This window comes from Bacillus coahuilensis m4-4, from assembly GCF_000171615.1.
GTDB classification, from domain to species: domain Bacteria; phylum Bacillota; class Bacilli; order Bacillales; family Bacillaceae_K; genus Bacillus_T; species Bacillus_T coahuilensis.
This window is the reverse complement of sequence record NZ_ABFU01000060.3, coordinates 173,015-230,685: the sequence shown is the minus strand read 5'-3', so window position 1 is coordinate 230,685 and position 57,671 is coordinate 173,015. Positions and strand designations below refer to the sequence as shown.

Below are 57,671 nucleotides of genomic sequence, written 5' to 3'. Positions count from 1 at the left end.
ACCCTTCCATCTCGAACTTAATCAGACGGTTCATTTCAACGGCATATTCCATTGGAAGCTCTTTTGTAAATGGCTCGATGAAGCCCATTACGATCATTTCTGTTGCTTCTTCTTCAGAGATACCACGGCTCATGAGATAGAATAATTGTTCTTCAGATACTTTTGATACCTTCGCTTCGTGCTCAAGTGAGATGTTATCATTTAAGATCTCATTGTAAGGGATTGTATCTGACGTCGATTGGTTATCCATGATAAGCGTATCGCACTCGATGTTAGAACGTGCGCCATCTGCTTTACGTCCAAAGTGAACGATACCACGGTATGTTACTTTACCACCTTGTTTAGAGATGGATTTTGATACGATGGTAGAAGATGTGTTTGGAGCTAAGTGAATCATTTTCGCTCCTGCGTCTTGGTGTTGACCTTTTCCAGCAAGTGCAATGGAAAGTGTCATACCACGAGCGCCTTCACCTTTTAAAACAACCGCAGGGTATTTCATTGTCAGTTTAGAACCGATGTTCCCATCAATCCATTCCATTGTTGCGTTTTCTTCACACACAGCACGCTTCGTTACTAGGTTGTAAACATTATTCGCCCAGTTTTGAATCGTTGTGTAACGGCAGTATGCATCTTTTTTAATGATAATTTCAACAACCGCTGAGTGAAGGGAGTTGGTCGTATAGACAGGTGCTGTACATCCTTCTACATAGTGTACGTGCGCCCCTTCATCTACGATAATTAACGTACGTTCGAACTGACCCATATTCTCAGAGTTAATACGGAAATACGCTTGTAGAGGTGTTTCTACTTTTATACCCTTTGGTACGTAAATGAAAGACCCACCAGACCAAACTGCCGAGTTAAGAGCTGAGAATTTGTTATCCGTTGGAGGAATAACTTTTGCCCAGTGCTCACGGAATAACTCTTCATTTTCTTTAAGAGCAGAATCTGTGTCTTTAAAGACGATACCCATCTCTTCTAGGTCTTCTTGCATGTTGTGGTAGACTACTTCAGATTCGTACTGAGCAGATACCCCTGCAAGATATTTTTGCTCAGCTTCAGGGATACCAAGCTTATCAAATGTTTGCTTGATTTCTTCTGGAACTTCATCCCAAGAGCGCTCAGATTTTTCAGATGGTTTAACATAGTACGTAATCTCATCGAAATTAAGTGAGTTTAAATCCCCCCCCCACTGTGGCATTGGCATATTGTAAAAGTGCTCAAGAGATTTTAAACGGAAGTCTAACATCCACTGAGGCTCTTCTTTCATACGAGAGATTTCTTCAACAATTTCACGAGTTAGTCCACGTTCTGAACGGAAGATCGATACGTCGCGATCGCTAAAGCCATACTTATAATCTCCTATTTCAGGCATTTTCTTTTGCCATGTCATAACTCCTCCATTCCTAGGCTCATTCGCCAATATTTTCTTCGTTCACGCCTTTTTCCATGGCCTTCCAAGGAAGGGTTGCACATTTAATACGTGCAGGAAATTTGGCTACTCCTTGAAGTGCTTCAATATCTCCAAGATCAACTTCTTCGCTTAGTTCTTTTCCTTGCATCATATCAGAAAAAATGGAAGATAGTTTTAAAGCTGTATCTATATCTTTCCCTTTTACCACTTGTGTCATCATGGATGCAGAAGCCATGGAAATGGAACAACCTTCTCCGTCAAACTTTGCATCTTGCACTACGCCGTCCTCTACTTTTAACGTAAGATGAATACGGTCTCCACAAGTTGGATTATTCATATCAATAGTCAAGCTGCTATCATCCAACGATCCTTTGTTTCGAGGGTTCTTGTAGTGGTCCATAATGACTTGGCGATAAAGGGTATCTAAATTATTAAAAGACATCGCTAAAGTACTCCTTTGTTTTGACAAGTCCTTCTACCAGTTTATCAATATCTTCCTCCGTGTTATACAGGTAGAAGCTGGCACGAGCAGTTGCAGAAACCTTTAGCCACTTCATTAATGGTTGCGCACAGTGATGACCTGCACGAACCGCAATTCCATCTGCATCTAGTACCGTTGCCACATCGTGAGGATGCACATCATCGATATTAAAGGTAACTAGACCTGCACGTTCACTTGGATTTTTAGGTCCGTATATGGTCATGCCTTCAATTTGTGACATTCTATCTAGCGCATAAGCAGCTAATTTATGTTCATGCTTCTCTATATGTTCCAGTCCAATCTCTTCTAGGAAATCAATCGCAGCTCCGAGACCAATCGCTCCTGCAATTATAGGAGTTCCACCTTCAAACTTCCAAGGAAGCTCCTTCCAAGTCGACTCTTGTAATCCGACGAAATCAATCATTTCTCCACCGAATTCGATTGGTTCCATTCGATCTAAGAGTTCTTTCCTCCCATATAATGCGCCAATCCCTGTTGGTCCACACATTTTATGACCAGAAAGAGCAAAAAAATCACAGTCTAAATCTTGCACATCTACTTTCATATGAGGAGAAGATTGCGCACCATCTACGACCATGATCGCACCCTTTTCATGAGCGATTTGAGCGATTTCTTTAATAGGATTCATGGTACCAAGTACATTAGATACTTGCATAACCGAAACAATTTTTGTGTTCTGCGTAACGGTAGAACGTACATCCTCTAATGCAATCGTACCGTCTTCTTGCAGAGGAATATACTTTAAAGTGGCACGAGTTAATTTCGCTACTTGTTGCCAAGGTATGATATTACTATGATGCTCCATGTACGTAATAACAATTTCGTCACCTTCACGAACATTCGCCAGTCCATAGCTTTGTGCTACCAAATTAAGCGCAGTGGTCGTTCCGCGAGTAAAAATAATTTCTTCCGTACGTTTTGCATTAATGAACGTTCGTACCTTTTCGCGAGCGCCTTCGTACCCATCTGTTGCTCTTGTACCTAAAGTATGAACACCTCGGTGTACGTTCGAATTGTACTCTCGGTAGTAACGCTCTAAAGCCTCAATCACTTGGATAGGCTTTTGCGAAGTAGCTGCACTGTCCAAATACACAAGAGGTGAACCATTCACCTCTTGATTTAAGATCGGAAACATTTTGCGTACTTCTTGAACGTTCATTATCGTACTTTCCTTTCAATAACCTCGACTAATTGCTTTTTAACTCCCTCGATTGGAAGCTCTTTTACAACTGGTGCAAGGAAACCGTGAATGACTAGACGCTCTGCTTCAGTTTGTGAAATTCCTCGGCTCATTAAATAGTACAGCTGAAGTGGGTCTACACGACCAACAGATGCAGCGTGACCTGCTGTTACATCATCTTCATCAATTAGAAGAATAGGGTTCGCGTCTCCACGAGCTTTTTCACTAAGCATTAACACGCGAGATTCTTGCTCTGCATTCGATTTAGAAGCACCGTGCTCAATTTTTCCAATCCCGTTGAAAATCGAGCTTGCTTCATCTTTCATCACTCCGTGCTTTAAAATGTACCCTTCAGAATTTTTACCAAAGTGAACAACTTTTGTTGTGAAATTTTGTTTTTGATTTCCACGACCAACTACAACCGTTTTTGTATCTCCAAACGAACCGTCACCCATCAAGTTCGTCACGTTCTCAGAGACTGTGTTACCATCATTCATTAAACCTAGTGCCCACTCGATTTTTGCATCTCGTCCAGCAATTCCACGACGGTTCACATACGTAGTGTATCCCTTTGCTAACGTATCAACAGCACCGTAGGCAACCTTCGCATTGTTACCAGCAATAACTTCAGTAATGATGTTCGCTACACCATTTTCTACTTCTGTAGTAGATATATAGTTTTCTACATACGTGACAGAGCTGTTATCCTCTGCAACCACTAAAACGTGATTAAATAGTGTCGTTTTTTCATTATCTAGTAAATAAATCGCTTGGATTGGCTCTTCAATGATTACATTTTTAGGAACATATAAGAATGCCCCACCGTTCATCAAAGCCGCATGTAAAGCCGTTAGCTTATGCTCATCAACTTTTACACAGTCTTTCATGAAGTATTGAGCTACTAGTTCGCTGTGGTTTTTAGCTGCTGTTAAAATATCTGTGAAAATGACTCCTTTAGAAGCTAAATCTTCTGATAAAGAAACATAAGCTGGTGTGTTATTGCGTTGAATGTATACGTTTTTAGTATCTTCTGTATTAACAAGAGCTTTGACTTCTTCTGGAAGTTCATTTAGTGAAGAGAATACTGTACTTTCCACTGCATGTTGTTCAAAAGAAGTAAAATTCCAGTTATCAATTTTTGTTTTATCTGGTTTAGGCATAGGAAGGTCTAGTGCTTTCTCAAACGCTTCCTTACGTAGAGTAGTTAACCAAGCTGCTTCTCCAGAGTTAGTGGAGAATGTGTTTACGTACTCTACATCTACCGATAGTTTCGTTTCCACAGTCATATTCCTCCTCCTAACAATTACGCTTCTTGGCCAACAGTTTCGTCTTCAATACCTAATTCTTGTTTAATCCACTCGTATCCTTCTGCTTCTAAACGCTGTGCAAGCTCAGGTCCGCCTGTTTTCACAATACGACCTTGCATCATAACGTGAACAACATCAGGAGTGATATAGTTAAGTAGACGTTGGTAGTGAGTAATCATTAGGCAACCAAAATCAGATCCACGCATTTCGTTAATCCCTTTAGAAACAACTTTAAGTGCATCAATATCAAGACCAGAATCAATCTCATCTAAGATAGCAATTTTAGGTTGAATCATCATTAATTGAAGGATTTCATTACGCTTCTTTTCCCCACCGGAGAAACCTTCGTTTAAGTAACGCTGAGCCATGTCAGGGTCCATTTCTAATAGATCCATTTTGTTATCCATTTCACGGATAAATTTCATGAGAGAGATTTCTTCTCCTTCTTCGCGACGAGAATTAATTGCAGAACGCAAGAAGTCCGCATTTGTTACCCCTGAAATTTCACTTGGATATTGCATAGCTAAGAAAAGACCTGCACGAGCGCGCTCATCTACTTCCATTTCGAGTACATCATTACCGTCTAATTCAATTGAACCACTTGTTACTTCATATTTAGGATGACCCATGATAGCAGAAGATAAAGTAGATTTACCTGTACCGTTTGGACCCATGATTGCGTGAATTTCTCCACCTTTTACTTCAAGATTAACACCCTTTAGGATTTCTTTGCCTTCGATCTCTACATGAAGATCTTGAATCTTTAACGTTGAACCAGCCATTAATACTACCTCCAAAACATTATGTTATTTAGAATTATTCTAAAGTTATTCTTATTATAATCTATATAAGAATTATTCTCAATTTATTCTCATTACAATCTTATAACAAACAGATTCCTTTATCAACTTTTCTATCTTTATTTTCACTACCGTGATAGTAAAAACAAGGCTTAGTCCACTTCACTTACCTATTTTGGCTTTCTAGATATTTTTCATCCTTCTTTATTCAATATAAACTTAAATCCTCTTCACATTATTTACGACGATCTCTAATTAATCTAACGTATGTGATGGCCCTTCTCTGTGACTCTCCTTGACTTTAAATAAAATAAAAAACCGACTCAAGCGTTTGAGCCGGTTTCTTCTATTATAATTCACTAAGCATTTCCATGTGCTATCCTGTCCATCGCCGCAACCATACGTCTGGATTTACGATACTCTTCTTCTCGCTTTTTTTCGATTCGCATCCTTACTTCATGTTTTCGGTTGTAAACTTCATACCCTACTCCATGTGCTCCGAACATCGCTTTTTCCATCTCACTCGTATAGTTTAGATCTAACTGGCTAATAATGAACCATTCCTTTCGGTTTTTGGATACTCATTTATTTTACTACCCCAATGTAAATAGAACAAAACGTTATAAACAGGATTATCCTCTATATTCCTTGTTACTCTCCTATTACATCGCACTATTAGCATTCGTTCGTAAAATACAATCAAAATCCAGCCGAATCCTTCAGTTCATTCATTCCTTTAAATCTTGATAAGCTTCTTGGACAAGGGTTACACTTTGACTCATCGCTGCTCCCCCACCGAAAGCAGCGGTCACCCCAACAGCTTCTAATACTTCATCTTCCGTACATCCTTGATCTACGCACCCTTTTGTGTGATAAATAATGCAGTATTCATCTTGAGAAAATATCGCAATCCCTAACGCAATAAGATGTTTTTCTTTCTTTGAAAGCTTACCCTCTTTAAAACATTCGCCTGTAAAGTCATTATATTTTTTTGCGAGCTCTGGCATTTTTTCAGAAAATACCCCTAACCCTGCCTTATAATCTTGAAGCGCTTCTTCTGTTAAGTTTCTAGGCTCTTGTGTCACACACACCCACTCCTTTTAGCATAAAATCTTTCAACGATAGTATGAGCAAAGTGAGGGAGAAGTATGTTAAAAAGAAGTCAGCTATTCAATTTTAACTCCTTAGTTCGTTGAATGAATTTAATATGTAGACATTCTTTAACATGAAGGGTATAAATTGTTTTCGAAAAAAAGACAATGGCCAAAATAGCCACTGCCTACTTATTCCATATTATTCTTTTACAGGGACTACAGACCCGCTCCACTCTGCAAGAATGAATTCTTGGATTTCTTCAGAGCGTAAAACTTCCACTAACGCTTTCACCGCTTCACTTTCTTCGTCACCATTGTTAACCGCGATAATGTTCACGTATGGAGACTCACTATCTTCAAGAGCAATAGAATCTTCCATAGGGTTTAAGCCTGCATCAATTGCGTAGTTAGAGTTAATCAGTACAGCGTCGCCTTCTTCATTTTCGTATAGCTGTGGAAGAAGTGCTGCTTCATATTCATAATCAAACACTAAATTTTTCGGATTTTCTGCGATATCTTCAATTGTAGCTGCTGTTTTCTCCACACCTTCATTAAGAGTAATCAGACCTTTTGCTTCTAGCATTGTTAAAATTCGTCCATGGTCTGCAACAGAGTTACTCATAAGGATAACCGCTCCGTCTGGAAGTTCTTCTAATGATGAAAACTTTTTAGAGTACACTCCAATTGGCTCTACGTGAATGCCACCAGCATTCACAAAGTCATAGCCATGATCAGCAATTTGACTTTCTAAATAAGGAACGTGTTGAAAATAGTTTGCGTCCAAATCACCATTTTCTAAATCTTGATTTGGTAAAACGTAGTCTTGATATGTTTCAATTTGTAGCTCGAAACCTTTTTCTTCAAATAACGGCTTTGCTTCTTCTAAGATTTCAGCGTGTGGTACATTAGATGCCCCTACAACTAATACATTATCTTCTGAATCTCCTCCATTACCACATGCTCCTAAAACGAATACACTTGATGCTAACGCTAAACCAGATACGAATTTTTTCATTCTTTTCCTCTCCTATCGTTTGTCTAATTTTCTAGTTATAAGATCTCCAATTGCTTGGAGGATAAAAACAATAATCAATATGACAATCGTCGCCATCAACGTTACATCATCACGACCACGTTGGAATCCATCTAAAAATGCAAGATTTCCTAGTCCTCCGGCACCGATAACCCCAGCCATTGCTGTATATCCAACTAAAGCAATCGCTGTTACAGTAATACCTGAAATGAGTGCAGGCATTGATTCTGGGATGAGAACCTTACGAATAATCGTCCAAGTTGTTGCTCCCATACTACGCGCTGCCTCAATAACCCCTTTATCAATTTCGCGTAGTGCGATTTCCACCATTCGAGCATAAAATGGTGCCGCTCCAATAATAAGAGCTGGTAATGCCGCATTCGCACCGCGAATGGTATCTAATAGAAATTTGGTAAAAGGTATTAATAAAACGATTAGAATAATAAATGGTATGGAACGAAATATGTTCACAACCGCACTCGTAATCGCATAAAACACTTTATTCTGCCAAAGGTTACCTGGAGCAGTTAAAAATAATAGGAGTCCCAGTAAAATACCGATAACAAAGGTGATACCAACAGACATCCCTGTCATGTAAAGAGTTTCTAAAGTGGCTTCCCACATCTTATCCCAATTAACATGAGGAAAAATCGCTTCAATCATGCTGAATCACCTCCACTCCAAGAGATTGCTCCTGTAAGTAAGCGATGCTTTTCGTTGTTTCTTCCTCTGAACCTTCTATATGAATGAGTAACGTTCCTATGGCACCTTTTTGAGTGTGGGTGATATTTCCTTGTAAAATATTCACATCAATCTCAAATTTTCGAATGAACCGTGAAATATAAGGTTGCTCCGTTGCATCTTCTAAGAAAGACACTCGAAGGATAGTACCATTCGGATAACTTTCAAGTACTTGATGAATAGAGGCCTCTGTTTCTTCTCCCTCTGTAAGCTGTTGAACGAATCGTTTTGTAATGGGTTCTTTCGGATTTCTGAAGACGTCTAACACTTCACCAAGTTCTACTACTTGACCACTTTCCATCACGGCTACACGGTGGCAAATCTTTTTAATCACATGCATTTCGTGTGTAATAAGTACAATCGTAAGACCAAATTTTTTGTTGATATCTACTAATAAGTCTAAAATACTGTCTGTTGTTTCTGGATCTAAAGCAGAAGTTGCCTCATCACATAGTAATACTTTTGGTTGGTTAGCTAACGCTCTTGCAATACCAACACGCTGTTTTTGACCACCACTTAATTGGGAAGGGTACGATTCTTCACGTCCCTCTAATCCGACAAGCTTAATTAATTCATCCACTCTCTTGTATCGTTCTTCCTTTTCAACACCTGCAATTTCTAATGGAAATGCAATGTTATCACGAACCGTTCTTGACCATAAAAGATTGAAATGTTGAAAGATCATCGAGATATCTTGTCTAGCCTGTCTTAACTGTTTTCCTTTAATCTTCGAAACGATTTGTCCATTGACATCGACCGTTCCATCGGATGGAACCTCTAATCCGTTAAGCATACGAATTAGTGTACTTTTACCTGCACCACTATATCCAATCACTCCAAAGATTTCACCTTCTGGAATGGAAAGATTCACATCATTAACGGCTGTAAGTGGCCCTGACTTGGATTGAAATATTTTTTTAACATGGGATAGGGTAATCACGTTACCACCTCTTTCAAAAATTCTATCTATTCACTACTGTTCCCAAAAATACAAAAATGCCTTTCTGCAGAAGAGCAGAAAGGCATAAAATAGTAATCTACCTTTCTCTCATCTTTCAAAGCATATAGCTTTGAGTGAATTGGCACCATTTCAATCTTAGATTGACGGTTGCCGGGCTTCGCAGGGCACTTCCCTCCACCTCTCGTAATAAGAGAACAATACTTTATTCAATTAAATCGATAACACGATTAAGCAGTAAATATCACTGAATTGGATTTTACATGGTCTAAATTAAGATGTCAACCTTTTTTCTGTTGTTATTTTTTTTATTTTTACATAGAACGAAAAGGGACTCTAGTAATAATAGATGACGAAAAGCCCCTTCGCATTTCACAGAAGAGTGTTTCATCCACTTGCGTAATGGCAATGTAGCATAAAAGATCTCTTCTAGATCCAGTGCTTCCCCCGTAATTTGAACATCTGCTTGATTTGCTTCAGCTATTAATTTTTGCTCATCTTTGCTAATGTATAACGTTACAACCTCTTTCCCTTCCATTCTCACAATTAAAGGCTGAATAGGTAGCAATTCAACAAGAAACTCTTTCTGTTTAACACTTTCGATAAAACTTTCTCCGAACGTTTTTAGCATACGCGTTCACCTCATCCTCTTTGTTACTAACGTATTAGAGATAAACGGTCTGATTCCTTTAGAAAGCGTTCGACGAAGTTCTCTTATACTTGTTTTAATTTGTCAAATAAAAACGGAACACTGTTAAATGCATAAACTTTATCTACAAGTTTCCCTTCTTGTTCAATGATAAGACAAGGGACACTTTGTACCTGAAAGTGTTCAGCTAAATCCTCCATATAATTAAGGTTACCCTTTTGAATTTGAAGATGAGGTAACGTTTTGGCGACCACTTCAAGCATTTTGGAAGCCATCTGACATGTGCCACACATCGTTGTATAAAAATAAATAATATTTAAATCATTCGATTGTATATTTTCCACTAATGTTTTTTTATCTACTTCAATTAATGCACTCAATTTGTTCACCTTCTAAATAAATTCTGCATGAACATCAATGTTGGCTCCTAATAAAATGGACGCTAAATGCTGTACGGGAGAAGATGCAACCTGTTTGTATGATTTATCTATATATAAGTGCTCTGCTTCTGGAAATTCTTGAATGAACAGCTTCCTTAATTTTTCTCCAGCAGGGTCAGCATCTACCATAATATAAACATCTTTTCCGTAAAGCTCCTCAATTAACTCATCAAGCTTAGACAGACTGATGGTCCCATTCGTACATAGTATTTGGATAGGTTCTTTTATAATTTGTTGCACTTTTCGTTTATCCGTTGTGCCTTCCACAATAATAACTTTCTCCATATATGCTTCCATCCATATCACCTTGTAACTTTTTTTTATTCAATCTATGCCAAGCATTCTTAAACATGCTAGTGTTGTTCATATTTTCTCGTTTTTCTAACCTTTTTTGCAAAGCATAAACCTTCGATCATGACAAGAAAAGCTGTTCCGATTTGGAACAGCTTTTCTTTAGCACCAACCGCCTTCGTCGCAATCTGTATACCTTGGCTCTGCATCATCAGGTGCCATAAAATGCTGGAAGACTCTTGTGGCTTCTTGCTCATAGTTTGGTTGCAGCTCAACCTGAAATCCATTGGGAAGCTCAACATGACCAATTAGCTGATTGTCTAGATAAAGGTCAACACCAGTATCTTTTAATCGTCCTACAATACGTTCAGTAATATCTAACTTTTGATGTTTTAACATAGTTACACCTCTTTTTATCGTCTCACTTACTTCTATTGTTCCCAAAAAGTCAGAGTCATGAAAAGGAATTATTGGAAACAAAAAAACACCTCCATCATGTGAGGTGTTTTATGTTCATTATGCTTCGTTAATCATTGTTTCATATTGCTCTGGAGTCATTAACTCGTCCAGATCACTTTCGTTCGTAGGTTCAACTACGACCATCCATGCTTTTTCATATGGAGACTCGTTAACAAATTCAGGATTATCATTAAGGTCTTCGTTTACTTCTACGACCTTACCAGAAATCGGTGCATATAATTCTGAAACGGTTTTAACCGATTCAACGCTTCCAAACGGCTCGTCCGCTTTTAATTCATCTCCAACCTCAGGTAGCTCTACGAAAACAATATCTCCAAGCTCAGATTGTGCAAAATGTGTAATTCCTACACGAAATTTGCCATCTTCTGTTTTTACCCATTCATGTTCTTTAGAATAACGTAAGTCTTTCGGTGTACTCATCATAATCCCTCCATAGCAATATTCATAGATATCATCCCATAATAATTCAACGAAAATCAAGAAAACCCTTCTAGTTTTTCCAACTATTTTCGAATAGTTCCTCTTTAAATCCGATTGTCACTTTTTGTCCGTCTGTGACAATCGGTCGCTTAATAAGCATACCATCTGATGATAATAAGGATAATTGTTCGTCTTCAGACATTTCTGACAGTCGATCCTTTAATCCTAATTCTCTGTATTTTTGACCAGATGTATTAAAAAACTTTTTCAATTCCATTCCACTATTTTGATAAATTTTTGTTTAGTTCAGCTTTAGATGGTGGATTTTCTACGATATGTATGGAGTTGACTTCTACCCCTCTCTCATCTAACCATTTGGAAGCCTTTCGGCATGTGCCGCATTTTGGGTATTGATACATTGTCACTGGCATTTTACATACACTCCTAACAAGTTTCTTCAACAGTTTTAACGAGATCTTTAATTAAGTCTAACGCATCCTCAAGCTGAAGTGAATAGTACCGTTGAGTTCCTTTTTGATCTATACTAACTAATTGTTGATCTCTCAAGATTTTTAAATGATGAGAGATTGCTGGCCTAGATAAGGTAAGGTTTTCGGTAATTTCATTAACGGAAAGTGGCTGCTTTTCTGCTAATAGTAATATAATATCTTGCCTATACGGATCGCTCAAGGCTTGAAAAAGCGGTATACATGAACGAAACGTCTCAATTGCTTGTTGCCCCATCGTATACCTTCCTTTCTATTTACGATAAGAAAAACCCTAAGAACTTTCATCCTATTTAAAAAAGATGAGAGGACCACTAAATTTATCATCAGTATATATTTGTTAAACTACTCTCATTATACTCAAATTTGTGAACAACAGACAATTTTAATTGGTTGTAAAACATAGATAGCCACCCACAAAAGTGGATGGCTAAGGAATAGACGTGCGTTATTTAAAGTACATACTTTTCAGCTTCTACGATTTTTTCAGAAGCCTCACGTTTTAATGCAATAACATTTACTGGGTTGAAGCGAGTGAGTTTACGCAGTGCGGATAGCATTAGACGTAAAGTGTCTCCATCTTCAGCAGCGATTAACGTTTCCTTCGCATCGCTTTCAATTTCACCAAATGCTTCTTGACAGAAAATTTGCGTGTATAGAACCTTTTGACGAGCTTTATCCATCCCATCTTTCGCGATGGCTTTTTCAGTACGAAGAACGGCTGATTCCATAGCATATGCATTGGATACGATATCAGCAATATTCACAAGAATTTCTTGCTCTTGCTCTAGCTTTTTACCGAACTTCTGAGCGGCTAATCCAGCTGCTAGAAGGCCAATCTTCTTCGCATTACGTACTAATACTTTCTCTTGCGCTAGTGGCTCATCACCAATTTCCTCAGGCATCATCATCATAAGCTCTTCCTGTAACGTTTGAGCTTTTTGAAGAAGTGGTAGTTCACCTTTCATCGCTTTACGTAAGAAAGTACCAGGAACCAGTAATCGGTTAATTTCATTTGTCCCCTCAAAGATACGGTTAATTCTAGAATCACGGTACATTCGTTCAATTTCGTATTCCTGCATGAATCCATAACCACCGTGTAATTGAACACCTTCATCCACAACATAGTCTAAAACTTCAGTGGCAAAGAATTTATTTAACGAGCACTCAATGGCATATTCTGCGATTGATTTTGCTACTTCTTTTCCATCTCGAACTTCTTCATCAGTTAAGCGACTCATTCTTTCTTCAAATAAGCCTACTGTACGGTAAACAGAGCTCTCTGAAGCATATAGCTTAGCAGCCATTGTGGAAAGCTTCTCTTTTGTTAAGTTAAAGCTTGAGATTGGAGTTTTGAATTGCTGACGTTGATTCGTGTATTCAGCCGTAACTTCTAGTGCACGTTTTGTCGCTCCAACCGCACCTACTCCTAATTTGTAACGACCGATATTTAGAATGTTAAAGGCAATAACGTGACCTTTTCCTGCATCACCTAAAAGGTTTTCTACTGGGACTTCAGCATCTTCTAAAATTAATGTACGAGTTGAAGAGCTTTTGATCCCCATTTTCTTTTCTTCTGGTCCAACTGATACGCCAGGGAATTCACGTTCTACGATAAATGCAGAGAATTGCTCTCCATCAATTTTAGCGTATACAACGAATACGTCTGCAAAGCCAGCATTTGTAATCCATTGCTTTTCACCATTTAATACATAGTGAGTGCCCTCAGCATTTAATTTAGCCGTTGTTTTGGCACCTAACGCATCAGAACCGGATCCTGGCTCAGTTAAGGCATAAGCAGCTAATTTTTCACCTGTAGCAAGCGCAGGTAAATAGTTATTTTTTTGATTGTCATTTCCAAATAATACTATAGGTAAAGAACCAATTCCTACGTGGGCACCATGCGTGATAGAGAATCCACCAGCACGTGACATTTTTTCTGCAATAAGAGCAGAGCTTACTTTATCAAGACCAATTCCTCCGAATTCTTCCGGTACGTCAGCCCCTAAAAGACCAAGCTCTCCAGCCTCTTTTAACAGCCTTACAGAATGCTCAAATTCATGGTTTTCTAAGTTTTCTACTACAGGTAGTACTTCTTTCACAACATAATCTTCTGTTGTTTTGGCAATCATTTTATGTTCATCAGTGTAATCTTCAGGTGTAAATACTTGATCATACGTTACATCTTCAATAAGGAAGCTTCCGCCTTTAACTAACTTTTGTGTTTCGTTTGACATGATTCATTTCCCCCTAATTCGATTTAGTAAATGGCGAGGGCAAAGCCCCCAAACCGATTATGAAATTAATTCAAATACCCCAGCAGCTCCCATACCGCCACCAATACACATCGTGACGATACCGAATTGCTCATTACGACGCTTCATTTCATGGATTAAGGACAGAGTTAATTTTGCGCCCGTACAACCAAGTGGATGACCTAATGCAATGGCACCGCCATTGACATTGACTCTTTCTTCATCAAGTCCAAGATGACGGATGACTTGAAGAGATTGAGAAGCAAATGCTTCATTCAACTCAAATAGTCCAATGTCATTGAGCTCTAGGCCTGCCATTTTTAATGCTCTAGGAATGGCTTCGACAGGACCGATTCCCATGACTTCAGGGCGTACACCCGCAACCGCAAAAGAGCGAAACTTGACTAGAGATTGCAGTCCTAAGGAATCTGCTTTTTCACGATCCATGACCATAACAGCTGCCGCTCCGTCACTTGTTTGGGAAGAGTTTCCGGCAGTGACAGAACCTCTTGCAGCAAATGCAGGTCGAAGCTTACCTAAGACATCGATAGTTGTGCCAGGGCGTACCCCTTCATCCGTATCGAATGTAAACTGCTTTTCTACTAATCTATTCTTGCTGTTAACAGAGCGAGCTGTTACTTCTACTGGTACGATTTCATCTTTAAACTTTCCTTCTTGTATCGCTCTTGCTGCTTTTTCATGACTGCGTACCGCGAAAGCATCTTGGTCTTCACGAGACACACCGTATTCATTCGCCACTTGCTCTGCAGTATGACCCATGCTCATATAATATTGTGGAGCCGACTCTGCTAGTGTGGAGTTCGGACGAACCACGTGACCCATCATGGGAACCAAACTCATACTTTCTACGCCACCTGCAATCGCTGTATTGGAATGTCCAAGCATAATTTTTTCTGCAGCATATGCAATGGATTGTAATCCTGAAGAACAGTAACGATTAACCGTGATGGCTGGAACGTTATGAGGCAACCCAGCTAATCCACCGATATTTCTCGCTACATTAAGTCCTTGCTCAGCTTCTGGCATCGCACAGCCTATAATTAAATCATCAATATTTCCTTCATAATTTCCAGCTCGCTTCAATGTTTCTTTTACAACTAATGCACCTAAATCATCTGGGCGTACGTTCGCTAATGAACCCTTTTTTGATTTGCCTACTGGTGTTCTAGCACCAGCGACGATAACCGCTTCACGCATGAAGTTTCTCCCCCTTTTTCTCGTTTGTATTAGTTACGTAATGGTTTTCCTTTTACCAGCATGTGCTGCATACGTTGCTGTGACTTTGGTTCTGCTACTAGTTGTAGGAACGCTTCTCGTTCAAGGTTTAGTAAGTACTCTTCATCTACTTCTGTACCATAAGGAACTTTACCGCCTGAAATTACATAGGCAAGCTTCTGAGCAATTTTCAAATCATGCTCTGAAATGTAACCACCTGTTACCATTGACTGTGCCGCTAATAATAACGCAGCGTAACCAGGCTCCCCTACTACTGGAATCTTCTTACGAACTGGTGGTTTATAGCCTGCTGCATGAAGGGATAATACTACTTGCTTTGCATCATAAATAAGATGATCTGGGTTTGCACTTACACCGTCCACCTTGCTTAAGAATCCATTTTCTCTTGCTTCTTCACCCGATGTGGATACTTTTGCCATTGCAATGTTTTCAAATACACGATTCGCTACTTTTTGGAGATCAAATTCTACTCCTTGTGGGATGGTATTTAGAAGCTTCATATAAAGCTCTTTATTTCCTCCCCCACCAGGAATTAGTCCAACTCCAGCTTCTACAAGACCCATATACGTTTCATATGATGCTTGGATACGATCAGCCGGGAGACATACTTCAGCTCCTCCACCTAAAGTCATCCCGAACGGTGCAGCAACGACTGGTATATTGGAATATTTAATTTTCATCATAGCTTGTTGGAATTGTTTCACAACTAAGTCTAATTCAAATACATTGTCATCCTGAGCTTCCATGAGAATAAGAGCTAAGTTGGCACCAACACAGAAGTTCTTCGCTTGATTACCGATGACAAGGCCTTTATAATTCTTCTCAACTTCATCTATCGCTTGATAAATCATGCCCGTAATGTCTGGTCCGATGGCATTATTTTGTGAATGGAATTCTAATAGAGCAACCCCGTCCCCAATATCTATTAAACTAGCTCCTGTATTCTTCTTAATTACTTTTCCTTGTTTCTTTAAGAGCTTTAGGTCTATGATCTTTTCATTCTTCTCTACTTTAACGTATTCGCCATTATGGAAATATACTGCTTCTCCATTCTCATCTTCTTGATAGAAAGACTCTTTGCCGCTCTCAAGAAGTTCAGTAACCCACGCCGGAACTTCTTTTCCTTCAGACTTCATCTTCTCTACTGACTTTGCTACTCCAATTGCATCCCAAATTTCAAATGGTCCATATTCCCAACCGAATCCCCATTTCATCGCTTGGTCAATGTCTACTACGGTCTCTGCAATCGTACCAAGAAGATCAGCAGAATATAAAAGCACAGGAGAAATGATACTCCACAAAAGCGAACCTGCACGATCATCGCTATATACGAGTGTTTTTAATTTATTTTTTGAGCCTTTTTGCTGTTTAGCCATTTCAAGACTAGCAGCTTTTAGCTTTTTACGCTCTGAGTATTCTAGCGTGTCAGGATTTAATTCTAGGATTTCTTTTCCTTGCTTTAAGTAAAATCCTTGCCCAGATTTGCTCCCTAACCAACCGTTCTCTAACATGGATTTCATAAATGCTGGCGTTTCAAACGCCGCTTTCTCCACGCCATCTACTTGGTTATATACATTATTTGCAACATGGATAAAAGTATCTAATCCTACTACATCTAATGTTCTAAATGTAGCACTTTTCGGTCTTCCAATTAGTGGTCCTGTAACGGAATCCACTTCTCCTACACTGTAACCGCCTTTAAGCATTTCTTGAACTGAAACAAGCAGCCCGTAAGTACCAATTCTATTCGCAATAAAGTTAGGTGTGTCTTTGGCCATGACCACCCCTTTACCTAAAACGTTCTCTCCAAATTCCTTCATAAAGGAAACGACTTCACTATCTGTATGTTGAGTTGGGATAACTTCTAGTAATTTTAAATAGCGAGGTGGATTAAAAAAGTGTGTTCCAAGAAAATGCTTCTGAAAATCTTCTGATCTTCCCTCTGCCATTGCTTCAACAGAAATTCCAGACGTATTTGAACTGATGATGGTTTCAGGTTTTCGATATTTTTCAACCTGTTCATATACTTTCTTTTTAATTTCCAAATTTTCAACAACGACTTCAATAATCCAATCCACTTCACTAAGCTTGTCTAAGTCATCTTCAAGATTTCCAGCACTTATCAACTGCAAGTTCTTTTTAGAAGCTAGTGGTGCAGGTTTTTGCTTCAATAGCTTTTTTAAAGCGTTTTCAGAAATGCGATTTCGAACAACTTTGTCTTCTAATGTGAACCCTTTTTCTTCTTCTTCTTTTGTTAATTCTCTTGGTACAATATCCAGTACAATTGAAGCGATCCCTACATTGGCAAGATGTGCCGCAATACCAGAACCCATAACTCCAGACCCTAATATGGCTGCCTTCTTAATTTGTCTGACCACGTCTATTTCCCCCTTTGACGTACTTTTGAATGAATACTCATTCATTATTGCTCCAAAAAAAATCCCCTTGAATGAGTTTTACTATCTTTACTATATGATATTTCAGAAAAAATGGCAATCCATAAAGAGTGAAAAAGGGAAATTTTCTAAAAATAATAAAGTAGCCTTATTCCGGGAAAGGTAGGAACGGAGGTGGTAATGAATGAAACGCATGAAAAATCCTTCTAAAGCAGCGGTTAGTGCATCTAGCGTAAAGGGAGATGCTGGACCAACTGTTGAGCGTGATGGTGGGGGTAAAGTCAACAGCCAGAATAATCAGTACAAAAAACAGTAAGAAACGTAAACCCAATAGCATCTTCCTCACCCGAACATTACATACATGACGAGTGGTATGGAATGGTGTTCTTTACGTATCAAAATCGCTTAGTCAATTACCAGAGGGAAGAGAAATTTATTTCTACTGGCATTCATGTTTCCGAACAGATCCTTAGTTCAATCGTTTTTATTCCAATGAAAAAGCCAAATCATCGAAGATTTGGCTTTTGACTTTATCTTTTAATAACACCCTTTAATACGAAGGCAACATTGGCAGGACGCTCAGCAAGTCGTCTCATAAAGTACCCGTACCAATCGTTTCCATAGGGAACATATACTCTCATCTTATATCCTTCGTTTTTTAGCTCTATTTGACGCTCCACACGAATTCCATATAGCATCTGAAATTCAAATTGATCATTCGGAATGTTATGTTCCTTCACTAATTCTTTTGTATATTCAATCATTTGATCATCATGCGTGGCTATAGCGGTATAGTGACCGTTTAATAAATGCATTTTAATGATTTTCTTAAAGTTTTCATCCACATCCGATTTATTCGGAAAAGCGACTTCAGGAGATTCCTTATAGGCTCCCTTCACTAGTCGAAGGTTAGGAGCATATGCATCTAAATCCTTCATATCCTCTTCTGTCCGATACAAATAAGCTTGAATAACTGTTCCAATGTTATCATATTCACGTTTCAATTGTTTAAAGATTTCAAGTGTTTTTCCACAACGAGAATAATCTTCCATATCAATCGTTACAAAAACGCCTTCTTCTTTTGCTGCTTCTAAAATACGTTTCATGTTATCTAATACGATATCATCGGATATATCTAAACCCATACTTGTCATTTTCAGTGATAGCTGAGAATTCAATTTATTGCGACCAATAGATCGAATAGCTTCAATACACTGATCTGCCATTTCATTTGCCTCTTGCTCATTGTCAACAAATTCACCTAAATAGTCTATAGTAACGACTAAACCTTTTTGGTTAAGTTCTTGAATAACTCTTGTAGCTTGATCAATAGATTCACCAGCAACAAATCGGCTTGCACCAAACCGAAGTCCATAGCGCTTAGCTGTTTTCGTTAGGGCACGATTTTTTGAAAGGAATAAAAAGAAATTACGCATTGCTTGTTCCATGTTAAATACCCCCAGGTACAAAATAAAATGAAAACGCTTTCTTAGTGTGTAAAAAAAATTCACACGTTCATGCGAAGACACCTTATTTTATCATTATTCTTACTATTTGAATATACTTTTTCTTACGACTTTAAACATTTATATACGAATTCGTATAGATAAAATATTATTTGGGATGATAGACATGAACACTAAAAGGAGGAAAACTGTATGCAAACGAATCAACAAAATCAAATGCAGAATCAACAGCAAATGTACCAACAGGCTCCCCCGGTATTAACCACTAAAGATGCTTTATATATGAATGATATGCTCGCTTGGAATTTGTTGGCGATGAAAAAGGCTCATTTCTTGGCTGAACATTGTCAAGATCAGACCGTAAAGCAAGAAATTGAACAATGCGGAATGATGCATCAAAAACATTATCAACAAATATTGCACCATTTAGGTCAAGGAGTAAATCAACAGTCTAATCAAACTTTACAGTAAGGAGGAACATTCTATGAACAATCAAAATAAAGATCGGCAACCCAAAAACTCAAGTACCAGAATCTCCTCAAATGAACGATCGTGATTTTATTACAGATACGTTAGCCATGGAGAAATATATGACAGCGGGATATTGTACATTTTTAAACGAGGCAAGTCACGAAGGGTTATACCAGGATGTGTTACAAATCTTCACAGAAAGTCAAAATGCCCAACGACGTTTGTATGAATGCATGTTTCAAAAAGGCTGGTATCAATTAGAACAAGCAGATCAGCAGGCGTTGCAGCAATCTTTCACACAACACCAAGAATATCAAACTCAATTTCCTTATCAAAATATGCAATAACTAGAAGAGCCTATGTGCTCTTTTTTCATTGGGCATAGTAAGGTTAATGCCAGTATCTTTTTATTATTTTTGTCCAACTCATCTGCAAGAATGGTCGGTAACGGTTTTGACATGTATCTTTTAAACAAGATTTTTCGTTTATGAAAAAGAATCACTAAACTTTTCGTATCATTTTTGGGAACCCATTCTACCTCTTCAATCTCATTCCAGTTAAACATAAAGCCATTAATTATCAGTCCATTTTCTCGTACTTCTACAACGTATTTAAATAATAATAAATAAGGCAAAGCCGCTAATGTAAAACCTAAATAAAATGGGTGAATCCAAATGTTATAAATCCATAAAATTAAGGTCCCAATGATAACAACATGTAAAAATATCACAACGAAAAAGTTGCTTCGATGTGTAAGTGTTTTTAATTGAACAGGTAAACCGACACTTGAAAAGCTTACGACTTGGTCTTGTGGATAGTGAAGTTCACCAAGCTTATGTCTTTTATAAAAAGAATGAATCATTTCCCCGTAAAGATAGACAATCGTCGCCATGACGACTGTGGCAAATACAATGTGTACATACAACAGCAAACTATACTCCCTCCCTTTCTAAATGTTGTCTATAGGCTAATAGGACCTAATATAGCATATCATATATTGTGAAGAAACGGGGAGGATTGTCATAATTTGTCTAAATATCCCGTTTGACAGCATTTATTTTGCCATTTTTAATCTAAACAGGATAAACTAGTGAAGATTATTGATTTTAACTGGAGGATGGAATAGGATGCAAAGTATTAAAAACAATGAAACGTACGAATCTTTTATAGAAAGCTCTGAGCCAGTCATCATTAAATTTTTCGCTGATTGGTGTCCAGATTGTAAGCGAATGGACATGTTTATTGGTGAGATTATGGACGAATACAACCAATACAAATGGTATGAATTAAATAAGGATGAACTTCCTGAAATCGCAGATAAAAATGAAGTAATGGGCATTCCAAGTTTACTGGTCTACCAAGATGGTAAAAAAATTGCCCATCTACACAGTGCAAATGCTAAAACTCCAGAGCAAGTCTCAGAATTTTTAACTGAACTGAATAAGTAATGAAACGGAGCCGCTTTTGCAGCTCCTTTTTTAGCTCTGTTCCACAACTTCATTAATTTTTGCAAGATGGCTATGTTTTCAGTAGGGGGAGCTAGCTCGAGTCTCTTCTTCACAGTTTCCCGTGGGTGGGTGGCGCGCTATTGCCAGCGCGTGTCTCATTCCCCCATTATTTTCGTTCATGGTGCTCGCGCTACCTACTACGCGTGTCTCTTCATCACATTTTTGCGGATTTGGGTGGCGCGCTACTGCTACCACGTGTCTCATCCTCCATTTTTTTCGTTCATGGTACTCGCGCTACCGCGTGTCTCATTTTCGCTTTTTTCCGGGGGTGGGTGGCGCGCTACTGCCACCGCGTGTCCCATCCCCCATTTTTTTTCGTTCATGGTACTCGCGCTACCCCCTACGCGTGTCTCTTCTTCGATTTTTTCCGGGGTTGGGTATCGCGCTACTGCCACCGCGTGGCTCTTCCCTCATTTTTTACGTACATAGGACGCGCGCTACTGCCAAAACGATTTCCATCAGCCTTTATTAGCACACTTTGGAAAACTCACCAGCATTCAATACATTAAAAAATACTTCTACCAATATACTCAACAAAGAAAGTGCTCTTCCAATTTCAATAGATCATCACCATAGCTGAAAATAAAAATAGATCAATTATTTACCTTACCAAAGTTTTTTAAGTAGTATGACTTCACTTATAAACGGGTATTGTAAAAGAGGATGAAATGTACAAGGCTTTAAACTTGCAACTATATATTATATTTTGTAAAATTCAATTGTACACAACTTAAAAGTTGAAGGGAGATTTTCTAATGGACGCATTATACACAGCAAAAGCCACCACTCACGGTGGACGCCAAGGAAAAATTCAATCTGAGGATGGAGTTCTAAATTTATCACTTTCCATGCCTAAAGGTTTAGGTGGAGCTGGTGGAGAAGGAACAAACCCAGAGCAATTATTTGCAGCAGGTTATTCTGCATGCTTTGATTCTGCTTTAAACCTTGTAGCAAGACAAGCAAAAAAGCAAATTGAAAGCGAAGTAACAGCAGCCGTATCCATTGGAAAAGACACAGACGGTGGGTTTAAACTAGCAGTCGAGCTAATTGTTAACCTTAAAGGAGTAAGTCAGGAAGAAGCAGAGGAATTAGTGAAAACGGCTCACACAGTATGTCCATACTCTAAAGCGACATCTGGAAACATCGACGTATCCTTACAGGCAAAAGCAGTATAAAGAGTAAAAAGAGGAAGCGGTTCAGCCGCTTCCTCTTTTCTATTTATCATCTCTAGTTACTTGAGTGAGTTTATATAAGTGAATAATGACAGTTTTCACAACTGCATAAGTTGGAATCACAAAGATAATTCCTAAGAACCCTACTAAATTCCCTGCAAATAAAATTAACACAATGATGGTCAATGGGTGAATATCTAGAGTTTTCCCCATCACTTGAGGGGAGATAATATTCCCTTCAATCTGTTGGGCTATGATCATAATGATGGCAACATAAACGACCATAATTGGATCCTGGAAAAGCGCCACTAGCAAGGCAGGAACAACCGCGATAAAAGGACCTATGAAAGGAATGACATTGGTCAGCATTCCGAATAAGGCAAGTACTAATGAGTAATCCAAACCAATAATTAAGTACCCAATTAAGAGTAGGGTGCCGACACATACACTAACCAAGACTTGTCCTTGAATATAAGAAGAAATGGTTTTGTCCATTGCTCCAAGTACACCTTTCACATCCTCTCTTTTATGAGCGGGGAAAAAGAGGGCGATAAAGTTCCCTAAGCGATTACCATCCTTTAACATATAGAACAAAATAAATGGAACAAGGACCAGTACGAAGACGGTGCTAAAGATATTGGTAAGTATGGACACAAAGTCACTAGCAAACCCAGTAAAAAATGACTGTGCTCTCTCAGCAGCCTTATCAAATGAAACCATATCTCTCACAGATTCAGGTAAGTACTCCCAGTTATCTTGAACATATGTGACAGATTCCTCTACTGCCTCCTGCATTTTAGGAAAGTTTTTAACAAAACGGTCAATTTGATCATTTACAACGGGGCCGATTAACTTAAAGATTCCGTAGAATGCTAGGATAATGGCAATGTAAGCTACGATAATGGCAATTCCCTTAGGAACTTTTTGCTTTTCAAGAAATCTTACGAGTGGTCGACACAAGTAAAATAATATTCCTGCTAAAATAAACGGCAAGAAAATGGTTTTGAGTAAAACCACTATCGGTGTAAAGATAAAGCTAACTTGATGTAATAAAAATATTGCAATCAGCAATAAGATAAGCGCAACGAGTGCTTTAAACCAATTCCTATCCAATAAAGACAATACCATCACTCACTATTCCATGAAATATTTTCCTCTATTATAGCAGATTCTCCTCTCATACACCCAATCAAACCCTAAAGTTTACGAGAATGTTATTGTGGTAATAGATTAATACAACTAGAAATGATAAAGGAGAGAGTTCCAATGAAGAAAAGAAATCTACTGCTTTCTATGACGTTAAGTACAGGGTTATTATTAGGTGCATGTGCCGAGGAAGAAGCAGAACAAAACGAAGTGGATATGAGTGAAGAAACGGAAGAATATAGTGAAGATGTTGAAACAAAAGTTGAAGGTGAACTAAACGAAGCAGAAGAAGAACTTGATGAAACATTAGACGAAGAAAATTCAGATGAAGAATCTTCACAATAAATAGGGAACATACAAAAGACTCAAGTCTATTCACTTAAGACTTGAGTCTTTTTCCATTCTTATCTTTCTGACGATAATCATTTGGTGTGACGCCAGCAAACTTTTTAAACACCTTCCGAAAGTATTTATCATCCACATACCCAACTTTTTCAGCTATTTCATACACCTTCAAGTTGGTACGATCTAGAAGTTCCATCGCTTTTTTCATGCGTAAGTCCACTAAATAATCTGTAATTGTTAAATGAAAATGTTCTTTAAACTTTCTTGATATATATTCTCTACTGATATAAAAAGTATCGGCTATATCCTGGAGTTTAATATCTTCATGATAGTATTCCTTTAAATATTCCTCTACTTTTCTCATCGTAATGGTGATAGTTTGGTCCTTGTAATCTTCGGCTACTACTTCGCCCTTCGGTTGTTGCAATTGAACCGCTGAAACGGCTTTGGTTAAGACTTCATGCAGAAGATCTGGATCTATTGGCTTTAATAAATAATCAAAGCTTCCATGCTGGACTGCTTTTCGCATATACTCATACTGATCGAAGCCTGTGAGAACAATACGTATACTTGGGCATTCGGTCTCGTTTAACCACTCTAATAGTTTTCCTCCACCCATTACAGGCATTTTCATATCGGTTATAATAATTTCAGGAGAAGATGTTTCAATGATTTGGACCGCTTGTTGACCATTCTCCGCCTCTACAATTTCTGTAATTTGAAGTTCTTCCCATCTACCCAATAAACGGATTCCTTCCCTAACATGCAATTCATCATCCACTAATAAGAGCTTCACAGTGACTCCTCCTCTATCGATATAGGTACGATTATATTCACCGTGATACCTCCAGTTGTATTTTGTTCCACTTTAAACTCGGCATCTATCCCATAATAAATTTTAATACGATCATAAATGTTTTTTAAACCTATCCCATTTTCTTGTTCCGTAGCATTATAAGAATGGAGGGAAACCATAAGATTTTCGATCTCTTGCTCATTCATACCCTTACCATTATCCTGAATGGAAATCCACTTTTTATTCTCCCATTTTTTACAAGAAATCGTTAGATGACCCTTTCGCTCATCCTGCTCTAATCCATGTTTAAAATAATTTTCAATAATAGGCTGAATGGTCATTTTCGGTACTTGAGACAGCAAAATATCATCATCTACTGAAATATCAAACGTAAAACGATCTTTAAATCGCTGTTTCTGTAAATGTAAATAGGCCTTTGAATGCTCGAGTTCTTCCCGTAACGTGACAAAGTCCTCTATATTGTTCATACTGTATCTCATTATTTTACTTAAGGACATAAGAAGCTGATACGTTTCCTGATCCCCTTGCTTTAATGAGGAAGTTCCAATAGATTGAAGGGCATTATTTAAAAAATGAGGATTTACCTGAGATTGCAATACTTTAAGCTGGTTCGTCTTATTACGAAGCTCAAGTAAATACTCCCTCACAAACAATTCGTCAATGGTTTCAACCATTGAAGTAAAGTGATGTCCAAGCTCTCCAAACTCATCATCTCCAAGAGACAGGAAATCAACTTTAAATTCTCCCTTTTCCACTCGTTTCATATTTTGTATGAGCACCTTGATTGGAGCTGTCATTTTAAAAGAGATAAATAATGTACCCACTTCAACAATTAAAAGAGAGAAAAACAAGATTAATAGATTAATATACGAAATTTCTCTAGCATCCTTATGTAGTTCATAATAAGGAATTCTCTTGATCAAAATCCATTCATCTGACGCTACTTTAAATGTCTCATACACCATGATCCCTTTAAACTCCTCGTCAGACCAATGTATATGATTCTCTTCTTGCTCTAATATTGTGTCTAACCAATCCACACTCTCTACGTCATCAACTGAGGTAGTAATCATCTGCCCATCAGTAGTCAGGAGGTAATAGTCTTCAGTATCTTCATTATATAAGCGCTCAACAATGATCATTAATTCTTTTAATGTGATATCAATACTAACGATTCCTAAAAATTGGTTGGAAGGGACGTCCATTAACCGTTGATGAAAACTTAGTACGGGAGTTTTCACATTCTTATCAATCGTCGAACGGTTATTGTAGCTGTAGATGGGGTGAGTAGGTTCTATAATGGTTTGCAATCCTGTTGCCAATTTTAAGCGCAAGTAGTAAGGTTGCTTCGTTAATTCTTCTAACTTTCCTCTACTACTTAACTTGTAATTGTAGATGGAATAAGAATCTTGACCGTTTTCAATATATAAATGGATTTGCTCAATCTCATCACGTGAATAGTATAAATTGTCTAACGAACGATCAATTTCAAGCTGACTTTTATCAATATTTTTTTCCACACCCAGCGTCAGTACATTAGCAAAATCCCTTAGCGTATACAACTGGAATGGAATACTGGTAATGGTCTCTAAATAATGCTGAATGTCCTCTGCCCCCTTCTGTACAAGAGTTTCACTACTCTGTATAAAAGAGTTTGTCACCGAATTCTTTGTGTAAAAGTAGGTAATGGTCATCGACATACCGAGAGGAATAATCGTAAATACGATTAAATAGAAAATCATCTTTCTTCTGATGCTTGATTTCATTATATGGCTCCCGTCCATCTATACTGCTTTTAGTATAGTACAAACATAATAAGAAAAGAAGGCTAGCTTCCTAGCCTTCCCACCTACTATTCTTTCTTCAAGCTATTCCAAGAATCTTGAAGAGATTGTAGGAACTCCTCTTTATCCTTTTCTCCGCCAATATACGCTTGCATATTCGCACCAAATTCATTTACTACCCCATCTGGAAACTTAAACCAGTTCCAAGAAAGCGTGTTACCTGCCTCAGAGTAAGCAATTATGTCATCGGCCATTGCCCCTAAACCTTCTGCTTCAATCGTAGAGAATGCAGGGATAAATTTGAATTCTTCCACAACGTAACGTTTCCCAGTTTCAGATGAAACCATCCAGTTCAAGAATTTTTTTGTCTTCTTCTTTATCAGCAGAGTTCTTGTTTACTACCCAGTTATTTGGTACACCCACTGCTAGCTTATCATTTGAAGCATCATCGCTTATTGGAATAGGCAAGAAGCCCATATTCATTTCAGGATTAATTTCTTCAATCATCCCTTGAGTCCAGTTACCTTGTTGCATCATCGCAGTTTGACCAGCTGCAAATTGAGTAACTTGAGTGTTATAGTCTGTTGTTAACGGATTGTCATTACCGTACTTAATCGTTAAATCAAATAGATTCATAAAGTTTTCAAACTTTTCATTTCCAGGAATTTCTGCAGACCCATCATTTAATCCTGCGATAAATTCATCTGGATTATCTTGATGAGCAAAAGGAATGTTTAGTAAATGAATTCCTAGCACCCACCATTCCCCATACCCAACAGAGAACGGAGTAATTTCGTTACTTTCAAGCGTTTTAGCTACTTCTTCTAGTTCAGAAAGTGTTTTTGGAAGTTCTGTAATTCCAGCTTGTTCGAATAGATCTTTATTGTAGATGAACCCATATCCTTCTAGGTTTAGTGGCTGACCATATACTTTTCCGTCAACTGTCATAGGCTCTAATGCTGATTCATATGCATCTGCAACCCATGGTTGATCTGATAAGTCTTCAAGTTTATCTAACCAAGTTTGTGCTTCTTGGAATCCACCGTTATTAAAGATATCCGGCTCATTTCCAGAAGCAAACTGAGTTTTCAAAGCAGCACCATAGTCTGCTCCTCCACCAACTGTTTGGATGTTAAACTTAACATTTGGATTTTCTTTCGTATATTCTTCAGCTAATGCTTTTAGTTGTTCTGCAATTTCTACTTTAAATTGGAAGATATCGATGGTTACCTCTTCTCCCGATCCTTCCGTTCCTTCATTTTCGGTGCCTTCATTTGAGTTTTCAGTCGATGTACCTGATGAACAAGCAGCTAAGACAAGCATGAAAGATAATAATAGCGCTAATAAAGAAAGCCCTTTCATTTTCATTGGAACTACCCCCTAATTTAGTTTGTTTCCACTTTTATTGTAAACGATTTCATTGTTGTGACGTAGGTGACAATATTGAACAATGAGGTGGAAAATATTGATGTATTGGTTCTATTGTACTAAAACTTCAAGAGCTCTTTAGAGAGAGTTTGAATTTTATAGAGTACTAGATGCCCTACTGCACACTAATTCTGCCGTCCAGCAGGGCACATCTTCTATTTAATTGAGCCGCTCACAATTCCTTTAATAATATGCTTTTGCATAAAGAAGAAGAAAATTAACAGCGGAATGATACCAAGCATTAACGCGGCAAGCGCTAGATCCCATTGCTTTGTGTACTCTCCAAAGAAGAAGAATGTAGCTAGTGGAATCGTCCGTAGATTTGGATCCTGTAACACAAGTAACGGTAGTAGGAAGTCATTCCAAATCCATAAGCTATTCAATATGATGATCGTAACGGTAATGGGCTTAAGTAATGGAAAAACAATTCTCCAGAACACGCCAAATCTTGAACATCCATCAATAATCGCCGCTTCTTCAAGTTCAATAGGAATTCCTTTTATAAACCCATGATAAAGGAAGATAGCTAATCCTGAACCAAACCCCAAATACATAATCACAATCCCAGGAATACTATTTAAAAGACCTAGTTTACTAGTAAAAGAGACTAATGGAATCATGATACTTTGAAATGGAATAACCATCGCTGCGACGAACATTAAAAAGATGATTTGACTCCATTTATTTTTTGTACGTACTAGCATATAGGCAGCCATTGAACAAAATATAACGATGACAAGGTTACTAACAAGTGTAATAATCAAACTATTTGTAAATACCTTCAAATAGTTCATCTTTTCCCACGCCTCTACATAGTTCGAAAATTGGAGGACTGTCGGAAGTGCTGATGTATTTAAAAGAATTTCAGCAAATGTCTTTAAGGAGTTTGATACTACATAATAGAACGGGACAAGGAAGATAATCGCGATGAAAAAAGCCAAAATCTCCAATCCAAATGTTTTAATCGTATATTTCCCTTCCATTATGCTTCAACCTCCTTGCTCTTTGTATACATCACTTGAATTGTAGTAATGGTCGCAACCACAATAAAGAAGATTAAGGCTTTTGCTTCACCTAGTCCATATCGATTGTTAACAAAGGCTTCTGTGTAAATATTTAAAGCAAGCATTTCTGTTGATTTAAACGGTCCGCCACCAGTTAAGCTTAAGTTCACATCAAATATTTTAAAGGACCAAGAAATGGTCAAGAATAAACAAATCGTAAAGGCAGGGGCAACAAGTGGAAGTGTAATATTCTTTAAAACTTGCCAGCTATTCGCTCCGTCCATCCTCGCCGCTTCAATCAATTCCTGCGGTACGTTCTGTAACGCAGCAATATAGATAATCATAATATATCCAGCACCTTGCCACACACTCACAATCACAATTCCCCAAAATGCCGTATTGGCGTCACCAAGCCAAGAAAGATTGAAGAAATCGATTCCAGTCAAGTTTCCAATCGAAACAAAGCCTTTTGTAAAAATAAATTGCCATATAAATCCTAGTAAAAGTCCCCCAATTAAATTGGGAAGAAAGAATGCCGTTCTAAATACATTGCGTAGCTTTAGTCCTCTTGTCACAAGAAGGGCTAAAGAAAACCCCACAAAATTCGTCAGAAGAATGGCAACGATTGTGTACTTTGTTGTAATCCAAAACGAGGTTAAAAACTGCTTATCCTCTGTGAATAGAGTAATAAAATTGTCTAACCCAACCCATTGAACATTTCCTGTAACACCATTCCAATCTGTAAAGGCATAATATATCCCTGATAAGAACGGTATTAACACGATGAAAGAAAACGCTAATAAGGCAGGTCCAACAAATGCTAGAAATAAAAGAATGTTTTTTCCTCTTTTTCCACCCATAGTGAACACCTCCGATACGTTCATTTTAATTAAAACGCTTTCATTTTAAGATAGACGATATTAGTCGGTAGGGTGGAAAATATTGACCAATCTTATTTTTCCTGTGTATATTATTGAGAATAGTTATCAATAATAAAGGAGAAGGTCACCTACGACCTTCTCCAACTTTGTGAGAACAAGCTTATAACAGTTCTCCAGGTTCAAATGTTTTACAATCCGTTTCTTCACTAGTATGAGCCTTATCGCCTTTATGACTCACGACGAAGATTTGAGAAGCGCCACACTTCTTGCCACCTTCGTTATGCACACAGTTCATAACCTCACATAATACATCTAATGCCATTCTCCATACACCTCCTTCTCTTTTAGGATGAACAACCGGATGCTTGTTCATACTCTAGAAAGAGAAGTTCTGGTTAGGAAGATTAACGCCCGCGGTTTGATCCTCGGTTCGAAGACCTGGAAGATTTATTGGATTGCCCAGTACTTCTAGAACTTCCTCCAGTTGAGCGCCCTCTAGTAGAAGCAGCCCCTCTATTATTATGCTTCCGCTCTTTATTTTTTTTAATTGTGATCTTCTCTGCGCTGCTTTCTCTCTTCATTTTGATCCTTACCCTTTGACGGGGTTGGTGACTCAAGCTCTACTTCCACGATCTTACGCGGAATGCTCCTTTTTATTCCTTCTTCTAAAGATTGCAGGGCTTGCTTGTCCTTTAACGCTGAAAACGTAATCGCCATCCCTGTTTCACCTGCACGTCCCGTTCGTCCAATACGATGAATATAACTTTCCACATCTTGAGGAATGTCATAGTTGTACACATGGGTAACCCCTTCAACATCCAGTCCCCTCGCTGCCACATCCGTTGCAATTAACAGCTGTATCTTGGCATCTCTAAAGCGTTTCATCACATTTTCTCGCTTCGCCTGAGATAGATCCCCATGAAGCTCATCTACAAGAAACCCTTTTGCCTTTAGTTCCATATGCAGCTTCGACACTCTTCTAATCGTTCTGCAAAAGATAATCCCCATAAAAGGCTGCGTCTCTTTAATCACTTCCACTAAAGCTTGTAGCTTTTTTCGATCTGTTGTCTCCACCACAAACTGCTCAATTTCTTCAACTAATCGTTCCTTATCTTTTACCTGCACGGTGTAAGGCTGTTGCTGATAGCGTTTTGCTAATGTTCGTACGTCTTTTGAGATTGTTGCTGAAAACAGAGCCGTTTGACGTGTAGGTGGCGTCGCTTCAATAATCTGCTCCACCTCTGGTAGAAATCCAATATGAAGCATCTGATCTGCTTCATCTAAAATCAGCATATCAAGTTCTGATAGGTCAATGGTTCCTCGTCGCATATGGTCAAGAAGACGTCCTGGCGTCGCCACCACTATGTGAATATTTCGCGTTTCAAGCTTGTGTAACTGCTTTTCCACATCTTGTCCACCGTATACCGCTAAAACGTTAACTTCTGGAAACTCAAGCTCTACTAACTTTTTGAGTTCATCTGTTACCTGAATGGCAAGCTCTCTCGTTGGTGCGACAATCAATCCTTGTACTGCGATTTTTTCAAGATCTACTTTTTCAAGCATCGGTAAAATAAATGCGAGCGTCTTACCCGATCCCGTCTTCGCCTGGGCGATCACGTCTCTCCCTTCAACCATTAATGGAATCACTTCTGTTTGTATGGGAGTAGGCTCCGTAATTCCTTGCTGCTCTAATGCTCGTTCACTTTTTATATGTAAACCTAACTGGTTAAATGTTTGCATGCTTCATGCTCCTTACCGTTTCATTGTAAGTCTTCATTATACGGGTTCCGCTGTGGAAGAACAAATAGAATTGAAATTAGTCGCGGAAGGGGTGGTGGTAGGTGGAACTGGAGTACTTTACTTGTGGAGAATTTTCAATAGTCTTTTCATTGTGTAACGAGAAGGTACATTTAAAAAATTCCTAATTTCTACATTTGTAAAAGTGGGGCTAACTAATAAAGAATAATCAGAAATGTTTTGATGAATGAGGGATTTCTGGGGGGCGAGAGCAGGTAGGGCACGTACTATTTGGAGAGTACAGTGTAAAAAAATACTGGCAATCATGACAAATTACTCCGTGTGAAATGGTTTGTTGTGAAATATCATGACGTTCATATATATTCAAGATTTGTGGCGTATGGTGTTGACCAAATAGTTTTGCTAAATGATTGGTCTCACTGTCCATTAGAACCTCGTTTGACACACTAGTCGTTAGATCCTCAAAAAAAATATTAAATCTGGATGAGCGCATCAGTTTGCTTCTAATAAAATTTCTATCACCTTTCACTTCTTTTATAAAACATTTAGGATTTGTAAGAACGACAATACTATAGATAGGAATATTAACCATCTTATTTAGACGTAACCAATGTTGAAGTTTTTGATGTTGATTCATTACCTGCTGAATTGGACAATTATATATTTCTCTCGTGCTTTCTCGATCTTCTATCAACTGCTGAAATTCAAAATACAAAAATTAAAATCCCCAATTACATTTTTCACTTCAATAATTAGTAAAAATCTATTTGTTAGTAGAAGTGTATCCATTTGGAAAAATGCATCATTTAATCTTAACCTAATATTGTGGAGTACATAGCAGCTTTCATCCTGTATTAATCTAAGATAATAATCAAATGCTAGTTGACCTCTGTAACCCGCTGCTAACTTACCACGTTCAATAATCATTTCCTCCCTTTTTTTGGGTAATGAACTAGTCGGGCAATGGCTGCATCATATTGTCTTAATGAAATGGGTTTAACTAATTCTTTATAATGGATAAAATTCCCCTTTCTATTATCAATTTTTAGTACCTACCACTACTAAAGTTCTTCAAATGTCGTCTATTCCCTTTATTGTTTATTTTTTTATAAGATATTTTAGATTATTAAATATTAGTCTTAAGAGTTTTGGCTAAGGGCGGCGACTACTTCCTTGTGGGCGGTTTTCAAGGTGGAGTGGGCGTTTCTCTCCTCTTACTGGGCGCCTTCACTTTTATACCGGGCGTTAATTGTTCTCTTTTTTCGACTATGGGCGGGGACTTCTTCTTTGTGGGCGGTTTTCTCTGTCGCGTGGGCGTTTCTCTTCTCTTACTGGGCGCTATCCCTTTTACATGGGGCGTTGATTGTTCTCTTTTTTCGACCATGGGCGGGGACTTCTTCTTTGTGGGCGGCTTTCTCTGTCGGGCGGGCGCTTCTCCCCTCTTACTGGGCGCCCTCACTTTTATACCGGGCGTTAATTGTTCTCTTTTTTCGACTATGGGCGGGGACTTCTTCTTCGTGGGCGGTTTTCTCTGTCGGGCGGGCGGTTTCCCTCTTTCTGGGCGCTATCCCTTCTACTTGGGGCGATGAATGATCTCCTTCTTCTAGCATGGGCGGCCACTTCTTCTTCGTGGGCGGTTTTCTCGATCGCGTGGGCGCTTCTCCAATCTTACTGGGCGCTATCCCTTTTCATTGGGCGATGATTGTACTCCTTCTTCTTCGTGGGTACTTTTCTCAACCGAGTGGGCGGTTTTCTCAATCGAGCAGGCGCTCTCGATGGTGATACATGATATATAATTGTGACTCAAAAATCAAAACCCCCGCATCACTCTGCGGGGGCCTTCTCATTATGCTTTTCGTTCAACAGTTCTCGATCGTTGCCTAGCTGGTCCACCAAGGTCTCGGCAGCACGACGATAGAAATTGCTCATGTTCACAAGGGATAATACAAGCAGAACCGATTGCAGGTGGTCTATATCTTGATCCGAATCACCTTGTAGCCCAGTATTTTCAGATCCAGCACCTAGCTCCTTCACTCGCTCTTCATGCAAATTTAGGTCATTTTTAAACTTCTCTACGTTTTGAGAGAACAATTGGAGGTATTGTTCATATAGAGACGGGAGGGATAGGTCACTTGCTGCAGCTTTTTCATTTACTTCTAAAAGAGTCTCTTTGATATCTTGGATAGAAAGCGTTCCTTTTAGCTGATAGATCAGGCTGATCAAGATGAGGTGATCCTTTGAATATTTTTTATTGGTGATCGGGTAGAACAGTTTGCCTTTGGCATAGTTATTGATCATGGTTTTGGTGAGGATTTTGTCATTGTCGTTTCGTTTGCTTCCTTCGTAACTTTTCTCAAAAAGTTGGATGACTTGGTCCATGTAAAGGTCGATGTCTGGAATGTCCTCTAGATGTAGATGTTGGTCCCACTCCATTTGATCAAATTTAGATTTCATTTGGGGCACACCCTCCGCACAGTTATTTGCTTTATTTTATCACACAAAATAGTTGACTACATATAAAATTGCTAATATTATTATAAGTAGTTATTAAAACTACTTATTAAATTGTGGAGGTATACATGATATGAATACGTATATTCGTGAGCCTATTAATGCGCTTACTCATTTGATTGGAGCCATTTTTGCTTTCATAGGGTTAATTGCCATGGTGATTAAAGCTTCTTTAACAACTGGGAATGTGCTAGCTATTACGTCGGTAATATTATTCGGAGTGAGTATGATTCTTTTATACGCGGCTTCTACAACGTACCATATGGTCGTGGCTAAGGATAAGACGATTGCTTTTTTGAGAAGAATTGATCATTCTATGATTTATGTGTTGATTGCTGGGACGTATGCTCCTTTTTGCATGGTTAGCTTGCAGGGGACAATTGGATGGGTGTTATTTGCGATCATTCATGGATTAGCGGTAGCAGGTATTGTATTCAAGCTTTTATGGTTCCACTCTCCTCGATGGATTTCAACGATTATCTATATTGCAATGGGATGGATTGTGGTTTTGTTTATTTATCCTTTAGCTCAAACGATGGAATCGACTGGGATTGCGCTTTTAGTGACTGGAGGAGTTTTATATACAATTGGTGGCGTGATTTATGGTTTAAAGCCAGATTTTTTAAAATTTAAAGTCATGGGATTTCATGAGATTTTTCATATATTCATTTTATTAGGTAGCTTGTTTCATTTCTTGTGTGTGTTTCACTATGTTTTGTAGATCTTAGTCTTTTAGAGAAAGAAGCAGTCTGGTATTATACTATGCTACAGTTATTCATCACTGATAAAGGAGAGTAGATATGGTTTCCAATATAAAAGCCATCGTCTTTGATGTGTACGGCACACTATTTGATGTTCATTCGATTGTAATAAAATGCGAAGAAGAGTTTGGGGATAAAGGCCAAGAGGTTAGCTTGATTTGGCGACAAAAGCAAGTAGAATATAGCTTTCTCCGAGAGTTAATGGGACGCTATCAGCCATTTTCCAAAATTACCTTTGATGCACTAAAGTATGCCGTGAGTTCAGTAGGAATACAGCCTAAAGAAGAACAGCTTCTCCAGTTAATGGCAGAATATCAGCACCTTACTCCTTACAAGGAAGTGGAAACAGTTCTCTCTTCCTTAAAGGGCAAACAGCTAGCTGTTTTTTCGAATGGATCTAGAGATATGCTAGAACCCTTATTAAATAACTCTGGGCTCCAATCGTATTTTTCCTCCATCCTTTCAGTGGATGATCGAAAAGCATTCAAACCAACGCCCACGAGCTATACGGCCGTACTAGAAGAACTTCAAGTCGAACGAAAAGAGGTTCTGTTCCTCTCATCAAATGGCTGGGATATCTCCGGGGCAAAGAGCTTTGGATTTCAAACGGCTTGGGTGAATCGAAAAGGTTCGCCACGAGAGCAATTAGATTTGCAGCCTGATGTAGAAATAGAAGATTTATCGGAGTTAGTCAACCTTTTATAACGATTTGCATGCCCCGCACATTGACGGGGATTTTTTTATGTTGAAAACGGTTCTATTTTCTTTACAGTAAATCCATTGACGCTTGAAGGATTGTCACGTAAAATAACCAAGATGACCAATGAGTTCATTTTGTGACTCGTTAGTTCAACGTCACGTTATATTGAGAGAGGTGAATACCATCCAAGAGAAAAAAATAGAAATTATAGATGCAGCTATGAGGTTTTTTTCAACAAAGGGCTACCATGAGACATCGATGCAGGATATTGCAGAGCAATGTAGTATTTCAAAAGGCTCTTTATATAAGCTATTTCCTTCAAAAGATCAGTTATTTCTTTCCGTCATGACACATTATAATCACCTGTTACTACAACAAGCAAAAAGTATTTCCGCTGATTATGCGTTATCTAAACGAGAAAAACTAGTGAAGCATATGTCCATTCAATTTCAGCAGATGCTGAAGCAGAAGGATTTTATGATCCTGTTCTTTAAGCATGTAACTGGAAAAGAAAAAGAAAAAATTCAGCCTCAAATGAAGCAAGTAAAGTCCGAGGTACTGAGCTGGCAAAAAGATGTTCTACTAGAAGCCTATGGTGAAGAAATTAAGCCTTATATTTGGGATATGATTGTCCTTTTACAAGGAACGTTCAAAGAGTATATGTATATTGCCCATGAAACAGGTTTGACCTACGATACCGATCAACTAGCTAGGTTATTTGTTCACCATCTAGATGGGATCGTAGAACAACTAGAGAGATTTCAACCCGCTTTTCAATTACCTACACATGTAATCGAGCAATATGTGGGGAGTTCGACTACGAAAGACTTTTCAAAACAAACATTAGAATACGAATTACAGGAATTAAAAGAAAAAGTGGATGCTTTAGGGAATGATGAAATCCTTTCCTCTTTCAACATGCTTCAAGAAGAATTAGATTCAACATCTCCACGACGCTTTTTAATCGAAGCCTTACTCCATTATTTAAAACGAGAAAGCTCACTTGAAAGTCATATTACTACCATTCAAACCGTAGTGTTTCACTACATACAATAGGAGGTTTTAACGTTATGGAGCATTTAGATCAACGGACAAAAGTGTCTATTATGATTGCTGTGATGGGGGCTATGTTTTTTGCGGCAGTCAATATGACCATCGTCGGTACAGCATTGCCTAAGATTGTTGGGCAAATCGGTGGTATGGAATATTTTGATTGGGTCTTTACGATTTACATGTTAACGTCAACGATTACCGCGATGCTAGTTGGAAAGTTATCGGATATTTATGGACGTAAAATCTTCATCTTAATCGGTATCGGTATTTTTATGATTGGTGCCTTCATGAGTGGTACATCAGATACGATTATTCAATTAATTTTATATCGTGGGTTCCAAGGTTTTGGTGCAGGGATGATTATGAGTTCTGCCTTTACAACCGTGGGAGATTTGTTTAGTCCACGTGAGCGTGGCCGTTGGCAGGGATTAATGGGCGCTACGTTTGGACTTTCCAGTTTATTCGGGCCTACACTTGGTGGATATATTGTGGATAACTATGCTTGGAACTGGGTCTTCTGGTTGTTCCTACCACTCGGCTTCATAGCATTTGCTTTAATCTTCAAATTGTATCCTAGCCATAATCGTCCTGAAGAACGAGAGCCAGTTGATTATTTAGGTTCGCTAGCTTTAAGCGCCATGATTATTACTCTGTTATTAGGCTTTAGCTGGGCAGGAGGAAGGTATGAATGGGCTTCTTTTGAAATTATCGGATTATTTTCATTAAGCGTCCTTTCCCTCCTTACGTTCATATGGGTAGAGTTAAAAGTGGCAAAGAGCCCTGTTTTACCGCTTCACTTATTTAAGAACAGCGTATTTACGGTGTCAAATATTGCAGGCTTCTTCTTAGGTATGGGGATGTTTGGCGCGATTATGTACGTACCATTTTACGTTCAGGGTGTGTTGGGTCGATCTGCAACTGTTTCAGGCTTAATTGAGATGGTGATGACGATTTCCATGGTAGCAGCAAGTATTATTATTGGAAACTTAATTACGAAGACAGGTAAGTACAAGGCTTTTTCACTAGTAGGATTTGTTGTTATGGCAGCAGGGTTGTATTTGAATTCTACACTTGAAGTAAATTCACCTCTGTGGCAGATTATTTTTCAACTAGTCATTGTGGGAATTGGTTTAGGTATGAACATGCCTGTGTTTAATATTACAGTTCAAAATGCAGTGAGTCATAAATATTTAGGAGTCGCTACTTCTGCGATGCAGACATTCCGTCAAATTGGTGGGACCATAGGTGTAGCCATCTTTGGTGCTGTTATGGGGAATTTAATGGAAGAGCGTTTAGCCCAAAGTGAATTACCTACACCTCCTGCCGATTCACCACAAGGAGATACCGTTGCCATGCTTCAAGATCCGCAAGCTTTGATGGATCCAGATCAATTAGAGACAATTCGTGGTACAGTTCCGGCTGAAATGACGGGCATGTTCGACCAATTAATCCTAACTTTAAAAGAAGCATTGAACTTTGGCTTAAATGGTGTATTTATTGTGGGGGCTTGTGTCGTTATACTTGGGTTTATTACAACCTTCTTCTTAAAAGAAATTCCACTTCGCACATCCAATCATGATGAGGAAAAAGAAGGAACTCCGGTGAAAGCGACCGTTCAAGCAGAAGCAAAATAAGAAAGCTACCTCACTTCGGACAGAAGTGAGGTTTTTCTATTCTCCAGTGTGTTCAACCATGTTTGAAATTTTTTAAAGGGTGAAAACATGGAATAGACATAAATAAGGAGTGAGCAAGTTTGAATACAAACTTTGAGAAAGTGTATATAAACGGAGAATGGCAGAAAGGAACAGGTGAGGGGACCATTGATGTTCAAAATCCTTTTACACAGGAATCCATCCTTTCTATTAGCGCTGCATCAAAGGAAGATGTCAAAAATGCTTATGAAGTAGCGAAACTAGCACAGAAGGACTGGAAGAACACATTACCCCAAAAGAAGCAGGAGATTTTATATAAAGCCATCGACATTGTCGAGTCAGAAAGAGATGTAATAGTAGAATGGATGATAAAAGAAACTGGCAGTACATTTATGAAATCAATGGGTGAAGTGGATGTATCCCTTAACATTATGAGAGAGGCTGCTACGTATCCTTTTAGAATGGAAGGAAAAGTTCTTCCAAGTATCACTGAGGGGAAAGAAAATCGGGTATATCGTGATCCACTAGGAGTAGTCGGAGTTATCAGTCCTTGGAATTTCCCATTCCATTTAGCGGTGCGTTCTATCATAACCGCTCTTGCAACTGGAAATGCTGTGGTCGTAAAACCGTCCACTAAATCACCTGTTACGGGTGGATTAATCTTTGCAAGTATTTTTGAAGAGGCAGGCCTACCAAAGGGATTGTTAAATGTTGTAGTTGGGAAAAGTTCAGAAATTGGGGATGAAGTGATTGTGAACCCAATTCCACGATTGATTTCCTTTACAGGGTCTACGGATGTAGGGCAACATATTGGAGAGCTTGCTGGAAAACACCTTAAGAAAACGGCTCTTGAGCTTGGGGGCAATAACGTATTTATCGTATTAGAGGATGCTGATATTGAACAAGCAGTTGAATCTGCATTATTTGGCAAGTTTTATCATCAAGGTCAAATTTGTATGAGCATCAACCGCTTTATGATAGATGAAAAGATTGCAAATGATTTTACAGAAGCATTTCTAAAAAGAGTGAAGGAGCTGGAGTTTGGTGATCCTTCAGCTAAAACGACTCATATTGGACCACTTATTTCTAGAGATCAAGTTGACCGTATCCTTGACCTAGTAGAGGAAAGTACAAAAGAAGGAGCAACCCTCCTGCACGGTGGACAAGCTGAAGGTAATGTACTAGAACCAACCATCTTAACGGATGTAAAACAAAGTATGAGCATTGTTCAAAACGAAATTTTTGGTCCAGTAGCGGCCATAATGACCTTCCAATCAGAGGATGAGGTATTGTCATTAGCAAACGAACTTCCTTATGGACTCAGCGGTGCGATTCATTCCAGAGACCTGGACCGCGCAATGCGCATTGCACGTGAAGTGGAGACTGGAATGATTCACATCAATGATCAGCCGGTGAATGATGAGCCACATATGCCTTTTGGTGGAGAAAAGAAATCAGGTCTTGGTCGATTTAACGGGGAATGGGCTCTAGAGGAATTTACGACAGTGAAGTGGGTATCCATTCAACGAGACAAACGTGATTATTCACCGTTTATCCAATAATAATGACGAAAGATTAAAAAGAGAAATCCTACTTTCTGTTAGGGTTTCTCTTTTCTATGAACAATTTCTCTAGAATTTCCCATTTATATTTGAGTAAAATTCATACTCTAATCCATTCATTTGTAGTATATTTAGAGAGTCGAAATAAATGAGCGAGGTACTGCACATGTGGAAAACAAAAATGTTTGGATTCTGTTGATCGGTGAATTTGTTGCAGGAATAGGATTATGGTTAGGGATCATTGGAAATCTTGAGTTTCTCCAAGCGAAGGTGCCATCGGATTTTCTTAAATCTGTCATTTTAGGTGTAGGGCTGTTGGCTGGAATAGTAGTAGGGCCAATGGCTGGAAGAATGACAGACCAGCTATCTAAAAAGAAGGTCATGTTAGTATCAGGTTTTGTTCGGTCAATGAGTGTTTTGTTTATGCTGGTAGCCATTCAACAAGATTCAGTATGGTGGATGCTAGCCTTTTTAATTACCATTCAAGTTTCAGCTGCTTTTTATTTCCCTGCTTTACAGGCAGCTATACCGTTAGTCGTTAAAGAAAAGGAATTGCTTCAAATGAATGGAGTTCATATGAACGTTTCTACTCTTTCACGTGTCATCGGTACAGCTATCGCTGGTATATTTCTAGTCATCATGAGCTTATCCCAGCTGTATATTCTTTCTCTACTAGCCTACCTAGGTCTGTTTCTCTTAACATTTCTATTAAAAATAGATGAAGAAATAGTTGAAAAACGACTACGAAAGAACGAGAAAAGAGCGGGTTTAAAGAAGTCTTCCCCATTATTAAAGGCCGACCGATTGTTCTTATGACCTTAATTATGACATTAGTTCCATTGTTGTTTATTGGTGGATTTAATTTAATGGTTATAAGCATTAGTGAACTGCAAGACAGTTCAGCTATAAAAGGATGGATCTATACAGCAGAGGGAATTGCATTTATGATAGGTGCCTTCTTTGTGAAGAAAATTAGCGGAAAACGTTCGCCTTATCAGATTCTCTTTTTCTTTTCATTCTTAATAGGTATTGCCCAAATCATGTTAGTATTTGCAGACCAACCCATTTTATCCGTTGTTGCCTTTACGTTGTTCGGATTTTCTGTCGGCTGCTTCTTTCCTACTGCTGCAACCATATTTCAAACGCGAATGCCTAAAGAATATCACGGTCGATTCTTCTCCTTCCGTAATATGTTAGACCGTATTATTTTCCAAGTAGTGTTACTCATGACTGGTATGCTTTTGGACCTCGTTGGACTACAGATGATGGGAGTGATCATTGGTTCACTTTCCGTCCTGATTACTGTCTTCTTCTATACGAGAAATAAAATGCAACAGCCTTTAGAACTTGAACAAAGAGTAAGTTAAACCAGATGAGAAATCATCTGGTTTTTTTCCTTTATTCTATGTTCGATTGAAACGTAATTGGCATACCATTTGGCGCCTTCATAGAATACATTCTCTCTCCGTGCTGTTCAAAAGGACCTTGAAGTTCTAAGCCTTTCCCTTCCAAGCTGCTAGCAAACTCATCAGCGTTCTCTACAATCAGTTGGATCATCGTCATAGGAGGCATATTTTCTCCCGCTTTCCAAAACTCTAACCAGCTATGATCGGCTTTAAATATTCCACCGTTGTAGCCCTCTTGGTTTTCATACGTGTTTTCAAGGCCTAACTGATTTTGAAAGAAGTCTACCATTTCATCACATTGATTGCTCACGGTTACGTATCGAAAGCCTATAATTTTCATATTCCATCTCCTTTCACTATTCTTTATTCCACTATATCGAATATTTCAGAAGAATAAAATGGTTAGCCATCTTACATTTATATTTGTAAAACCCGGGTACTATATAAGAGTATTAAATATAGTAAAGGGAGGAATTATTGTGGCTACTTTTACCCTACGTGACCGTATACCAAATTTCACATTACCTTCAACAACTGGAGAAACATTTAACTTTGAGGAACACCAAAATCAACACTCGGAATGGCATCTCATTATCTTCTTTAGAGGAGCTTGGTGCCCGGTTTGTGTACAAGACTTAACTAGTTTAGAAGAAAGCAAAAGCTTCTTCGAAGGGAAAAATGTCAACATTATCACCATTTCAACAGATAAACTTGAAGGCCTAAAGAACATGGCCGAAGAAAACAATCTAACTTTTCCTATCTTAGCTGATGAAAAATTAGAAGCTTTAAAGGCATTTGATGTCTTCTATCACGATGAGGAAGCACCATATGAAGATCACGGAGCACACGGTGAACCTGCCTATTTCCTTGTAAACGAAAAAGGAGAATTACTGTATCAACAAAAACAAACAAGTCCCTTTGGACGCCCAACTACAACGGAGCTTCGCAAAATCGTTCAATACATTCAAAAGCAAATGAAGTAAAAAGAATAACCGTACGGGTCATGACCCGCACGGTTTCTCTTACTCTATGACAATCCGCGGATTATTGCTGTACATATACAGAGACAGAGCCTCCGTTAACATAAAAGTTCCCCCAGCCATCCTGGTTAATGACTACCTGATCAGAGCGGTTCCCTGTCATGTCTTTCCATGTCTCCCCTGCATTTTGTTTCCCAACATACATCCACTTGTTTCCACCAGGTCCATCTGTAATCAGTGTAGCTAATCCTGATTTCTGACGTAAGCTAACTCCCTCAAGAGTCCATCCTATAATGTCCCAGTGATTTAAGTAATCATGCTGAGAACCCTTTGCATAGAAAGAATACGTATACTTTTATTATATTTTACACAAATTTCATATATCATTGTCTTACTGGCTTAATCGAATCCCCTATGACTACGGTATCAGGCACTAATTGAATACTAGGTTTAGACTTCAAGAAAGAAAATAGCACACAACCTATGATCACGATGATGCTGCCTACTGCTTGCATAACCGTCATCTTTTCTCCTAGGAAGAGAAAGGCTAACATTGCTGTAAAAATGGGGTTAAAGTTTAGAAATAATCCAGACGTACTTGGACCTAGATGTTTGACTCCCACATTCCAAAGAACCATGCAAAAGACCGTTGATATAAGACCCGTATACAAAATAGCTTGTAAAAAAGGTACATCTATCGTTACAATATGAAAGCGATTGACTGCAAAAGGGATCATCACCACGAGACCAAAAATCCCAGAATACAAGATGGACATCATAGGACTAACCATTTTCATAGCCCATTTACTGCAAACAGAATAAATCCCCCACATCAAAACCGCAGCTACCATAAATATATCCCCTGGATTAAACTGAAGGGACAAAATAGTTTGTAGATCTCCTTTTGAAAGCACAAGCAATACACCTACTAAGGATAACAGCATAGAAAAAAACTGCAAACTATTCATTTTCTCTTTTAAGAAGAGATACGAGCATGCCGCAATGGAGAACATATTCAATGTAGAAATTAAGCCAACGTTTGTTGCAGATGTCTGCTCAAGAGCCATAAACTGTAATGCTTGAAATAGTGCTACGCCTGTTATTCCCATGAGGAAAAGTGGCAGGATGGCTTTCATTGGCGGCCACAGCTTTTTTTCCTTCCACCATACAACAGGAATCAAGCTTATGACCGCAATCGCCCATCTTAACACAGTTAGCGTAACAGGGTCTCCATAATGAACAAGTGTTTTTCCGACAATAAAATTTCCACCCCAGAGAAAGCTGGTTAATAAAAGTAATCCATAATACTTCATATGAGTTAACTCCTGCGATTTAATGTATATATATTTTACCATTCTCCTATAAAAACTGAATGATCATTTGTATAATGAATTAAAAACGAAATTTCATAAGGTAAAAAAGTTTATATTCTTACTAATATTTTGATAGTGAATATTTTTGCTCCATTATTCTGAATAATATTCATAGGAGGAAGACTCATGGAATCGATTGTAAATAGAGTGCTAGACCCCATTGATCTCCACATTTTAGATTTACTTCAAAAGGATGGGCAGATAAGCAATTTAGAAATCTCAAAACGCGTTCAGTTATCGGCTCCAGCAGTTCATGGGCGAATTAAAAGATTGGAATCTGATGGGTACATTCATAAACAGGTGGCCATATTAAATCATGAAAAGCTTGGATTTGATCTCCTAAGTTTTGTCTTTATCAGTACCAACCTTCATGAAGCGGAAAAACTTAAAACGTTAGAAAGCACTCTCCATTCAATGAAGGAGATTATGGAGTGTCACTGTTTAACCGGGGAATACGATTACTTGTTAAAAGTGGCGTGTAAGGACCGTAAAGGATTGGAGTCCTTTATTCGGAGATTAAATGAAATGGCGGTTACCAAGATTCAAACGAGCTTGGCGCTGAGAGAGGTTAAGTATTCAACTGTACTACCGATACGGGTATAAGAAAAGATGGGGTGTGAACAATTATACAGTGTTTCATCCTTTACGCATTAATATGTGTTCGTTCCCTAAGGTTTCAATAATTTTTGATCATCGGAGAATGTTGTACTGTAATGTGTTTTTGTATCATTCAAATTAATAAAATAACAATGTATTAAACGATACGATTGTTATTGATTAAATAGAGTTCGACTGATGACAAATAAAAAAAGAAGAACAGGTTGTCCTATAAGAATCTGTTCTCCTTTCTGTTTACCTAAATTAGCTATTCGACACGTCGTCACCAAATGCAAGACCTAATTCAGCTACAACCGATTTTTTAATACAGCAGATGGATTGTGCTACAGATGCAACGGTTCTATTTGCTTCAAGTACTTGTTCAGTATTAAAGGATCCAGAATAACTATCTACAAATAATCTTACTTTAGCTGCTTCAGCTGATAGTAAATCGGCTGCGGCTAATTCTGTTAAAATCGCAGATAGAATAACTCCACCTCTTAAAAGCTCTTCTAAATCTAATCCTCCCTTAGGTTGTATTTCCATTACCCCTTCTAATAACTCTCTTGCTTCGACTAATTGTTTCTTTTCCATTTCGATGATCTCTCCTTTCGTATTTTCACTTTATCCTATGAGAGACATGCTAAAGTGGAACAGATACTTGTACCATTTTAATGAAATGTGTAATAGTACTAGAAAACAGTAAAAAGAGGTACCCACTAATTTATAGGGGTACCTCTTTAGTTATATTGTCAAATCCATTAATTTTGAGTATTCCACCAAGTTATGTATGGTGGAGACGGTGGGAGTCGAACCCACGTCCAGAAACACCTCAACTTAAGCTTCTACGAGTGTAGTCGATATATTAGAGTTTCGCTGTATCATCTGCCTATCGACCGGCGTCCGAACAGCTAGTCTGGTTCTTCTCTTCCTTTGTCCTCAGACGGTGAACTCCGGCGTATCCCACTAAAGTTGAGCCCCGGTCAATTCCACATGGGCGATGGAAAGGCGGAGCCGCTAGCTAGCTTACGCTGCTAAAGCGAAATTGTTTTGTTTGCCAGTTATAATTCTTGACGTTGATGACGAAGACGATCCCTCCGACTCGCAACTTAAGCCCTAGTCATCCCTGTCGAATCCGTAACGTCCCCAAGTTAGGAAAAGCATACTGAACGTGTTAGGTTCAAGCAACTTGTACGTTCGGAAGCTCTAAAAGATAGGAGCTTAAGAAGTTGCCGCATCTCTTGCGACTGACACTAGTATAGCATAAATCCGTAATGTTTCAAATGGAAATACCTTGAAACTATTGTTGACGATCCTTGAATGCTCGCTCAATTTGACGATTGGCCTCTTTCTTTTTAAGAGATTCACGCTTATCATAGTTCTTTTTACCACGAGCGAGACCTAATAAAACCTTGGCATAGCCATCTTTTATATAGAGCTTCAGTGGTACAAGTGAATAGCCTTTTTCCTTTGTAAGGCCAATCAGCTTGTTGATTTGTTTTTTATGAAGAAGTAACTTTCGTGTACGAATAGGATCATGATTGTAACGATTCCCTTGTTCATACGCATTGATGTGCATGTTGTACACAAACACTTCGCCATTTTGGATTTTCGCGAAGCTTTCTTTTAAATTCACTCGGGATTGACGGACCGATTTAATTTCCGTTCCTTGAAGCACAATTCCTGCTTCATACGTCTCTTCTATAAAGTAATCGTGATTTGCTTTTCTGTTTTGAGCAATAACATTTCCTGTACCCTTTGGCATTGTAACATCCCCCTTCTTGCTGGGCATTCTATTATTGTATGATAACACTCGTTTTATAAGCAAGTAAAAGGACAAAGAAAGGTTAAAAGGAAAGAACCCTTTTAACCTTCACTCCTTACTTCTTCTTTTTACGCTTCGCTTTTGGTGCATTATCGTAAAATCGTTTCTTCTTTTTCTTCTTTGGAGGTTGTGTGGACCATTCATCATTCGTTTGGAGACGTTCCCCGCTCTCTTTAGACGCTCCGCGATTATTCCCACGGTCTCTCTCTCGGTCACGATCAGATGATCCTTTTTTGCGTGGACGACCTCTGTCAGCTACGAATGTGCGCTTCTCGCCTCTTGGTGGACGATTCACCGTTTTCATGCCAACAATTTCAAAATCGATTGCTCGTTCATCTTTGTTCACATTCACAACTCGTACCGTAATCTCGTCTCCAATACGGAATACTTGACCCGTACGTTCTCCAATCATCGCCATATGGCGCTCATCAAAGCGGTAATAATCGTCCGTCATATAACTCACGTGAACAAGACCTTCAATCGTATTGGATAGCTCTACAAACATTCCAAAATTCGTGACAGAGCTAATAATCCCATCAAATTCCTCGCCAATTTTATCTAGCATATACTCTGCTTTTTTCAGGTCATCTGTTTCACGTTCTGCATCTACGGCACGACGCTCCATTTTAGATGTATGTTCAGCAATGGCAGGAGTTAACTCTCTCCACTTAGCTTGAGTCGTCTCATCCACTTTTCCTTCAATTAAATACGTTCTAATTAAGCGGTGAACGATTAAATCAGGGTATCGTCTAATGGGTGATGTGAAATGAGTATAAAACTCTGTTGAAAGACCAAAGTGACCTAGGCTATCAGGGTCATACTTTGCTTGTTGCATACTGCGCAGCATAACTGTGGAAACGACCATCTCCTCTGGCTTTCCCTCTACCGCTTCAATGATTTCTTGAAGGGCACGAGGATGGATACTATTGGCTTTCCCTTTTACCACCAATCCAAAGTTTGTGATGAATTCAAAGAAACGCTGGAGCTTTTCTTCTTTTGGATCTTCATGGATACGATAAATAAACGGTACATTCATCCAGTGGAAGTGCTCAGCTACGGTTTCATTTGCCACGAGCATAAACTCTTCAATGAGCTTCTCTGCAACTGAACGTTCACGTAGAACCACATCAGTAGGATGACCATCTTCATTTACTAGTACCTTTGATTCTTTAAAGTCAAAATCAATAGCACCGCGGTCCATACGTTTTTGACGTAAAATGGCCGCTAGCTTTTCCATTTCTTCGAACATCGGAACGAGTGGTTCATAGCGTTCACGTAAAGCTTCGTCTTTGTCTACTAAGATTTTATTTACATCCGAGTAGGTCATACGCTCATTTGTTTTGATAACACTTTGGTAAATATCGTGCTTGACCACTTCACCATTTGCATTAATCTCCATATCACAAGATAACGTTAAACGGTCTACGTGGGGATTTAACGAACAGATACCGTTTGATAAACGGTGTGGAATCATCGGTATCACTCGGTCTACTAAGTAAACACTCGTGCCTCTTTCTCCAGCCTCTACATCAATAGGAGAATCTTCTGTCACATAATAGGTAACATCTGCGATATGTACGCTTAATTTATGATGACCGTTCTCTAATGTCACAACAGACACTGCATCATCTAAATCCTTTGCATCGGCTCCGTCAATCGTCACAATCACATCGTCTCGGCAATCACGACGATTTCCGATTTCAGATGGATCGATTTCAGAAGGGGTATCATTTGCTTGCTCCATAACAGCCTGAGGAAAATCAACCGTAATACCGTGCTTGTGAATAACAGAAAGGATATCTACACCTGGGTCATTCTTATGACCAAGGATGTCCATAACTTCTCCTTCTGCACTTTTGCGCCCTTCTGGATAGGTCGTAATCTTGACCACAACCTTATGTCCTTCAATGGCTCCATTGTTTGCTGCTTTCGGAATAAAAATATCGCTAGCAAATTTCTTATCATCTGGAATCACAAACCCAAAGTGCTTGCTTTCTGTATAGGTTCCAACAATTTGAGTGACGCCTCGCTCAATAATCCGCACAACGGTCCCTTCTCGTCTAGAACCAGAGCTTTCAGAGGATACACGTACCAATACGGTATCACCGTTCATACTATTATTTGTTTCACTAGGAGGAATAAAGATGTCATCCATTCCTGGTTCATCCGTGATGACAAAAGCAAAGCCTTTCGCATGGGCAGATAGTCTTCCTCGTACTAGATTCATTTTTTCAGGCAGACCATAACGATTACTTCTGGTTCGAATAATAAGACCTTTTTCTTCCATATAGACTAATGCCTTCACAAATTCCTTAAAGGTCTCTGACCCTTGAATTCCAAAGGCTTCTTCTAATTCTTGAACCGTTAGTGGCTTATAGGCCTCATCTTTCATATAGCTCAGCACCCGATCCACATGCTGCTTCATTATTTCGTCCATCTTAATCCCTCCTATAAAACCAATGGCAACGCTTTATTATACTTTCCAATCTAAGCTTTCTAAAAAGCTATACACATCTTCATGTAGCTGTTCTTTCTCTTTATCAAGAGTAATGACATGGCCAGATTCCTCATACCACTTGATGTGTTTGTTGGTTGATTCAACTTCGTTATATATAATAGTAGCAGAATCTGTATTAATCATATGGTCATGACGAGCTTGTACAACAAAAGTTGGTGTGTAGATCATATCCACCTCACCCCGAACCTCAGCAATCAATTCTTGTAAAGCTTTCAATGTTCCCATTGGAGTTTTCTTAAATTCTTCGATTTCTTTTTCAATTGTATCAGCGTCTTTGCCTTCGAATTTTTTGAAATCTCGTGCATACTCGACGACACCTTGATACATGACTTCTTCACTTTTTATATACATTGGTGCACACATTGGAACAATACCCTTAACATTTTCAGTGTAACCTAATTTCAAGGAAAATACCCCACCTAGAGATAGACCAGCAACAGCAATCTCTTCATATCCCAACTCTTTTAAGTGACGATACCCGTTCATGACATCTTCCCACCAGTCTTCTGGTCCTGTATGAACTAACTCTTCTGGCGGCACACCATGCCCTTTATAATGAGGGGCATGAGACGTATACCCTTTCTTCTCTAAAAATCGTCCTAGCATCCTAACGTCTGCAGAATTCCCTGTAAATCCATGTAGGAGTAAGACCGCTCGGGGCCCGGATTCAAATGTAAATGGTTTTGGTAAAACAGTTTTCATGGTGCTAACTTCTCCTTTAGTATCTAGTCTTACTTACTATTGTAAACAAACTATGTAAGGAAATTCTATTATAAAGGCTTCTTAGTAAAATAAAAAAGGTTGTCCGAACGAATCGCCTCTCTCCTCCCTACTTTGGGTATGAACCCAAATGATGGATGCTGGTATGAGAGTCAAATCCCTTTGGACAACCTATTTTCTATAGATTAGCTAAAGTATGCAACAGCAATCGTTAAGATAAAGAACAGCACTGAAAGTACAACCGTCACACGGTGAAGTACTAAATCAATTCCTCTTGCTTTTTGCTTACCAAAAAGCTGTTCAGCACCTCCAGAAATCGCTCCTGAAAGACCTGCACTTTTACCTGATTGAAGAAGAACCACTCCAATTAAACCAATAGATACAATGATAAGTAGTACAACTGATAATGTATACACTAGATCCACCTCCTGATAGCGAACAATCCATTAGATATATTTTACCATAGGTAGGTAACCGTCACAATAGACTGAATCATTTATTATAAGCCGAAGTACTCTTCAAGTGTGACCCCTGCTTCGTATACTTTTTGGGCTAAATCCTTACCAACATATCGTAAATGCCATGGCTCGTATTTGTACCCTGTTATATCCTCTTTTCCTTCCAGATAACGGATAATAAAGCCATATTCCCACGCGTGATTAGCTACCCAGTCTCCTTCAACGGTTTCACCGAAGACATCACCGATCGCATACCCTGCACTTCTACTAGTGACATCCATAGCAAGACCGGTTTGGTGTTCACTTTGCCCTGGTCGTGCACTGAATTTATTTGCAGCTTCTTCCCCGTGTTCAGCAGCATACGCCTCAAATAAATAGTCCTGTGTTTCAAATGACCGGTACCCTGATGCAGCTAAAAGCTCGATACCATCTGCTTTTGCACCTTCAAACATCTCTTCTAGTGCAGTAGCGGCTTCTTGTCTTAAAAGCTTTTTCGGAAGATCTTCTTCAAATGGGAACGGTACAGTCGGCTCGACTAAATCTGCTGGAATATAGTCATCTGGCAGGTGGAACTCTTTATTAATCACGGCTTCCACACTATCATAATTAGCAGCAATCGTGTTACCACCCTCTTTTTCACTCTCTGGATATTCAAATTGAACACCAGTTATCTTCCATTTGTCCTCTATCACTTCGAAAGTAGTTTGGATTGTGTACGTTCCATCCATGTCTGTCGTATTCGTTTGAGAGGCTACATACTCTGTATTAGATAGAGGCTCAAGATCCATTTCTTTTGTAGTATCCATATATAACGGGGGATCCATTGGTATGAGAGTTAACTTTGAATCCGTTTCGTTAAAATAATCTTGTATAAAAGTAGCCACGAACTCAGAAGAGGCATACTTCTCTAGTTCCTTAACTACATCCTCTTTATTCTGCTCATCTTCTGTTTTCACTACTTCATTATTGTAAAATCCATTCACAATCTGCTGGACGTTAGGCTGAGCCTCTACCATCGTATCCTCTTGTTTAGGAGTTTCTGTTTTGGTTATGGGCTCTTTCGTTTCTTCGTTGTTTGGTTCTTTCTGAGAATTAGACGCACATGCCGATAACACTAGCATGCTAGCCACTACGGCTACTAACCAGTTCTTCATGTTAACACTCCTCGCCCTTAGGCAATTTTTTGTTGGGTTTATTCTACCTATTAGAGCATAAACCCTTTTAGTAGGTTTGACAATGATTCATTTGGTGGGGGGCTTTAAGGGGCTAGGTCTTGTGGGTCGCTTTTTTCTCCTCTACTGCTCCTTCCCACTACCTCCCTGCGTCTCGACTCCTAAATCCGACTGCCCCTGCGCCTTCACCCCAAAAAAAATACAAAAAAAGACGACCTCCCAAAAGAGATCGTCTCATCTTATAAGTTATTACTTTTTAAGGTTATAGAATGTTTTCGCACCAAGATACTCCGCTGTGTCAGCTAATTGATCTTCGATACGTAGTAATTGGTTGTATTTCGCAACGCGGTCTGTACGAGATGGTGCACCTGTTTTGATTTGACCAGCGTTTGTTGCCACTGCGATGTCAGCGATTGTGCTATCTTCCGTTTCACCAGAACGGTGAGAGATAACTGCAGTGTAACCAGCGCGTTTTGCCATTTCAATTGCATCAAATGTTTCAGTTAATGTACCGATTTGGTTTACTTTGATAAGGATTGAATTTCCAATACCTTGCTCGATACCTTGAGCTAATTTGCTTGTATTTGTTACGAATAGGTCGTCCCCAACAAGTTGAACTTTTCCGCCAATACGGTCAGTTAATAGTTTGAAACCTTCCCAGTCGTTTTCATCTAAACCATCTTCAATTGAAACGATAGGATATTTGTTGCACATTTCTTCGTACCAGTCTACCATTTCAGCAGATGAGCGAACTACACCTTCACCAGAAAGGTGGTATTTACCGTCTTCTTTGTTATAAATTTCAGAAGCAGCAACGTCCATTGCAAGTAGTACTTCTTCACCTGGCTTGTAACCAGCTTTTTCGATTGCTTCAATAATTGTGGAAAGAGCTTCTTCGTTAGAACCTAGGTTTGGAGCAAATCCACCTTCGTCACCAACAGCTGTATTAAGACCTTTGTCTTTAAGAACTGCTTTAAGGGCGTGGAAAATTTCAGCACCCATACGTAGAGCTTCTTTGAATGTTGGAGCACCAACAGGCATAACCATGAATTCTTGGATATCAACGTTGTTATCCGCGTGCTCACCACCGTTAACGATGTTCATCATTGGTACTGGAAGTTGTTTCGTGTTGAATCCACCAAGGTATTGGTATAGTGGAATTTCAAGGTAATCAGCTGCTGCACGCGCTACTGCCATAGACACACCAAGGATTGCGTTCGCACCTAGTTTCCCTTTGTTTTCTGTACCGTCAAGCTCGATCATCGCTTTGTCGATTCCTACTTGATCAATTACATCGAAACCGATGATTTCTTCAGCGATTACAGTGTTTACGTTTTCTACCGCTTTTTCTACACCTTTACCAAGGTAGCGACCTTTGTCACCATCACGTAGTTCTACGGCTTCGTACTCACCAGTAGATGCTCCAGAAGGAACAAGTGCGCGTCCGAATGCGCCAGATTGAGTGTAAACTTCTACTTCTACAGTTGGGTTACCACGAGAATCTAATACTTCGCGTGCATATACTTCAGTAATGATTGGCATATTGGTTTCTCTCCTTTTAAATTGGCTTTGCTGCCATTATTATCTTACAATTTTTATTAAAACATACGGAAGTGTTAGCTAGAGTTAGGCGGTACCTATCCTAACAGCTCTAGCTGACTACTTATTTTTTAAGTAATGAAGTCCCTGTCATTTCTGCAGGTTGGTCTACATTTAAAAGATCAAGCATGGTTGGTGCAAGGTCTCCAAGAATTCCACCGTCACGAAGCTCTACTCCCTCTTTTGTTACGATAACAGGTACAGGGTTGGTTGTATGAGCCGTCATTGGGTCACCTGCTAATGTAATGACTTCATCAGCATTTCCGTGGTCAGCTGTAATAATCGCTGTTCCACCTTTTTCTATGATCAAGTCAACGATTTTACCTAAGCACTCGTCAACCGTTTCAATGGCTTTGATGGTCGGCTCAAGCATACCTGAGTGACCTACCATATCTGGGTTAGCGAAGTTTAAAATAATGGCATCATGGTTGTCTGCTTGAATTTCAGCTAGTAACGCGTCCGTTACTTCATAAGCGCTCATTTCAGGCTTTAAATCATAGGTTGCCACTTTAGGTGAATCGATTAGAATGCGCTTTTCACCTGGGAACTCTTCTTCACGTCCACCGCTCATAAAGAAGGTAACGTGAGGATACTTTTCTGTTTCAGCAATTCGTAGCTGCTTTAAGTTGTTTTGAGCTAGAACTTCACCTAGAGTGTTATCTAAGTTCATTGGCTTAAATGCTACATAGCCGTCAACCGTTTCACTAAAGTGAGTTAAGCAAACGAAGTGAAGGTTTTCAGGATGCCCTTCCCCACGATCGAACGAACGGAAGTCTTTGTTTGTGAACGTGTTAGAAATTTGAATCGCACGGTCTGGACGGAAGTTATAGAAAATTACGCTGTCGTTGGTTGAGATCGTTGCTACAGGTTCACCGTTTTCTTTTACAATGACTGAAGGGACAACGAACTCATCGTAAATTCCATTTTCATAAGAGTCTTTCACTACATCTAATGCAGATGTGTAGCTTGGACCCTCTCCGTATACCATTACGCGGTATGATTTTTCCACGCGGTCCCAGCGTTTATCGCGGTCCATAGAGTAATAGCGACCAGAAATTGAAGCAAATTCTCCTACACCAATTTCCTTCATCATTTCTTCTGCTTCTGTGATAAAACGTTCTGCAGATTTAGGTGATACGTCACGTCCATCAAGGAATCCATGTACATACACTTGATCAATGCCCTCTTCTTTCGCTAAGCGAAGAAGTGCGTACATATGGTTGATATGACTGTGTACTCCACCATCAGATAAAAGTCCAATGATGTGAAGGGCGGTGCCGCTTTCCTTTGCATGATTCATAGCATTTAGGAAGGTATCATTTTGAGCAAATTCACCTTCACGGATGGCCACGTTTACACGTGTCAAGCTTTGGTAAACAATTCGGCCAGCACCTATGTTTAAGTGACCTACTTCTGAGTTACCCATTTGACCTTCTGGAAGTCCAACGGCTTCACCGCTTGCTGTAAGCTCACTGTGAGGATATTGATTCCATAAACGATCAAAGTTTGGCTTGTTGGCTTGTGCTACTGCATTTCCTTTTTGTTCTTCACGGAATGCAAAGCCATCAAGAATAATTAAAGCTGTTGGAGACTTACTCATGAGAACCTGCCTCCAAAAGCTGTAGGAAAGATTGAGCTTCTAAGCTTGCTCCTCCTACTAGGGCACCATCAATATCAGATTCTGCCATATATTCTTTGATGTTACCAGGCTTCACGCTTCCACCGTATTGAATACGGATGGCTTCTGCTGCATCAGTAGAGAATACAGATGCTACAACTTGACGAATATGAGAACATACTTCGTTAGCGTCAGCTGCCGTTGAGGATTTACCTGTTCCAATTGCCCAGATCGGCTCATATGCGATAACCGTTTCTTTTACTTGCTCTTCAGTAAGACCAGCAAGGGCTTTTTTCACTTGGTTTTCAACGATGGCTTTTGTTTCATTTGCTTCACGCTCTTCTAAAGATTCACCAACGCATACGATTGGTACAAGGTTATGCTTGAATGCAGCAAGAGTCTTTTTATTGACGCTCTCATCTGTTTCATTGAACATTTCTCGGCGTTCTGAGTGACCAAGAATAACATATTTTACACCTAAATCTGCTAATGCAACTGGACTATTTTCACCAGTGAACGCACCGCTTTCTTCAAAGTGCATGTTTTGAGCACCAATTTCAACTGGGTACTCTTTCGTTACTTCTACTAGGTCTTTTAAGAATAATGCTGGTGAGCAAATCACAGATTCGATTTTTTCAGAAGATGGAACTAGTCCACTAACTTCCTCAGCGAATGCTTTTGCTTCTGCCATTGTTTTATGCATTTTCCAGTTACCTGCGATAATTGGTTTACGCATTTTGCTCATCCTTTCGTTTTTCAAATCGGATTATTTATCGTTTAGGGCTACTACTCCTGGAAGCTCTTTTCCTTCCATAAATTCAAGAGAAGCTCCTCCACCTGTTGAAATGTGGCTCATTTTTTCTGCTAAACCAAATTTCTCAACAGCAGCAGCAGAGTCCCCACCACCGATTACAGAGTATGTATCTGTTGAATCAGCAAGTGCTTCAGCAACACCTTTTGTACCTTTTGCGTAAGATTCTAGTTCAAATACACCCATAGGTCCGTTCCAAATGACAAGCTTAGATTCTTTAATTACACCTGCGTATAATTCAGTTGTTTTCGGACCGATATCTAATGCTTCCCAATCCGCTGGAATTTCTTCAATGGATACCACTTTTTGATTAGCAGAATCAGAGAAATCATCTGCAACTATTACATCAACTGGCATATAAAACTTTACGCCTTTTTCTTCTGCTTTTGCCATAAATTGTTTAGCTAAATCAATTTTATCTTCTTCTAGTAGAGATTTACCAACCTCGTGGCCTTGAGCTTTAACGAATGTATAAGCAAGACCTCCACCGATAATTAAGTTATCTACTTTATCTAAAAGATTATCGATTACACCGATTTTGTCTTTTACTTTTGCTCCACCAATAATGGCAGTGAATGGACGTTCTGGATTAGAAAGAGCTTTACCAAGTACATCAAGTTCTTTCTCCATTAAAAGTCCTGCAACCGCTGGAATGTGTTTAGCAATACCTTCTGTCGAAGCGTGCGCACGGTGAGCTGCACCAAATGCATCGTTTACATATACGTCTGCTAAGACAGCAAAGTTTTTTGCAAGTTCTGGATCATTCTTTGTTTCACCTGGGTAGAAGCGTACGTTCTCAAGTAGAAGAATGTCGCCATCTTCCATCTTGCTTACTTCTGCAAGGACCGCATCTCCGTAAGCTTCATCCACTTTTTTCACATCTTTGTTCATTAATTCAGAAAGACGTGCTGCCACTGGAGTTAAGCGTAGTTCTTCTACAACCTCTCCTTTTGGACGGCCTAGGTGGCTAGCTAAGATTACTTTTGCCCCTTGGTCTGCAAGGTGCTGAATTGTAGGAATGGCTGCACGAATACGAGTTTCGTCTGTGATGCTTCCGTCTTTCATAGGTACGTTAAAGTCTACACGACAGAAAACGCGTTTTCCTTTTACATCCACATCTTTAATGCTTTGCTTGTTCATTGCAAAAGGCCTCCTTTAGTGTGTGAGCACTTTGCTCTTTTAGAAAACAGAAAGAGGAGAGGGGATTTGTACCCCGCTCCCCTTACAATCCTCATTATAGATGCATGCTGATGCATTATCCAACGATATCTATCGAAGGATTTCTTCTAGGATTAAAGTCCTTTAGAAGCGATATAATCAACAAGGTCAACTACACGGTTAGAGTAACCAGTTTCGTTGTCATACCAAGAAAGTACTTTTACCATGTTGTCTTCTAGAGTCATAGTAGATAGAGCATCAACTGTAGAAGATGCAGTGCTACCATTGTAGTCAGTAGATACTAATGGCTCTTCGCTGTATGCAAGGATACCTTTAAGTTCACCTTCAGCTGCTTCTTTGAATGCTGCGTTTACTTCTTCAACTGTTACGTTTTTGTCTAGCTCAGCAACTAAGTCAACAACAGAAACGTTCGCAGTTGGAACACGCATAGCCATACCGTTTAATTTACCTTTAAGTTCAGGTAATACTAGAGAAACGGCTTTCGCTGCACCAGTAGAAGTTGGGATAATATTTTCTGCCGCAGCACGAGCACGACGGTAGTCTTTATGTGGTAAATCTAAAATTTGTTGGTCATTTGTATAGGAGTGAACTGTTGTCATCATACCGCGTTTTAATCCGAACTTGTCGTTAAGAATTTTCGCGAATGGAGCTAAACAGTTTGTCGTACAAGATGCATTTGAAAGAACGTGGTGATTAGCTGCATCGTATTTGTCTTCGTTAACACCCATAACGATTGTGATATCTTCTTCGTTTGCAGGAGCAGAAATGATAACTTTCTTCGCACCAGCTTCTAAATGTTTCGCAGCATCTGCACGCTTAGTGAAACGACCAGTAGATTCTACTACTACTTCTACACCAAGATCTCCCCAACCAAGTTGAGCAGGGTCACGCTCTGCAAGAACTTTTACGCGTTGGTCGCCAACTACTAGGTAGTCACCGTCAACTTTAACTTCTTGTTTAAGAGTTCCGTGAACTGTATCGTATTGAAGTAAGTGAGCAAGCATGTTAGCATCTGTTAAATCATTAACTGCTACTACCTCTACATTTGAATTTTCTAGAGCTGCACGGAATACGTTACGTCCGATACGTCCAAAACCATTGATACCAATTTTTACTGCCATGTTAAACTTCCTCCTTTTAATCGTTAAGGCTGTTATATATTTCAAAAGGGTAATTTACCCTTTTAAAAGCGTGGTTGCGGCTCCTTCATCTGTGATGAGAATGGTATTAGTAGGAGCTTGTTTCATATAGGCTGTGATTGCTTTCGCTTTTGATTCTCCTCCAGCTACAGCAAGTACAACAGGTATTTGGGATAGATCATCAAGTTGTAGTCCAACTGTTGGAACTTTATGGACGACTTCACCTTGTTCGTTAAAATAGTACCCAAATGCCTCACCTACGGCTTGAAGTCGATGGATTTTCTCCATATCTTCTTCCTTCGTTTTTCTTCTTTCTGCCATGGTCACCGCATCACCGATTCCATGTAACACCATATTAGCTGATTTCAGTAGCGTAAGAATTTCATGAATGTCCGGTTCTTTCATCAGAGATTTGTATACCTCTTTGCTAACTTGATCCGGAACATACAAAGCTTTAAACCTAGCTCCTGATTTGACAGCCATCTTGCTACAAATCGTATTGGCTTGATTTTGAACATCTTCCCCAATACCTCC

General features: G+C 39.0%; 58 protein-coding genes, 1 other RNA gene, 4 pseudogenes and 1 riboswitch (2 of these 64 running past the window's edge). Of the genes and pseudogenes, 14 read left to right on the top strand and 49 right to left on the bottom strand.

Features of this window, described 5'->3' with window-relative positions; genetic code table 11:
- From sufB to M44_RS16410, 20 genes and pseudogenes are all read right to left on the bottom strand, one after another.
- Positions 1-1,393, bottom strand: the 5' portion of a protein-coding gene (sufB, locus tag M44_RS16505; protein WP_010175388.1) for a Fe-S cluster assembly protein SufB. 11 nt of this gene lie to the left of the window's left edge; only the first 1,393 of its 1,404 coding nucleotides appear in the window; it begins with the start codon at positions 1,391-1,393; its stop codon lies off the left edge, out of view.
- Between the two features lie 19 nt (positions 1,394-1,412).
- The gene (gene sufU, locus M44_RS16500; protein ID WP_010175386.1) at positions 1,413-1,856 is read right to left on the bottom strand and encodes a Fe-S cluster assembly sulfur transfer protein SufU; all 444 of its coding nucleotides are present in this window, start codon (positions 1,854-1,856) and stop codon (positions 1,413-1,415) included.
- A complete protein-coding gene (locus tag M44_RS16495; protein ID WP_010175384.1) occupies positions 1,846-3,075 on the bottom strand; it encodes a cysteine desulfurase in 1,230 nt (409 codons plus the stop codon). Before M44_RS16495 ends, sufU begins: the two co-directional genes overlap by 11 nt.
- Positions 3,075-4,382 (bottom strand): Fe-S cluster assembly protein SufD, encoded by a 1,308-nt coding sequence (gene sufD, locus M44_RS16490; RefSeq protein ID WP_010175382.1) that lies wholly within the window; start codon positions 4,380-4,382, stop codon positions 3,075-3,077. The genes M44_RS16495 and sufD overlap by 1 nt, the downstream gene beginning before the upstream one ends.
- A 17-nt stretch (positions 4,383-4,399) precedes the next feature.
- Positions 4,400-5,185 carry a Fe-S cluster assembly ATPase SufC gene (sufC, locus tag M44_RS16485; RefSeq protein WP_010175380.1) on the bottom strand — a complete coding sequence of 262 codons (786 nt, stop codon included), beginning with the start codon at positions 5,183-5,185 and terminating at the stop codon, positions 4,400-4,402.
- A 377-nt stretch (positions 5,186-5,562) separates the two neighbouring features.
- Positions 5,563-5,709, bottom strand: coding sequence for a YuzK family famiily protein (locus M44_RS27365; protein WP_010175378.1), 147 nt, complete (start codon positions 5,707-5,709; stop codon positions 5,563-5,565).
- 222 nt (positions 5,710-5,931) lie between these two features.
- Entirely contained in the window at positions 5,932-6,288 is a 357-nt protein-coding gene (locus M44_RS16475) for a carboxymuconolactone decarboxylase family protein (RefSeq protein ID WP_010175377.1), read from the bottom strand.
- 208 nt (positions 6,289-6,496) lie between these two features.
- Positions 6,497-7,312 (bottom strand): MetQ/NlpA family ABC transporter substrate-binding protein, encoded by an 816-nt coding sequence (locus M44_RS16470; RefSeq protein WP_010175375.1) that lies wholly within the window; start codon positions 7,310-7,312, stop codon positions 6,497-6,499.
- A 12-nt stretch (positions 7,313-7,324) separates the two neighbouring features.
- On the bottom strand, positions 7,325-7,993 hold the full coding sequence (locus M44_RS16465; protein WP_010175373.1) for a methionine ABC transporter permease: 669 nt from the start codon (positions 7,991-7,993) through the stop codon (positions 7,325-7,327).
- Positions 7,986-9,011: a methionine ABC transporter ATP-binding protein gene (locus tag M44_RS16460; protein ID WP_010175372.1), complete on the bottom strand. Its 1,026-nt coding sequence runs from the start codon at positions 9,009-9,011 to the stop codon at positions 7,986-7,988. Before M44_RS16460 ends, M44_RS16465 begins: the two co-directional genes overlap by 8 nt.
- 105 nt (positions 9,012-9,116) lie before the next feature.
- A riboswitch (SAM riboswitch) is annotated at positions 9,117-9,225 on the bottom strand.
- Positions 9,226-9,297: 72 nt separating this feature from the next.
- Positions 9,298-9,660: a hypothetical protein gene (locus tag M44_RS16455; RefSeq protein ID WP_010175371.1), complete on the bottom strand. Its 363-nt coding sequence runs from the start codon at positions 9,658-9,660 to the stop codon at positions 9,298-9,300.
- 83 nt (positions 9,661-9,743) lie between these two features.
- Positions 9,744-10,067, bottom strand: coding sequence for a thioredoxin family protein (locus tag M44_RS16450; protein ID WP_420167120.1), 324 nt, complete (start codon positions 10,065-10,067; stop codon positions 9,744-9,746).
- Between the two features lie 3 nt (positions 10,068-10,070).
- Positions 10,071-10,415, bottom strand: a complete 345-nt coding sequence (locus tag M44_RS16445; RefSeq protein ID WP_010175369.1) for a toprim domain-containing protein — start codon at positions 10,413-10,415, stop codon at positions 10,071-10,073.
- A gap of 156 nt (positions 10,416-10,571) precedes the next feature.
- Positions 10,572-10,889, bottom strand: a complete 318-nt coding sequence (locus M44_RS23890) for a YusG family protein (RefSeq protein WP_010175367.1) — start codon at positions 10,887-10,889, stop codon at positions 10,572-10,574.
- 36 nt (positions 10,890-10,925) lie between these two features.
- The gene (gcvH, locus tag M44_RS16435; protein ID WP_010175366.1) at positions 10,926-11,309 is read right to left on the bottom strand and encodes a glycine cleavage system protein GcvH; all 384 of its coding nucleotides are present in this window, start codon (positions 11,307-11,309) and stop codon (positions 10,926-10,928) included.
- A gap of 70 nt (positions 11,310-11,379) precedes the next feature.
- Positions 11,380-11,740 (bottom strand): annotated as a pseudogene (locus M44_RS23885) (arsenate reductase family protein).
- Positions 11,741-11,753: 13 nt separating this feature from the next.
- Positions 11,754-12,053, bottom strand: a complete 300-nt coding sequence (locus M44_RS16425) for an ArsR/SmtB family transcription factor (RefSeq protein WP_010175365.1) — start codon at positions 12,051-12,053, stop codon at positions 11,754-11,756.
- 214 nt (positions 12,054-12,267) lie between these two features.
- Positions 12,268-14,052: an acyl-CoA dehydrogenase family protein gene (locus M44_RS16420; protein WP_010175364.1), complete on the bottom strand. Its 1,785-nt coding sequence runs from the start codon at positions 14,050-14,052 to the stop codon at positions 12,268-12,270.
- A gap of 57 nt (positions 14,053-14,109) precedes the next feature.
- Entirely contained in the window at positions 14,110-15,288 is a 1,179-nt protein-coding gene (locus M44_RS16415) for an acetyl-CoA C-acetyltransferase (RefSeq protein ID WP_010175362.1), read from the bottom strand.
- 29 nt (positions 15,289-15,317) lie between these two features.
- Entirely contained in the window at positions 15,318-17,705 is a 2,388-nt protein-coding gene (locus M44_RS16410; protein WP_010175360.1) for a 3-hydroxyacyl-CoA dehydrogenase/enoyl-CoA hydratase family protein, read from the bottom strand.
- A gap of 202 nt (positions 17,706-17,907) precedes the next feature.
- Here M44_RS16410 and M44_RS26470 point away from each other — a divergent pair, with 202 nt between their 5' ends.
- A complete protein-coding gene (locus M44_RS26470) occupies positions 17,908-18,039 on the top strand; it encodes a YuzL family protein (RefSeq protein WP_010175358.1) in 132 nt (43 codons plus the stop codon).
- Between the two features lie 214 nt (positions 18,040-18,253).
- Here the strand turns inward: M44_RS26470 and M44_RS16395 are convergent, their stop codons facing one another.
- Positions 18,254-19,171, bottom strand: a complete 918-nt coding sequence (locus M44_RS16395) for a proline dehydrogenase family protein (protein ID WP_010175357.1) — start codon at positions 19,169-19,171, stop codon at positions 18,254-18,256.
- A 210-nt stretch (positions 19,172-19,381) separates the two neighbouring features.
- Between M44_RS16395 and M44_RS16390 the strand changes: the two genes are divergently transcribed.
- Both M44_RS16390 and M44_RS16385 read left to right on the top strand, forming a co-directional pair.
- Positions 19,382-19,660, top strand: coding sequence for a hypothetical protein (locus tag M44_RS16390; RefSeq protein WP_010175355.1), 279 nt, complete (start codon positions 19,382-19,384; stop codon positions 19,658-19,660).
- A 71-nt stretch (positions 19,661-19,731) separates the two neighbouring features.
- Positions 19,732-20,007: a spore coat protein gene (locus M44_RS16385; RefSeq protein ID WP_050771007.1), complete on the top strand. Its 276-nt coding sequence runs from the start codon at positions 19,732-19,734 to the stop codon at positions 20,005-20,007.
- Here the strand turns inward: M44_RS16385 and M44_RS16380 are convergent.
- Positions 19,992-20,591 (bottom strand): DUF5673 domain-containing protein, encoded by a 600-nt coding sequence (locus tag M44_RS16380; protein ID WP_010175350.1) that lies wholly within the window; start codon positions 20,589-20,591, stop codon positions 19,992-19,994. The genes M44_RS16385 and M44_RS16380 overlap by 16 nt on opposite strands.
- Positions 20,592-20,787: 196 nt before the next feature.
- Here M44_RS16380 and M44_RS16375 point away from each other — a divergent pair, with 196 nt between their 5' ends.
- Complete coding sequence (locus tag M44_RS16375) at positions 20,788-21,108, top strand: thioredoxin family protein (RefSeq protein ID WP_010175349.1); 321 nt, start codon at positions 20,788-20,790, stop codon at positions 21,106-21,108.
- An 815-nt stretch (positions 21,109-21,923) separates the two neighbouring features.
- Complete coding sequence (locus M44_RS16360; RefSeq protein ID WP_010175343.1) at positions 21,924-22,343, top strand: organic hydroperoxide resistance protein; 420 nt, start codon at positions 21,924-21,926, stop codon at positions 22,341-22,343.
- Positions 22,344-22,382: 39 nt separating this feature from the next.
- Here the strand turns inward: M44_RS16360 and M44_RS16355 are convergent, their stop codons facing one another.
- On the bottom strand, positions 22,383-23,468 hold the full coding sequence (locus tag M44_RS16355; RefSeq protein ID WP_010175341.1) for an AI-2E family transporter: 1,086 nt from the start codon (positions 23,466-23,468) through the stop codon (positions 22,383-22,385).
- A gap of 138 nt (positions 23,469-23,606) precedes the next feature.
- Here M44_RS16355 and M44_RS16350 point away from each other — a divergent pair, with 138 nt between their 5' ends.
- On the top strand, positions 23,607-23,831 hold the full coding sequence (locus M44_RS16350) for a hypothetical protein (RefSeq protein ID WP_010175339.1): 225 nt from the start codon (positions 23,607-23,609) through the stop codon (positions 23,829-23,831).
- 34 nt (positions 23,832-23,865) lie between these two features.
- Here the strand turns inward: M44_RS16350 and M44_RS16345 are convergent, their stop codons facing one another.
- The 10 genes and pseudogenes from M44_RS16345 to M44_RS16285 all read right to left on the bottom strand — a co-directional run bounded on the left by M44_RS16345 (position 23,866) and on the right by M44_RS16285 (position 33,957).
- A complete protein-coding gene (locus M44_RS16345) occupies positions 23,866-24,627 on the bottom strand; it encodes a response regulator transcription factor (RefSeq protein WP_010175337.1) in 762 nt (253 codons plus the stop codon).
- On the bottom strand, positions 24,624-26,414 hold the full coding sequence (locus tag M44_RS16340; protein WP_010175335.1) for a sensor histidine kinase: 1,791 nt from the start codon (positions 26,412-26,414) through the stop codon (positions 24,624-24,626). The genes M44_RS16345 and M44_RS16340 overlap by 4 nt, the downstream gene beginning before the upstream one ends.
- A gap of 86 nt (positions 26,415-26,500) precedes the next feature.
- Positions 26,501-27,800, bottom strand: a pseudogene (locus tag M44_RS23880) (ABC transporter substrate-binding protein).
- 215 nt (positions 27,801-28,015) lie between these two features.
- Positions 28,016-28,843 (bottom strand): carbohydrate ABC transporter permease, encoded by an 828-nt coding sequence (locus tag M44_RS16330; RefSeq protein WP_010175333.1) that lies wholly within the window; start codon positions 28,841-28,843, stop codon positions 28,016-28,018.
- Complete coding sequence (locus tag M44_RS16325) at positions 28,843-29,724, bottom strand: carbohydrate ABC transporter permease (protein ID WP_010175332.1); 882 nt, start codon at positions 29,722-29,724, stop codon at positions 28,843-28,845. The genes M44_RS16330 and M44_RS16325 overlap by 1 nt, the downstream gene beginning before the upstream one ends.
- A 181-nt stretch (positions 29,725-29,905) precedes the next feature.
- Positions 29,906-30,067 carry a DUF1540 domain-containing protein gene (locus M44_RS26465; protein WP_010175331.1) on the bottom strand — a complete coding sequence of 54 codons (162 nt, stop codon included), beginning with the start codon at positions 30,065-30,067 and terminating at the stop codon, positions 29,906-29,908.
- 221 nt (positions 30,068-30,288) lie between these two features.
- Positions 30,289-31,485 carry a DEAD/DEAH box helicase gene (locus M44_RS23875; RefSeq protein ID WP_010175329.1) on the bottom strand — a complete coding sequence of 399 codons (1,197 nt, stop codon included), beginning with the start codon at positions 31,483-31,485 and terminating at the stop codon, positions 30,289-30,291.
- Positions 31,486-31,711: 226 nt separating this feature from the next.
- Positions 31,712-32,218, bottom strand: coding sequence for a hypothetical protein (locus tag M44_RS16305; RefSeq protein ID WP_029326938.1), 507 nt, complete (start codon positions 32,216-32,218; stop codon positions 31,712-31,714).
- Positions 32,194-32,430 (bottom strand): nuclease-related domain-containing protein, encoded by a 237-nt coding sequence (locus tag M44_RS30090; RefSeq protein WP_029326937.1) that lies wholly within the window; start codon positions 32,428-32,430, stop codon positions 32,194-32,196. Before M44_RS30090 ends, M44_RS16305 begins: the two co-directional genes overlap by 25 nt.
- Before the next feature lie 897 nt (positions 32,431-33,327).
- Positions 33,328-33,957, bottom strand: coding sequence for a DUF1836 domain-containing protein (locus M44_RS16285; protein ID WP_010175323.1), 630 nt, complete (start codon positions 33,955-33,957; stop codon positions 33,328-33,330).
- A 130-nt stretch (positions 33,958-34,087) separates the two neighbouring features.
- Here M44_RS16285 and trhA point away from each other — a divergent pair, with 130 nt between their 5' ends.
- From trhA to M44_RS30085, 6 genes and pseudogenes are all read left to right on the top strand, one after another.
- Positions 34,088-34,735, top strand: coding sequence for a PAQR family membrane homeostasis protein TrhA (gene trhA, locus M44_RS16280; RefSeq protein ID WP_010175318.1), 648 nt, complete (start codon positions 34,088-34,090; stop codon positions 34,733-34,735).
- Between the two features lie 79 nt (positions 34,736-34,814).
- Positions 34,815-35,480 (top strand): haloacid dehalogenase type II, encoded by a 666-nt coding sequence (locus M44_RS16275; protein ID WP_010175316.1) that lies wholly within the window; start codon positions 34,815-34,817, stop codon positions 35,478-35,480.
- A gap of 118 nt (positions 35,481-35,598) precedes the next feature.
- Positions 35,599-36,531, top strand: coding sequence for a TetR/AcrR family transcriptional regulator (locus M44_RS16270; RefSeq protein WP_029326936.1), 933 nt, complete (start codon positions 35,599-35,601; stop codon positions 36,529-36,531).
- Between the two features lie 14 nt (positions 36,532-36,545).
- Positions 36,546-38,162: an MDR family MFS transporter gene (locus tag M44_RS16265; protein ID WP_010175312.1), complete on the top strand. Its 1,617-nt coding sequence runs from the start codon at positions 36,546-36,548 to the stop codon at positions 38,160-38,162.
- 119 nt (positions 38,163-38,281) lie between these two features.
- Positions 38,282-39,742, top strand: a complete 1,461-nt coding sequence (locus M44_RS16260) for an aldehyde dehydrogenase family protein (RefSeq protein WP_010175310.1) — start codon at positions 38,282-38,284, stop codon at positions 39,740-39,742.
- Positions 39,743-39,910: 168 nt separating this feature from the next.
- Positions 39,911-41,109 (top strand): annotated as a pseudogene (locus M44_RS30085) (MFS transporter).
- 31 nt (positions 41,110-41,140) lie between these two features.
- Here the strand turns inward: M44_RS30085 and M44_RS16250 are convergent.
- Complete coding sequence (locus M44_RS16250; RefSeq protein WP_010175304.1) at positions 41,141-41,488, bottom strand: VOC family protein; 348 nt, start codon at positions 41,486-41,488, stop codon at positions 41,141-41,143.
- Between the two features lie 139 nt (positions 41,489-41,627).
- Between M44_RS16250 and M44_RS16245 the strand changes: the two genes are divergently transcribed.
- Positions 41,628-42,131, top strand: coding sequence for a peroxiredoxin family protein (locus M44_RS16245; RefSeq protein ID WP_010175302.1), 504 nt, complete (start codon positions 41,628-41,630; stop codon positions 42,129-42,131).
- A gap of 61 nt (positions 42,132-42,192) precedes the next feature.
- Here M44_RS16245 and M44_RS26460 read toward each other — a convergent pair.
- Positions 42,193-42,465, bottom strand: a pseudogene (locus M44_RS26460) (alpha-amylase domain-containing protein); the annotation flags it as partial.
- 46 nt (positions 42,466-42,511) lie between these two features.
- Positions 42,512-43,441: a DMT family transporter gene (locus M44_RS16235; protein WP_010175298.1), complete on the bottom strand. Its 930-nt coding sequence runs from the start codon at positions 43,439-43,441 to the stop codon at positions 42,512-42,514.
- Between the two features lie 186 nt (positions 43,442-43,627).
- On the opposite strand from M44_RS16235, the gene M44_RS16230 reads away from it, so the two are divergent.
- Positions 43,628-44,104, top strand: a complete 477-nt coding sequence (locus M44_RS16230) for an Lrp/AsnC family transcriptional regulator (RefSeq protein WP_010175296.1) — start codon at positions 43,628-43,630, stop codon at positions 44,102-44,104.
- A gap of 258 nt (positions 44,105-44,362) precedes the next feature.
- On the opposite strand, the gene M44_RS16225 is transcribed toward M44_RS16230, so the two are convergent.
- The 13 genes from M44_RS16225 to M44_RS16170 all read right to left on the bottom strand — a co-directional run.
- On the bottom strand, positions 44,363-44,692 hold the full coding sequence (locus M44_RS16225; RefSeq protein WP_010175294.1) for an alpha-helical endospore appendage domain-containing protein: 330 nt from the start codon (positions 44,690-44,692) through the stop codon (positions 44,363-44,365).
- 197 nt (positions 44,693-44,889) lie between these two features.
- Positions 44,890-45,246, bottom strand: a transfer-messenger RNA (tmRNA) gene (gene ssrA / locus M44_RS26455).
- A gap of 152 nt (positions 45,247-45,398) precedes the next feature.
- Positions 45,399-45,863: an SsrA-binding protein SmpB gene (smpB, locus tag M44_RS16220; RefSeq protein WP_010175293.1), complete on the bottom strand. Its 465-nt coding sequence runs from the start codon at positions 45,861-45,863 to the stop codon at positions 45,399-45,401.
- Between the two features lie 115 nt (positions 45,864-45,978).
- Positions 45,979-48,348 (bottom strand): ribonuclease R, encoded by a 2,370-nt coding sequence (rnr, locus tag M44_RS16215; protein ID WP_420167123.1) that lies wholly within the window; start codon positions 48,346-48,348, stop codon positions 45,979-45,981.
- 48 nt (positions 48,349-48,396) lie between these two features.
- Positions 48,397-49,143, bottom strand: a complete 747-nt coding sequence (locus tag M44_RS16210; protein WP_010175288.1) for an alpha/beta hydrolase — start codon at positions 49,141-49,143, stop codon at positions 48,397-48,399.
- Positions 49,144-49,346: 203 nt separating this feature from the next.
- On the bottom strand, positions 49,347-49,577 hold the full coding sequence (secG, locus tag M44_RS16205; RefSeq protein ID WP_010175286.1) for a preprotein translocase subunit SecG: 231 nt from the start codon (positions 49,575-49,577) through the stop codon (positions 49,347-49,349).
- An 83-nt stretch (positions 49,578-49,660) separates the two neighbouring features.
- The gene (locus M44_RS16200; RefSeq protein ID WP_010175284.1) at positions 49,661-50,773 is read right to left on the bottom strand and encodes a M15 family metallopeptidase; all 1,113 of its coding nucleotides are present in this window, start codon (positions 50,771-50,773) and stop codon (positions 49,661-49,663) included.
- A 267-nt stretch (positions 50,774-51,040) separates the two neighbouring features.
- Complete coding sequence (gene eno, locus M44_RS16195; protein ID WP_010175283.1) at positions 51,041-52,333, bottom strand: phosphopyruvate hydratase; 1,293 nt, start codon at positions 52,331-52,333, stop codon at positions 51,041-51,043.
- A 121-nt stretch (positions 52,334-52,454) separates the two neighbouring features.
- The gene (gene gpmI, locus M44_RS16190; RefSeq protein ID WP_010175281.1) at positions 52,455-53,990 is read right to left on the bottom strand and encodes a 2,3-bisphosphoglycerate-independent phosphoglycerate mutase; all 1,536 of its coding nucleotides are present in this window, start codon (positions 53,988-53,990) and stop codon (positions 52,455-52,457) included.
- A complete protein-coding gene (tpiA, locus tag M44_RS16185; protein ID WP_010175280.1) occupies positions 53,983-54,744 on the bottom strand; it encodes a triose-phosphate isomerase in 762 nt (253 codons plus the stop codon). The genes gpmI and tpiA overlap by 8 nt, the downstream gene beginning before the upstream one ends.
- Before the next feature lie 30 nt (positions 54,745-54,774).
- Positions 54,775-55,959, bottom strand: coding sequence for a phosphoglycerate kinase (locus M44_RS16180; protein WP_010175279.1), 1,185 nt, complete (start codon positions 55,957-55,959; stop codon positions 54,775-54,777).
- A gap of 152 nt (positions 55,960-56,111) precedes the next feature.
- Positions 56,112-57,119 carry a type I glyceraldehyde-3-phosphate dehydrogenase gene (gap, locus tag M44_RS16175; protein ID WP_010175278.1) on the bottom strand — a complete coding sequence of 336 codons (1,008 nt, stop codon included), beginning with the start codon at positions 57,117-57,119 and terminating at the stop codon, positions 56,112-56,114.
- Positions 57,120-57,173: 54 nt separating this feature from the next.
- Positions 57,174-57,671, bottom strand: the final stretch of a protein-coding gene (locus M44_RS16170; RefSeq protein ID WP_010175277.1) for a sugar-binding transcriptional regulator. The gene runs 525 nt beyond the window's last position; 498 of the gene's 1,023 nt are visible here — the last part of the coding sequence; the start codon falls outside the window, past its right edge — the gene reads right to left on this strand; it ends in the stop codon at positions 57,174-57,176.

Excerpts from the sequence above, each read along its gene's own strand:
- sufU (WP_010175386.1), bottom strand. The coding sequence starts at position 1,856 with ATGTCTTTTAATAATTTAGATACCCTTTATCGCCAAGTCATTATGGAC.
- M44_RS16495 (WP_010175384.1), bottom strand. The coding sequence starts at position 3,075 with ATGAACGTTCAAGAAGTACGCAAAATGTTTCCGATCTTAAATCAAGAG.
- sufD (WP_010175382.1), bottom strand. The coding sequence starts at position 4,382 with ATGACTGTGGAAACGAAACTATCGGTAGATGTAGAGTACGTAAACACA.
- sufC (WP_010175380.1), bottom strand. The coding sequence starts at position 5,185 with ATGGCTGGTTCAACGTTAAAGATTCAAGATCTTCATGTAGAGATCGAA.
- M44_RS27365 (WP_010175378.1), bottom strand. The coding sequence starts at position 5,709 with ATGTTCGGAGCACATGGAGTAGGGTATGAAGTTTACAACCGAAAACAT.
- M44_RS16470 (WP_010175375.1), bottom strand. The coding sequence starts at position 7,312 with ATGAAAAAATTCGTATCTGGTTTAGCGTTAGCATCAAGTGTATTCGTT.
- M44_RS16465 (WP_010175373.1), bottom strand. The coding sequence starts at position 7,993 with ATGATTGAAGCGATTTTTCCTCATGTTAATTGGGATAAGATGTGGGAA.
- M44_RS16455 (WP_010175371.1), bottom strand. The coding sequence starts at position 9,660 with ATGCTAAAAACGTTCGGAGAAAGTTTTATCGAAAGTGTTAAACAGAAA.
- M44_RS16445 (WP_010175369.1), bottom strand. The coding sequence starts at position 10,415 with ATGGAAGCATATATGGAGAAAGTTATTATTGTGGAAGGCACAACGGAT.
- gcvH (WP_010175366.1), bottom strand. The coding sequence starts at position 11,309 with ATGAGTACACCGAAAGACTTACGTTATTCTAAAGAACATGAATGGGTA.
- M44_RS16425 (WP_010175365.1), bottom strand. The coding sequence starts at position 12,053 with ATGGGGCAACAAGCAATTGAGACGTTTCGTTCATGTATACCGCTTTTT.
- M44_RS16420 (WP_010175364.1), bottom strand. The coding sequence starts at position 14,052 with ATGTCAAACGAAACACAAAAGTTAGTTAAAGGCGGAAGCTTCCTTATT.
- M44_RS16415 (WP_010175362.1), bottom strand. The coding sequence starts at position 15,288 with ATGCGTGAAGCGGTTATCGTCGCTGGTGCTAGAACACCAGTAGGCAAA.
- M44_RS26470 (WP_010175358.1), top strand. The coding sequence starts at position 17,908 with ATGAAACGCATGAAAAATCCTTCTAAAGCAGCGGTTAGTGCATCTAGC.
- M44_RS16395 (WP_010175357.1), bottom strand. The coding sequence starts at position 19,171 with ATGGAACAAGCAATGCGTAATTTCTTTTTATTCCTTTCAAAAAATCGT.
- M44_RS16390 (WP_010175355.1), top strand. The coding sequence starts at position 19,382 with ATGCAAACGAATCAACAAAATCAAATGCAGAATCAACAGCAAATGTAC.
- M44_RS16385 (WP_050771007.1), top strand. The coding sequence starts at position 19,732 with ATGAACGATCGTGATTTTATTACAGATACGTTAGCCATGGAGAAATAT.
- M44_RS16375 (WP_010175349.1), top strand. The coding sequence starts at position 20,788 with ATGCAAAGTATTAAAAACAATGAAACGTACGAATCTTTTATAGAAAGC.
- M44_RS16360 (WP_010175343.1), top strand. The coding sequence starts at position 21,924 with ATGGACGCATTATACACAGCAAAAGCCACCACTCACGGTGGACGCCAA.
- M44_RS16355 (WP_010175341.1), bottom strand. The coding sequence starts at position 23,468 with ATGGTATTGTCTTTATTGGATAGGAATTGGTTTAAAGCACTCGTTGCG.
- M44_RS16350 (WP_010175339.1), top strand. The coding sequence starts at position 23,607 with ATGAAGAAAAGAAATCTACTGCTTTCTATGACGTTAAGTACAGGGTTA.
- M44_RS16340 (WP_010175335.1), bottom strand. The coding sequence starts at position 26,414 with ATGAAATCAAGCATCAGAAGAAAGATGATTTTCTATTTAATCGTATTT.
- M44_RS16330 (WP_010175333.1), bottom strand. The coding sequence starts at position 28,843 with ATGGAAGGGAAATATACGATTAAAACATTTGGATTGGAGATTTTGGCT.
- M44_RS16325 (WP_010175332.1), bottom strand. The coding sequence starts at position 29,724 with ATGGGTGGAAAAAGAGGAAAAAACATTCTTTTATTTCTAGCATTTGTT.
- M44_RS26465 (WP_010175331.1), bottom strand. The coding sequence starts at position 30,067 with ATGGCATTAGATGTATTATGTGAGGTTATGAACTGTGTGCATAACGAA.
- M44_RS23875 (WP_010175329.1), bottom strand. The coding sequence starts at position 31,485 with ATGCAAACATTTAACCAGTTAGGTTTACATATAAAAAGTGAACGAGCA.
- M44_RS30090 (WP_029326937.1), bottom strand. The coding sequence starts at position 32,430 with ATGATTATTGAACGTGGTAAGTTAGCAGCGGGTTACAGAGGTCAACTA.
- M44_RS16285 (WP_010175323.1), bottom strand. The coding sequence starts at position 33,957 with ATGAAATCTAAATTTGATCAAATGGAGTGGGACCAACATCTACATCTA.
- trhA (WP_010175318.1), top strand. The coding sequence starts at position 34,088 with ATGAATACGTATATTCGTGAGCCTATTAATGCGCTTACTCATTTGATT.
- M44_RS16275 (WP_010175316.1), top strand. The coding sequence starts at position 34,815 with ATGGTTTCCAATATAAAAGCCATCGTCTTTGATGTGTACGGCACACTA.
- M44_RS16270 (WP_029326936.1), top strand. The coding sequence starts at position 35,599 with ATGAGTTCATTTTGTGACTCGTTAGTTCAACGTCACGTTATATTGAGA.
- M44_RS16265 (WP_010175312.1), top strand. The coding sequence starts at position 36,546 with ATGGAGCATTTAGATCAACGGACAAAAGTGTCTATTATGATTGCTGTG.
- M44_RS16250 (WP_010175304.1), bottom strand. The coding sequence starts at position 41,488 with ATGAAAATTATAGGCTTTCGATACGTAACCGTGAGCAATCAATGTGAT.
- M44_RS16235 (WP_010175298.1), bottom strand. The coding sequence starts at position 43,441 with ATGAAGTATTATGGATTACTTTTATTAACCAGCTTTCTCTGGGGTGGA.
- M44_RS16230 (WP_010175296.1), top strand. The coding sequence starts at position 43,628 with ATGGAATCGATTGTAAATAGAGTGCTAGACCCCATTGATCTCCACATT.
- M44_RS16225 (WP_010175294.1), bottom strand. The coding sequence starts at position 44,692 with ATGGAAAAGAAACAATTAGTCGAAGCAAGAGAGTTATTAGAAGGGGTA.
- smpB (WP_010175293.1), bottom strand. The coding sequence starts at position 45,863 with ATGCCAAAGGGTACAGGAAATGTTATTGCTCAAAACAGAAAAGCAAAT.
- rnr (WP_420167123.1), bottom strand. The coding sequence starts at position 48,348 with ATGAAGCAGCATGTGGATCGGGTGCTGAGCTATATGAAAGATGAGGCC.
- M44_RS16210 (WP_010175288.1), bottom strand. The coding sequence starts at position 49,143 with ATGAAAACTGTTTTACCAAAACCATTTACATTTGAATCCGGGCCCCGA.
- M44_RS16200 (WP_010175284.1), bottom strand. The coding sequence starts at position 50,773 with ATGAAGAACTGGTTAGTAGCCGTAGTGGCTAGCATGCTAGTGTTATCG.
- eno (WP_010175283.1), bottom strand. The coding sequence starts at position 52,333 with ATGCCAATCATTACTGAAGTATATGCACGCGAAGTATTAGATTCTCGT.
- gpmI (WP_010175281.1), bottom strand. The coding sequence starts at position 53,990 with ATGAGTAAGTCTCCAACAGCTTTAATTATTCTTGATGGCTTTGCATTC.
- tpiA (WP_010175280.1), bottom strand. The coding sequence starts at position 54,744 with ATGCGTAAACCAATTATCGCAGGTAACTGGAAAATGCATAAAACAATG.
- M44_RS16180 (WP_010175279.1), bottom strand. The coding sequence starts at position 55,959 with ATGAACAAGCAAAGCATTAAAGATGTGGATGTAAAAGGAAAACGCGTT.
- gap (WP_010175278.1), bottom strand. The coding sequence starts at position 57,119 with ATGGCAGTAAAAATTGGTATCAATGGTTTTGGACGTATCGGACGTAAC.